Annotated in this window: 42 protein-coding genes and 1 pseudogene (2 of these 43 only partly in view); 30 read left to right on the top strand and 13 right to left on the bottom strand. The window is 66.5% G+C overall.

Annotated elements, in window-relative coordinates; translation table 11 throughout:
• The 19 genes from NOCYR_RS30450 to mobF form a co-directional block, all read left to right on the top strand.
• A protein-coding gene (locus tag NOCYR_RS30450; protein ID WP_231855927.1) for a hypothetical protein crosses the window boundary here: on the top strand, window positions 1–1,060 show its 3' portion. Its footprint begins 161 nt before the window's first position; 1,060 of the gene's 1,221 nt are visible here — the last part of the coding sequence; the start codon falls outside the window, past its left edge; the stop codon is at window positions 1,058–1,060.
• On the top strand, window positions 1,048–1,797 hold the full coding sequence (locus NOCYR_RS14180) for a hypothetical protein (RefSeq protein ID WP_014351074.1): 750 nt from the start codon (window positions 1,048–1,050) through the stop codon (window positions 1,795–1,797). Before NOCYR_RS30450 ends, NOCYR_RS14180 begins: the two co-directional genes overlap by 13 nt.
• 115 nt (window positions 1,798–1,912) lie before the next feature.
• Window positions 1,913–2,134 carry a hypothetical protein gene (locus tag NOCYR_RS14185; RefSeq protein ID WP_014351075.1) on the top strand — a complete coding sequence of 74 codons (222 nt, stop codon included), beginning with the start codon at window positions 1,913–1,915 and terminating at the stop codon, window positions 2,132–2,134.
• Window positions 2,131–2,523 (top strand): hypothetical protein, encoded by a 393-nt coding sequence (locus NOCYR_RS14190; RefSeq protein ID WP_014351076.1) that lies wholly within the window; start codon window positions 2,131–2,133, stop codon window positions 2,521–2,523. Before NOCYR_RS14185 ends, NOCYR_RS14190 begins: the two co-directional genes overlap by 4 nt.
• Window positions 2,516–2,758: a hypothetical protein gene (locus tag NOCYR_RS14195; RefSeq protein ID WP_048833355.1), complete on the top strand. Its 243-nt coding sequence runs from the start codon at window positions 2,516–2,518 to the stop codon at window positions 2,756–2,758. The genes NOCYR_RS14190 and NOCYR_RS14195 overlap by 8 nt, the downstream gene beginning before the upstream one ends.
• Window positions 2,748–3,251 (top strand): hypothetical protein, encoded by a 504-nt coding sequence (locus NOCYR_RS14200; protein ID WP_014351078.1) that lies wholly within the window; start codon window positions 2,748–2,750, stop codon window positions 3,249–3,251. Before NOCYR_RS14195 ends, NOCYR_RS14200 begins: the two co-directional genes overlap by 11 nt.
• 142 nt (window positions 3,252–3,393) lie before the next feature.
• A complete protein-coding gene (locus NOCYR_RS14205) occupies window positions 3,394–4,035 on the top strand; it encodes a hypothetical protein (protein ID WP_014351079.1) in 642 nt (213 codons plus the stop codon).
• 107 nt (window positions 4,036–4,142) lie between these two features.
• Window positions 4,143–4,493, top strand: coding sequence for a hypothetical protein (locus NOCYR_RS14210; RefSeq protein WP_014351080.1), 351 nt, complete (start codon window positions 4,143–4,145; stop codon window positions 4,491–4,493).
• A gap of 210 nt (window positions 4,494–4,703) precedes the next feature.
• Window positions 4,704–5,324, top strand: a complete 621-nt coding sequence (locus NOCYR_RS14215) for a hypothetical protein (RefSeq protein ID WP_014351081.1) — start codon at window positions 4,704–4,706, stop codon at window positions 5,322–5,324.
• Window positions 5,321–6,220: a bifunctional DNA primase/polymerase gene (locus NOCYR_RS14220; RefSeq protein WP_014351082.1), complete on the top strand. Its 900-nt coding sequence runs from the start codon at window positions 5,321–5,323 to the stop codon at window positions 6,218–6,220. Before NOCYR_RS14215 ends, NOCYR_RS14220 begins: the two co-directional genes overlap by 4 nt.
• Window positions 6,221–6,435: 215 nt before the next feature.
• Window positions 6,436–7,284 carry a DNA-processing protein DprA gene (gene dprA / locus NOCYR_RS14225; RefSeq protein ID WP_014351083.1) on the top strand — a complete coding sequence of 283 codons (849 nt, stop codon included), beginning with the start codon at window positions 6,436–6,438 and terminating at the stop codon, window positions 7,282–7,284.
• Window positions 7,285–7,336: 52 nt separating this feature from the next.
• A complete protein-coding gene (locus tag NOCYR_RS14230; protein ID WP_014351084.1) occupies window positions 7,337–7,573 on the top strand; it encodes a hypothetical protein in 237 nt (78 codons plus the stop codon).
• Between the two features lie 50 nt (window positions 7,574–7,623).
• Complete coding sequence (locus tag NOCYR_RS14235; RefSeq protein WP_014351085.1) at window positions 7,624–9,324, top strand: ParB/RepB/Spo0J family partition protein; 1,701 nt, start codon at window positions 7,624–7,626, stop codon at window positions 9,322–9,324.
• Between the two features lie 497 nt (window positions 9,325–9,821).
• On the top strand, window positions 9,822–10,124 hold the full coding sequence (locus NOCYR_RS14240) for a hypothetical protein (protein WP_014351086.1): 303 nt from the start codon (window positions 9,822–9,824) through the stop codon (window positions 10,122–10,124).
• 35 nt (window positions 10,125–10,159) lie between these two features.
• A complete protein-coding gene (locus NOCYR_RS14245; RefSeq protein ID WP_014351087.1) occupies window positions 10,160–10,765 on the top strand; it encodes a DUF4192 family protein in 606 nt (201 codons plus the stop codon).
• A gap of 348 nt (window positions 10,766–11,113) precedes the next feature.
• Window positions 11,114–12,181, top strand: coding sequence for a DUF4192 domain-containing protein (locus NOCYR_RS14250; RefSeq protein ID WP_014351088.1), 1,068 nt, complete (start codon window positions 11,114–11,116; stop codon window positions 12,179–12,181).
• 174 nt (window positions 12,182–12,355) lie between these two features.
• Window positions 12,356–12,868, top strand: a complete 513-nt coding sequence (locus NOCYR_RS14255) for a single-stranded DNA-binding protein (RefSeq protein ID WP_014351089.1) — start codon at window positions 12,356–12,358, stop codon at window positions 12,866–12,868.
• Between the two features lie 357 nt (window positions 12,869–13,225).
• A complete protein-coding gene (locus tag NOCYR_RS14260; protein WP_014351090.1) occupies window positions 13,226–14,770 on the top strand; it encodes a hypothetical protein in 1,545 nt (514 codons plus the stop codon).
• A gap of 546 nt (window positions 14,771–15,316) precedes the next feature.
• Complete coding sequence (gene mobF / locus NOCYR_RS30795) at window positions 15,317–21,268, top strand: MobF family relaxase (RefSeq protein WP_148280635.1); 5,952 nt, start codon at window positions 15,317–15,319, stop codon at window positions 21,266–21,268.
• A gap of 735 nt (window positions 21,269–22,003) precedes the next feature.
• On the opposite strand, the gene NOCYR_RS29270 is transcribed toward mobF, so the two are convergent.
• Together NOCYR_RS29270 and NOCYR_RS14275 are read right to left on the bottom strand one after the other, a co-directional pair.
• The gene (locus NOCYR_RS29270) at window positions 22,004–23,203 is read right to left on the bottom strand and encodes a hypothetical protein (RefSeq protein ID WP_148280636.1); all 1,200 of its coding nucleotides are present in this window, start codon (window positions 23,201–23,203) and stop codon (window positions 22,004–22,006) included.
• A gap of 1,248 nt (window positions 23,204–24,451) precedes the next feature.
• A protein-coding gene (locus tag NOCYR_RS14275; protein ID WP_148280499.1) for an IS3 family transposase occupies window positions 24,452–25,722 on the bottom strand; the annotation gives its coding sequence in 2 pieces (ribosomal slippage) (window positions 24,452–25,434 and window positions 25,434–25,722; 1,272 coding nt in all).
• Window positions 25,723–25,735: 13 nt separating this feature from the next.
• On the opposite strand from NOCYR_RS14275, the gene NOCYR_RS14285 reads away from it, so the two are divergent.
• From NOCYR_RS14285 to NOCYR_RS14295, 3 genes are all read left to right on the top strand, one after another.
• Complete coding sequence (locus NOCYR_RS14285; protein WP_014351093.1) at window positions 25,736–28,123, top strand: putative dsRNA-binding protein; 2,388 nt, start codon at window positions 25,736–25,738, stop codon at window positions 28,121–28,123.
• 168 nt (window positions 28,124–28,291) lie between these two features.
• A complete protein-coding gene (locus NOCYR_RS14290; RefSeq protein ID WP_158430164.1) occupies window positions 28,292–32,011 on the top strand; it encodes a CHAT domain-containing protein in 3,720 nt (1,239 codons plus the stop codon).
• A gap of 33 nt (window positions 32,012–32,044) precedes the next feature.
• Window positions 32,045–33,292 (top strand): alpha/beta hydrolase, encoded by a 1,248-nt coding sequence (locus NOCYR_RS14295; RefSeq protein WP_014351095.1) that lies wholly within the window; start codon window positions 32,045–32,047, stop codon window positions 33,290–33,292.
• Between the two features lie 80 nt (window positions 33,293–33,372).
• Here NOCYR_RS14295 and NOCYR_RS14300 read toward each other — a convergent pair whose 3' ends face one another.
• The 3 genes from NOCYR_RS14300 to NOCYR_RS14305 all read right to left on the bottom strand — a co-directional run bounded on the left by NOCYR_RS14300 (window position 33,373) and on the right by NOCYR_RS14305 (window position 40,679).
• Window positions 33,373–37,593 carry a PQQ-binding-like beta-propeller repeat protein gene (locus tag NOCYR_RS14300; RefSeq protein ID WP_148280637.1) on the bottom strand — a complete coding sequence of 1,407 codons (4,221 nt, stop codon included), beginning with the start codon at window positions 37,591–37,593 and terminating at the stop codon, window positions 33,373–33,375.
• 791 nt (window positions 37,594–38,384) lie between these two features.
• Window positions 38,385–39,029 carry a hypothetical protein gene (locus tag NOCYR_RS29275; RefSeq protein ID WP_148280638.1) on the bottom strand — a complete coding sequence of 215 codons (645 nt, stop codon included), beginning with the start codon at window positions 39,027–39,029 and terminating at the stop codon, window positions 38,385–38,387.
• 69 nt (window positions 39,030–39,098) lie between these two features.
• Complete coding sequence (locus NOCYR_RS14305; protein WP_014351097.1) at window positions 39,099–40,679, bottom strand: VWA domain-containing protein; 1,581 nt, start codon at window positions 40,677–40,679, stop codon at window positions 39,099–39,101.
• A gap of 184 nt (window positions 40,680–40,863) precedes the next feature.
• Here NOCYR_RS14305 and NOCYR_RS14310 point away from each other — a divergent pair.
• The 4 genes and pseudogenes from NOCYR_RS14310 to NOCYR_RS14325 all read left to right on the top strand — a co-directional run bounded on the left by NOCYR_RS14310 (window position 40,864) and on the right by NOCYR_RS14325 (window position 45,574).
• Window positions 40,864–43,876: pseudogene (locus NOCYR_RS14310) on the top strand (Tn3 family transposase).
• A 67-nt stretch (window positions 43,877–43,943) separates the two neighbouring features.
• Window positions 43,944–44,273: an ArsR/SmtB family transcription factor gene (locus tag NOCYR_RS14315; RefSeq protein ID WP_048833360.1), complete on the top strand. Its 330-nt coding sequence runs from the start codon at window positions 43,944–43,946 to the stop codon at window positions 44,271–44,273.
• On the top strand, window positions 44,273–44,986 hold the full coding sequence (locus NOCYR_RS14320; RefSeq protein WP_014351100.1) for a cation transporter: 714 nt from the start codon (window positions 44,273–44,275) through the stop codon (window positions 44,984–44,986). The genes NOCYR_RS14315 and NOCYR_RS14320 overlap by 1 nt, the downstream gene beginning before the upstream one ends.
• A 237-nt stretch (window positions 44,987–45,223) precedes the next feature.
• On the top strand, window positions 45,224–45,574 hold the full coding sequence (locus tag NOCYR_RS14325) for a DUF3703 domain-containing protein (protein WP_014351101.1): 351 nt from the start codon (window positions 45,224–45,226) through the stop codon (window positions 45,572–45,574).
• 10 nt (window positions 45,575–45,584) lie between these two features.
• On the opposite strand, the gene NOCYR_RS14330 is transcribed toward NOCYR_RS14325, so the two are convergent.
• Window positions 45,585–46,220 carry a class I SAM-dependent methyltransferase gene (locus NOCYR_RS14330; RefSeq protein WP_014351102.1) on the bottom strand — a complete coding sequence of 212 codons (636 nt, stop codon included), beginning with the start codon at window positions 46,218–46,220 and terminating at the stop codon, window positions 45,585–45,587.
• 218 nt (window positions 46,221–46,438) lie between these two features.
• Between NOCYR_RS14330 and NOCYR_RS14335 the strand changes: the two genes are divergently transcribed.
• The gene (locus NOCYR_RS14335; RefSeq protein WP_014351103.1) at window positions 46,439–47,446 is read left to right on the top strand and encodes a tyrosine-type recombinase/integrase; all 1,008 of its coding nucleotides are present in this window, start codon (window positions 46,439–46,441) and stop codon (window positions 47,444–47,446) included.
• A 225-nt stretch (window positions 47,447–47,671) separates the two neighbouring features.
• Here NOCYR_RS14335 and NOCYR_RS14340 read toward each other — a convergent pair whose 3' ends face one another.
• On the bottom strand, window positions 47,672–48,634 hold the full coding sequence (locus tag NOCYR_RS14340) for a PASTA domain-containing protein (protein ID WP_048833361.1): 963 nt from the start codon (window positions 48,632–48,634) through the stop codon (window positions 47,672–47,674).
• A gap of 621 nt (window positions 48,635–49,255) precedes the next feature.
• Between NOCYR_RS14340 and NOCYR_RS14345 the strand changes: the two genes are divergently transcribed.
• Window positions 49,256–49,783, top strand: a complete 528-nt coding sequence (locus tag NOCYR_RS14345; RefSeq protein WP_148280639.1) for a hypothetical protein — start codon at window positions 49,256–49,258, stop codon at window positions 49,781–49,783.
• Between the two features lie 156 nt (window positions 49,784–49,939).
• Here NOCYR_RS14345 and NOCYR_RS29280 read toward each other — a convergent pair whose 3' ends face one another.
• The 6 genes from NOCYR_RS29280 to NOCYR_RS14375 all read right to left on the bottom strand — a co-directional run bounded on the left by NOCYR_RS29280 (window position 49,940) and on the right by NOCYR_RS14375 (window position 55,583).
• On the bottom strand, window positions 49,940–50,857 hold the full coding sequence (locus tag NOCYR_RS29280; RefSeq protein WP_148280640.1) for a YncE family protein: 918 nt from the start codon (window positions 50,855–50,857) through the stop codon (window positions 49,940–49,942).
• A gap of 466 nt (window positions 50,858–51,323) precedes the next feature.
• Entirely contained in the window at window positions 51,324–51,671 is a 348-nt protein-coding gene (locus NOCYR_RS30800) for a LuxR C-terminal-related transcriptional regulator (protein WP_330981628.1), read from the bottom strand.
• A gap of 71 nt (window positions 51,672–51,742) precedes the next feature.
• Entirely contained in the window at window positions 51,743–52,834 is a 1,092-nt protein-coding gene (locus NOCYR_RS14360) for a hypothetical protein (RefSeq protein ID WP_014351108.1), read from the bottom strand.
• Window positions 52,819–53,991 (bottom strand): sensor histidine kinase, encoded by a 1,173-nt coding sequence (locus NOCYR_RS14365; RefSeq protein ID WP_231855929.1) that lies wholly within the window; start codon window positions 53,989–53,991, stop codon window positions 52,819–52,821. Before NOCYR_RS14365 ends, NOCYR_RS14360 begins: the two co-directional genes overlap by 16 nt.
• 8 nt (window positions 53,992–53,999) lie before the next feature.
• Entirely contained in the window at window positions 54,000–54,719 is a 720-nt protein-coding gene (locus tag NOCYR_RS14370) for a response regulator transcription factor (protein ID WP_048834169.1), read from the bottom strand.
• 351 nt (window positions 54,720–55,070) lie between these two features.
• On the bottom strand, window positions 55,071–55,583 hold the full coding sequence (locus tag NOCYR_RS14375) for a hypothetical protein (RefSeq protein ID WP_048833363.1): 513 nt from the start codon (window positions 55,581–55,583) through the stop codon (window positions 55,071–55,073).
• Between NOCYR_RS14375 and NOCYR_RS29880 the strand changes: the two genes are divergently transcribed.
• Window positions 55,516–55,764: a hypothetical protein gene (locus tag NOCYR_RS29880; RefSeq protein WP_162471524.1), complete on the top strand. Its 249-nt coding sequence runs from the start codon at window positions 55,516–55,518 to the stop codon at window positions 55,762–55,764. The genes NOCYR_RS14375 and NOCYR_RS29880 overlap by 68 nt on opposite strands.
• A 36-nt stretch (window positions 55,765–55,800) precedes the next feature.
• Window positions 55,801–57,671: the 5' portion of a sensor histidine kinase gene (locus NOCYR_RS14380; RefSeq protein ID WP_014351113.1), read on the top strand. Its footprint extends 391 nt past the window's final position; the window shows 1,871 of its 2,262 coding nt (coding positions 1–1,871); the start codon lies at window positions 55,801–55,803; its stop codon lies beyond the right edge, outside the window.

The following is a 57,671-nucleotide window of genomic DNA, read 5'->3' on the forward strand; positions in this document are numbered from 1 at the left end:
TCAGTTGACCGTCGACGACACCTACCTGTGCAGCGAATGCCTGGTGGGCTGGTCGCGCTGCGATGACTGCTCCCGCCGCAGCCCCGACATCATCTCGATCGTCTCCGGCGGTGACGTCTGCCTCGGCTGCGTCACCGACTACAGCACCTGCGACGACTGCGACGCCTACGCCAACAGCCTGAACGAAACCGACGGCGGCCGCTGGGTGTGTGCGAACTGCGAGTACGACGACTACACCGACTGCGCAGACTGCGACCTGCTCATCTTGCGCGACGAAACCTACTGCAACCGCTGCCGTGACGACCACTCGCCTGACCACGACGGGATCTACCGCTACGACTACAAGCCCACACCGGTCTTCCATGGCGAAGGTCCGCTGTTTCTGGGGCTCGAGATCGAGATCAAAACTCCCAGCGACGTACTGTCCGACGCCGCCCACACCGCCGTGAACCAACTCGGTGAGCTGGCCTACCTCAAGCAAGACGGCTCGATCTCGTGCGGATTCGAACTCGTCACCCACCCGATGGCCTACGACTTCGCGCGCGCCCGGTTCCCATGGGCGCTGTTGACCGACCTGCGTGCACTCGGTGCCTACACCGACGACAACGTCGGCATCCACGTCCACGTCTCCCGCACCGGCTTCTCCTCTCCCGCCCACGCCTACCGCTGGTTGAAGTTCGTCTACCGCAACGAAGACGCGGTCGTGCGCTTGGCCCGGCGCCGATCCGACAGCTGGGCGATGTTCTGCCCGAACGCCCGCTCCCGCGCCCTCGCCGACGCCAAGGGCCGCAGCACGATCACCCGCCGCTACCAGGCGATCAACACCCTCCCTGAACACACCTTCGAGCTGAGAGTCTTCGCCAGCTCGCTGCGCCCGCGGCAGGTGCTGGCCGCGCTGGCGTTCGCCGCCGCATCGGTCGAATACACCCGCGGCTTGACCGCCGCCGAGATCGCCCGACGCCGCGGCTGGGAATGGGCCGCTTTCACCGCCTGGGTACGGACCCGTCCGCAGTATTCACCGCTGCTCGCCGAAATGGAGGCCCTCGCATGTGCATCCTGACCTTCGTCAAACCCGGCATCGCACCGAACCTGGACAACCTACGGGCGGGTGCGCTGGCCAACCCGCACGGACACGGCTACGCCATCCACACCGGCACCGACATCCTCGTCGGCCGCGGCATGAACGCCGACACCCTGATCGATGAGTTCGCCGCCGCCCGCTCCCGCCACCCCGACGGGCCGGCATTGTTCCACTCCCGCCTGGCCACCCACGGCCCACGCAACCGCGACAACTGCCACCCCTTCGCCGTCGGCGGCGACGAGCGCACCGTGATGGCCCACAACGGCATCCTGCCCGCCAACGTCCACCCCAAGCCCGGTGATCTGCGGTCGGATACCCGCATCGCCGCCGAGAACTTCCTGCCCGCGCGGCCGTTCGGGTCGCTGGACTCCTGGTCCGGACGCGAACGGCTCGAACAATGGCTGGGCACCGACAAGATGGTGCTGCTGACCGTCGACCCCGCCTACCGGCATCCGGCCTACATCTTCAACGAACACCGAGGCCACTGGAACGAGGGCAGCTGGTACTCCAACGACAGCTACCTGCTCGCCGCCACCTACGGCTACCTGTGGGAATTCTGCGACTACTGCGGCGAACCCGACGACAACGATCTCGGCCCCCACTGCAGCTACTGCGGCTACTGCGCCGAATGCGCACGCCCCTTCCCCGCCTGCGTGTGCCCCGACCTCGACGGCACCGACCGCTACGCCGACCTGCTCGACCTCGAATACACCTGAACGCCAACCATTCCCCGTACCAGCTGCGGCCAGCGCATGCCCCCGCCCACGGGCTGGCCAACTACCCCTGGAGTCCCCCGATATGCGACATAGGCTTGATCTCCCGACGGTTCTCGTGCGAGTCCGCGACCTCGACGGCCACTCGGCGACGGCCAGTACCGACGGCCACCAGGTGCGCCTGGTGCTGCGCGATGCCAGCCACCCCGACACCGAGTGGCGCTATGTCGATCTCGACGACGCGGCTGCCGCGGCCCTCGCTGCTGGGCTGGCCGCGGCCAGGCAGCCGCACCCGCGCCCGGCCAGGGTGCGGCGGCGGTTCGGGTGGCGGCGGCGGTGACCGGCCCACACCCGGACGCCGCGGCGGAGCTCCGGTTTCTGACCGTCCTCGGCGGCCACATCGACAACTGGTTCGCCGACGACGCCAACCTCGACGACCTCGACCAGGCCCGCGCCCTCATTCACCGCCGGATCACCGCCCTCACCACGCACGACTCGCCGGATACGGGCACCGGCGGCGCCGTCGCGGTCCTGGCCACCGAACTGCACCGGCTCCGCGCCAGCCGAGCCCGCACCACGATCACCACCCGCGCCGGCCACATCCATCAGGCGACTGTGCGTGCGGTCCACGCCCGCTACGCCGTCCTCGGCGTGGGCCCTGGCGAGGTGCTGCTGCCGCTGGAATTCATCGAATCCGTCACCCGTCCCGGACAGGAGAGCCATGCCTGATGACGTTCTCAGACCGTTGAACCGCGACGAGGTCCTGCGCGTCCTCGTCGACGGCCTCGGCCCCTACCTCGAAGCAGCCCAACCGATTCGCAGCATCGCCCGCGCGACCGCCGCCGCGCTCGACAGCGACGAATTCCACCGACTGCTCACCACTTACGACAACCGGCTGCGCGTGCTGCGAGTGTGCCACCGCGCCCTGACCGCCATCGACCAGCGGAGCAGCGATGCCGGCTGAACTCAACCGCTGGGTCGCCAGCCTGCGACCCGACCCGCGCTACCTCACCTACCAGCCGGACACCCCGGGCACCCGGGCACAGGTCCTCATCGTCGGCCAGCACGCCGCCTTCGCCACCCCACCCACCGGCGGGACACCCCTGGCCACGTTTCCCGGCGTCACTCTCGCCGACGTCGGTGCCGGGTGCGCGGTGATGGGGCTGGTGCGCGTGGAGTACGCCACCCGCGTCGACACCACCGACGCCGACGGCATCCTCCACAGCCGCTGGGAAGACGGCACCTTCGCCCACCTTCCTCACGGGATCGGCTGGCGGCTCATGCCCGCACAACCCGACCCGACCAGCAACCGCTGGGTCATCGCTACCGGCCGCTGGGCCGCCGGCACCCGACAAGCCCTGCTCCCCCGCGCGGTTCTCCGCGAAGCCCCCGGCGCCCCCGCCACCGTGGCCGTCCACGACCACAATCCCCACACCGGGCGACCTGCGATGGCCTGATCCGCACGCCAACAACACCTCACCCGCCAGCCCCCCCCAGGGCACATGCGGGTGGTGTTCCATCGTCGACGGGAGACCAGCCACCATGAACGACCACTCTCGACCACCGCGACCACCAGTCAGCGGCCGGACCCCAGTGCCGATGCGGCTGGCCGACGCGCCGACCGCGCAGGGCATGGTCGTTCCGGTCATCACCCTCGCCCACCGCGACCGCACCCGGCCGGTGTGGGGCAAGCTCGACCTCGGCCGCCAGCAACACGCGCTGCGTCACCGCCTGTGCCAGATCTGCGGCGAGCCGCTCACCGACCCGGTCGTGCTGTACATCCGGCCCGCGGACTACCTGCGCGGGGTTGCCGCCGAACCCGGCATGCACCCCGAATGCGCGCAGTACTCGCGACGGGCCTGCCCCATGCTCGCCGGAACCCAACACCGCTACAACCCCAGCAACAACAACACCCGCCGCTGCTCCGACCCCGAATGCCGCTGCCGCTACTGGGCCCCACACGAATCCGATCCCGCCACGGCCACACGCAATGCCAGTGCGGCCGAGGCCTGGTATGAGGCATGGATCAGGCCCGGCGACTATCACCTCACGACCGCCCCTGCCGACGCCGACGACCACGGAATCAGTGGAATCACGCTGCACCACAGCATGTTTCGGCGGTTGCGCAAGATCCGCGACGCCGCACCCGGCACCGCATCTCAACAGCCGGGCGACGTGTTGGCCCTCTTGGCCGCGACTCGCGCACTGTCGGTCTTGCTCGACGGGCACAGCGAGGACTGACCGGTTGTTCTCCACAGCTGTGGAAGCCCCTGTGGAACAACCAAGGCCGAGGTCGACCTGCGTGGTCGGCGGGCGACCCAACACGTTCAACTGAAAGGAGGTGCGTCATGTTTGCTCGCGGGTGGGCGAGGTTGCGGTGGGAGTACCGCTACTACTTCGTGCGGCGCAAGGCGCCGTTGAGTTCGATTCTGTGGCACCGAGTTCTCGGCCGCCGGTACAGCCACAGCGGTGTGTATCCGATGTCGGTCGCGTGGATCGAGCCGGACGCCGCGCTATCGATTACCTGCGGGGCGCCTGGCGACAACCACCTCCACATCCACGTATACGACGCCGACCGGCGACCGGTCGACACCGTGACCGTCGCGTTGAGCTACCGGCACGCGCACGCCATCGATGAAGCCCTGCTCCGAGCCCGCCGAATCAGCCGCACCACAGACCTCGAGGCGCGCATCCACTAAAGGATGCAGCGGGCGTTCTGCAGCACACCAGCCCACCCCGCGAACGGCCCCTTGCTGTCGGCGCGACACCGGCCCGGCGGCGACGTCGACCAACCACCGTCCCCGCCCTACGCCCGTGGCAAGCAGCCGCCGGCCACCCCCGCGACGACGCTTATTCGTGCTCGGTGCGCAGGCCCTGCCCCTGTTTGTTCACTAATCGGAGTCGATGCCATGACCCCCGACCATTCCGCTTCCGCAGACGCTGTCTTCATGGAGTCCGCCCGCGCGATCGCGGCGGCCCTCGGGCCAGGATGGGCGGCCGAGCGCAGCTACACCATCGACCGGCAGGCGCGGCTGATCGGTCCAGACGAGCAGCGGCTGTTCATCATTCATGGCGATGACAGCCACCGCCTCAGCGACCGCGGACACCTGCGCGTGGTGGCCGGCTACGGACAATTCGCTCGCTATTTGCACCCGGGCGAAGGCGGGGACTTCATCACCGTCGCCGCCGGCCGCCGCACCGAAGACATCGCTGCCGCTATCACCAGTCGCCTGCTTCCCCACTACGTGCGCACCCTCGGCCTGTGCCGGAATCGGGCCCGCGCAAGCGACGCCGCGACCGCCCGCCGCCGCGAAACCCTCGACGCACTGGCAGCCATCCTGCACGCCACCACAGCCGATACCGACCGTGCTGTGTTCGGCCGGCCCGACGATCCCATCCACGGCGAAGTAGCGATATTCGACCCCTCCACCGTCACTTTCAGGATCGAGACCAGCAAGACGGCTGCTGTCCAGGTCGCAGCAAGCATCGCCGCCCTCAACACCCACTCGAATCAGGCCAACGGTCGATGACAGGAGTCGACACCGGCGAGTTGCTGCCGACCGCTCTCGCCCACGCAGAGCAGGGTTTCTCGGTGTTCCCGCTCCACCCGAACTCCAAGCGCCCGGTCATCGCACGGTGGGAACAGCACGCAACCCGGGACCCGGCGCGCATCCACGCCTGGTGGCGGCGCCGTCCCGACGACAACATCGCCATCGCCTGCGGGCCGTCGCGCCTGCATGTCCTCGACCTCGACACCAGTCACCACACACCCGAACCCGACACCACACCCACCGCCGTGGAGGGACAGCAGATGCTGACACGCCTGGCCGCGGACCACCACCGGCCGCTGCCCGTGCCGACCTACACCGTGACCACCCCCTCCGGCGGGATGCACCTCTACTACGCGGTCCCGCCGGCACCGCGGCTGCGTAACAGCTGCGGACGCCTGGCCCCGCGCATCGATTCCCGCGGGCACGGTGGATATGTTGTGGCCGCCGGATCCGCCCTGCCCCACGGCCGATACCAGCTCCGCGACGAACGACCCCCGATCCCGTTGCCCGACTGGCTCGCTCAGTTGCTCAGTGCCCGACCGACTCCCGCAGCCCTGAGCGCGTCGCAGCCGATCGCGCATCCGGATGCCTACGTGCGGGCCGCGCTGATCAACCAGGCCGCCCGCATCCGCACCGCCCGCACCGGCACCCGCCACCGCACAATCCTGCTCGCCGCCAACAGTCTCGGTCGCCTCATCGGTGCCGGACTGCTCGACCACGACCACGCCTACACCATCCTGGCCGACGCCGCCCGCATCCATGTCGGGGTAGACGCATTCACCGAGGCCGAAGCCCACCGCACCATCACCGACGGGCTCACCTGGGCCGCTTCCCGCACCACCGGCACCAACCACAGCCGACCCCGACGCCCGTAACCCACCGGCTGACCACCGCCGCCGCCAAGCATCCAGGTGCCCGCCTCGACGGCCGCCGCCTGCCCACATGCGAACCGCGTCCCATCCACGGGTAGACGCCCGCGGTGAAGCCGCGCCCTTTAGTCCGAATCAATGGACAGACAGGAGGTTTCATGAATCAACCCGCGCACCGATCTACCGGACGTCACCATCCATCGGGACCTCATGTCTGGGCCATGCTGGCCCGCGCCGCGGTCACCACCGACCATCCGATCGCGGCGATGGTCTCCGACCTGGGCGCCGACGATGCCGCAGCTCAACTCACCGATGATCCGTCCCGATATGGCCTACCGGCCGAGCTCGCGGCGTTGGCGGCCGAGGACCTCGAGCAGGCCGCGACCGTGGGTGCGCGGCTGGTGACCCCCGCCGATGAGGAGTGGCCCGGCCGGCAGCTCGACGCACTCGATGCACCACACGCGGGTATGCGGGCGCCGCTGGCGTTGTGGGTTCGCGGACCGCGCCGTATGAACGCGTTCGCCGATCGCACGGTCGCGGTCACCGGGTCCCGCGCTTGCAGCGAATACGGGCGCCACATTGCCCAAGACTTTGCCGGGTATTTCGCCGACTGTGGGTGGACGGTGATCAGCGGCGGTTCCTTCGGCATCGACACTGACGGCCACCGCAGCGTCCTCAACCGCGGTGGCGCCACGATCACGGTGCTGCCGACCGGTATCGACCGCCTTTACCCGACCGGCAACCAGCACCTGTTGAGCCGCATCGCCGAGCACGGGCTGCTCATCTCCGAGTATCCGCCGTGTACACCGCCGCTCAAATCCCGCTTCTACGAACGCAACCGGCTCGTCACTGCACTCGCGCGGGGCGTGGTCCTCGCAGAAGCAGCTGTCCGCAGTGCCAGCACCGACACCGTCGAGTGGGCGCACCGGCTTGCACGACCGGTGTTCGCGGTACCCGGATCGATCTTCTCGGCCACCTCGGTCGGCTGCCACACCCTCATCCGCGACGGCCGTGCCCGCCTAGTCACCGAACCCGCCCAGGTCATCGACCACCTCACCGGCCACGACTAGCACGCCCGCGGCACCCCTAGCCCTCACCCGCCTAGCGACCAGGAGGTACACCATGCCCACCGCCGCACCGACCGTGCCGACCATCGACCGGTCCGAGTTCGACCAGCTCTCCCACCGCGGAGCCGCTGGCGGCGTGGCGGCGCTCGCCGACGATGACGCCGTCGCGCGCTGGCGCAGCGAGTACCCCGAGTGGCGCGGTCGGTATTGGGCCTTCCTCGACGACGGATACGACGTGCTGCGCCTGCACCCGATCAACGTCGCCCGCGCCCGCACCACCGACCGCGCCTGATCGGTGCCCGTCTCTGCCCGCTCCCATCGACGACAGCTCGGAGGAACCCCATGACCGCTACCCTCGCCGAACCGGCCCCCGACACCGCCTGGCTCCCGACACCGACACCGACACCCAGCGATGCCAGCGGTGCCACCGACGCGACCGTAATCGTCGCGGTCGACGCCGACAACGCATCCACCGACACCGGAGCAGAAGCAGTCGTTCCCCCCGTCGGGGCAGTCGCGGATTTCCGGGACCCGCGGGAGTTGGTGATCGGTGAGAACGTGCGCCGCAGCATCGATCTCACCGACCACCCTGATCAGGTGGCCTCGGTCCGCCAGTTCGGTGTCCAAGCCCCGGTGCTGGTGGAACGCGAAACCGACGGCACCCTGCACGTCCTCGACGGTCAAATGCGTGTCCTGGCGGCGATCGAGGCCGGCTGCGCATCCATTCCGGTGTGGGTCACCGAGGCACGCACCGACCTCACCAGCGAGCAGAGGCGCATCGACCGAGCCATGCGGCAGATGAACCTCAACGTCCGCCGCATCAACCTGACCGACAGCGACTACGCCGCCGGTGTCGCGTTCATGCTCGACCTCGGCGCGTCGGCCACGTACGTCGCCGACGGGCTGCAACGCGCGCGCTCGGAAGTCCGCAAACTCGGTGCCGTCGGCCGGTCCGCCACCGCAGCCCAGCTCGCCGATGACAACCAGCTCGGCCTCGATCAACTCGCCGTCCTCGCCGAGTATGACAACCTCGGCGACACCGACGCCGTGCAACGGCTGCGATCGGTCTCCCGTTACCAGTTCGCGCTCGTGGCCAAACGCATCGCCGCCGAACGCGACTACACCCGCCGCCAACTCACCGCCGCCCTCCCCTACGGCCTCTGCGGGTTCGGTGTCCTCACCGACGAGCCCGACACCACCTCAGACCAGGCCCGCTACCTGCCCGCCCTCGCCCTCGAAGCCACCGACGGCACACCGGTGGATCCCGACCTCATCTACACCGACCCCGCTCGCTGGGCCGTCCATTTGAGCGTCGAGGACGACGCCGACCTCGTCGACGTCGCCACCGGCGAGCTCGTCGATCCCGACAGCGTCGACTGGAACCTCACCCGCGGCGAACCCGACGCCGAACCGGCAGCAGGGTTGCGGCACCCCGACACGGTTACCCGCCGCGACCGCTGGTCACCGACGTTCTACTTGCCCGTCGATCAGCTCGATGCGAGCGGGTTGCGCCCGATCACGGTGCGCGGCGATGACCCCGAATCGGTGCACGCGGCCGAAGCCGAGGCTGCCGCTCGGGAAGCCGCGCGGCAGGCCCGGCGGCGGGTCATCGCTCTCAACATTCGGGGCGAAGCAGCCAACAAGCGGCGGCTGGAGTTCTTGTCGAGCTACCTGCAACGGCGGACACCGCCGAAGCAGGCGGCGCGGTTCGTGGCTGAGCACTTGGCTCGCGAACTCGACACCTCCGAGCTTCAGCTGGTGACCAAGCTCCTCGGTGTCGGTGGCTCCCGCGAGCAGTTGCTCAAAGCCATCGCCGACGCACCGGTCAACCGGGCCTGGGTGATCGCGTTCGCGATGGTCATCGCCGCGCACGAGACCCTGCTCGGCAAGAGCTTCTGGCGCGACCACCCCGCTACGACACCGGCCTACCTGCATCTGCTCGCCGAGGTCGGTGCCGGCGGGGACTACACCCTCGACGAGGTCGAACAAGCCGCGGCCGGCGACATCGACTACCACGACATCGATATCGACACCGCAGCCTGACACGCCTCGCGCGTGAGCTGCCCGGCTCCCCGCGAGTCGGGCAGCTCGACGCTGTCGGCTCCGTCGGGGCGCCAGTGGCGATCGGGCCGTGAGCTCAACACAGCCGACGCGGTCGGCGCTACCAGCGGCCGCGTCGGCCGCCGAGTAGCACCATGAACAGTGGGGTCGTCAGATCGCGGGGCCATCTCGGGAACGCCAGGATCGCATGGGGCACCGACACATTCGGCTGACACAACTCCACGCCTCGCTGACGATCGGTACCGCTTCACCGCCGAGGAGCAGAGGGGCAACGCGATGCCTCAGCCTGCCAAGCCGCTCGATCGGCAATCACCTGCCCCCTTGGCGCAGCCACGCCGGCGGTTGACGCACCGCGCAAGCCGACCGTATCCGTCCTGTCCGACGCCGCATCCGGCACTCGGTGTCGCCGACGTAGATCTCCTGATCCCAGCTGTTTCCGATTTCTGCGCGGACCGCGCGCGTTCTACGGCCATCACTGATTGCTCACTCACCTGTGGAGGTGGACGCTGTTCTCCTACCGTGCGATCTGGCAGATCGACATCCGTGCTCGAGATCCCCTGCATGCCGCCCGCCGCGCATGGGACATCCAGCGTGACCCGGATTCACCGGCCACTGTCTTCGACATCATCGATGAGTTCGGCACCACCTTCCGCGTGGACCTGGCCGAGGACAACCCGCACCTCGACGCCCAACCGATCCTCGCCACACCACCCATGCCCGCATGGATGGCACGGCTGCTCCCCCGACGTTTCCGGCGCCACCGAATCCGCTCCCGCCCATAGCCGAGTTACCGCAAGGGAAGAGAAAGGAGCCCTGAGTGGAATTCGACGACCCTGGTCAACTGATCGCCTCACTGCGCTTACGGACCGAGGAAGGCTGGAACGTCCTCGCTCACCGTGACCAGCCGGCGATCGTGCTTGCCGGCGTGGTCCTGACCGAGAATTCGGTGGCGCATCTGCACGGCTACGCCCGCCTCGGGCTCTACGACGACGATGGCCGGTTCGATCTCGACCAGATTCGCGCGCACCTACGATGGCTCGGCCGCAACGTACAGTCGGATGCGATGTTCGCTCTGATCGTCGACGGCCATGGACCATGCCGGCGGCACCCATGCCGGGACTACAGTCCTGTGCTCGCCGAGATCAGCGCCCTCGCACACTATTGCGGCTGCGAACTGGCCCACGCCTGGCACCTGCACTCGCTCGATCCGGGCAGCGGCTGGACCAGTCTCACCACACCGAACCGCAGCGGCATCATCACCGTCCCCCCGACACCACAAGCGGACAGCCAGGCGGTGTTCACCGACAGGTCGCCCAGACACGGCTCTCACATCGTCAGTGAGCAAATGCTGCTGGAGGCGCTGGAATTTCTTGTCGAGCGAGTCCGCGGTCTGGACACTGAGGCACTGCCTCGCCGGGTGTAGCCGTCGCCTTGCCGCCGGGCGAGGGCACAACCCGGTCGCCGATGCGCGCGCAGCACGACCGATAGCAGCGGCACCGCGGCGATCGACCATGTTTCAGGCCATGCGTCCGGCGGGCCAATCGACGTCAGCACCGATCCCGCCACCCTGCCGGGACGGTGCCCCGTCGCACAACAGGGCGGACATCCGATAGCTCGACCGCCCGCACACCTACGCGCGGCCTACGGGCTCGGTCCCGCCCGTTCGGTTTCCCGCTGTCGTGCACCCGTCGCCGCGACTGCGACAGTCCGCCAGGCGGTTGTGCCCGTTGCCGCACTGCCTTGGCCGCTTCATCGACTCTTGAGGAGTGTCATGTCCGAGTCCACGGTTCGCGTCGACGATCCTGGCGATTTGATCGCGGCGATCCCCTCGATGCTGTCGTTCCCACCGACGCGCTCGCTGGTGGTGATCACACTGCGCCACCGCGACGTGGCCGGCCGCGACCGCGAAACGCTGATCGAAACGGTCGCTCGTTTCGACCTCGGCCCCGACCCCGAGGGCCTCGCCCGTACAGCGGTGCGAGCATGCATTCGCGGCACCGACGCGGTCATGGTCGTCTTCGTCGACGACCGCGCAACACCAAAGGATGCGCAGACCCAGCGTCGGCTCTTGCGCATGTTGACTGACGGGTTCACCGACGCCGGGGTGCGGGTAGCCGGGGCCTGGGCCACGTCCCGGATCGAGGCGGGCGAGCCGTGGCAAGCGGTCACGAACCCGGCTATCGCTGGGACGCTGCCAGATCCGATGTCGGGCGCCGTCGCCGCAGCCACCGCCGCCAGTGGCGGGCCGATACGCCGCTCGCGGGAGGAAATCACTGCCCTCGTTGCTCTCGATTCGTCCGCCGCCGCACAGCTCGACATCGTTTTGCCGGTCGCGCTCGATGAGATCCATCAACGGTGGCGCCTCGCCAGCGACCGAGGCGAGCTCGACGCTATTCGACGCGAGGCGATCGAGTTCATCCTCGACCGCGTCCGCGACATCAGTCGCGGTGAGCAGCCCAGCTCCGACGATCTGGCTCGGATCGCACTCACCGTCGGCGATGGTTTCGTCAGTCTGGTCATGCTGGCGGTGTCGGCGGGCGAGCATGCCCACGCTGCCGAAGCATTGTGGCTGCGGCTGACTCGCTGTCTGCGCGGAGCTGTGCGCGCCGAACCTGCGGCCCTGCTCGCATACAGCGCCTACCTACGTGGCGACGGATCACTGGCCACCAGCGCAATCAAGGCAGCATTCGCCGCCGACCCCGATCACCCGCTCGCAGACCTGCTCGCCGACGCGCTGCGCGACGGTTACCCGCATTCAACGCTCCGCGCACTTGCCGACCACGGAATCGACACCGCCACACAGCTCGGTATCGACCTCCCCCGTCACGCGTCCACCTGACTACCGATCACGCCCAGCCCGGCAAACACGCCGTGCCCACCCAGATCGCCCGATCTCGATCCCGATCCACCTGATCTGACCGCCGGGCGGCAGTTCCGAGGATCCCCCGTATTCCATGCCCGCCTATGCCGAGGGCAATGCCTGTTGTTTTGTCACCGAAGGAGATACCTGATCATGGCCGCAGACACGAACCTTCCCCTGATCGGCAATCTGACTGCCGATCCCGAGATCCGCTACACCCCGGCGGGTGTGCCGGTGGCGAATTTCACCGTGGCCTCCACGCCGCGGGTGTTCAACCGCGCCGCCGGTGAGTGGATCGATGGTGAGGCGTTGTTCATGCGGTGCACCGCGTGGCGGGAAATGGCCGAGAACGTGGCCGAATCACTGACCCGGGGTTCGCGGGTGATCGTATTCGGCCGGTTGAAGTCACATTCGTGGACCACCGAGGACGGGCAGCGGCGCTCCCGAATCGACCTCGAGGTCGACGAGGTCGGTCCCTCGCTGCGGTACGCCACCGCGAAAGTCACCCGCACCCCGCGGCCCTCGGCCACTACCACCGCGACGACGACCGCGGCGGCGGACCGGTCGGGGGATCTGGTCGGCGCAGGTGTCGGCGCCGATCCGTGGAGCGGCAACAACGCGGGGTGGGGCGCGGCAAGTCCCGGCGACGACAGTCCGGGGCTCTGACCGAACGGTGCTGTCACAGGTGATGACTGGAGGTGGGTGAGGGCTGACCGTCTGGCCGCTCGCCCCGCCCACCGATTGCTACCGGACCAGACCCCGCCACGGCTGCGGGCCCGCGCCCGGACGTCCCCGAATTCCCCAGCGCACCGTCACGCCTTGATCCGGCGGTTTCTGGGTTGTGCGCGGGAAATTCGGGGCCGCCCGCGTGGCCGCGTTCCCTCCACCGTGTCGGGGCCCGGCCCGGTCGGCGGCTCTCAGGCGGGTCGACCGACCAGCCGCCCAGCCCTGTGGCCGGGGTGCGTGCGTTCGAGCGCGCGCCCTCGGCGGGCGGGCTCTATCCATTACTCGAGAGGAATCGTGATGACCGCACCAACCCAGACCGGCCCCGTCGAGCCGACCCCATTCACCCTCGCGCTGGCCGAGATCGACGAGCTGCTCGCGACCGACCCCACCGCGGCACGCGCCCGATTCACCGCCGCGCTCACCGTCACCTCCGACACCGAACGCGAACTGCTCGACCAGGCCGTCGACCGGTTCACCCGCTCGCCCTTCGACGTGGCCGCCCGCCAGCTCGGCTGGATGGCCAAGAGTCGACCCGAGTTCCGAGCCCTGATCGCCCATTTCATCACCGACACCGATCCCGGTCTCTACCACCCGGACCCGGGCGCACCGATTGAGGTCGGTATCGAGGTCGCCGAATGGGTCAGCCGCCAGATCCGTCAGCGCCGCGCCGGCGAACGCACCCACGCCGTCCCGTCAGCGGCCACCGACGCCGCCCGGCTCGCACCCGAGGCCGTCGCCTACCGGCGCGCTCGCCGCGGCATCACCGGCGCGGTCGACCTGCGTCACCGCGACCGTGATCGCCGCACCCGAGAACACCACCGCCGCGGCGACGCCGAGTTCGCCGCCTACGCCGCGACCCGCCTGTACGCCATCGACACCGAACCCGGCACCGGTCCAGTCACATCCGATCCCCGCAAACGCGAACATCTGATGTGGGCACACGTGCAGGCTGCGCTGTGGGACCGCTCCTACTTCCTCCACGTCGCCCTCGACTACTGCGACCGCACCCGGGATTTGCTCACCCCACCGCAGCGCACCGACCGCACCGCCGCCGACACCCCCACAGGCCGTGACGCCAGCCTCGACGCCGCCGCCCGCACCCTCCTCGGCGAGCACGCTGAGCCCGCGCCGGCGCGGCGCCGAACCGACTGGCGCAACAGCACGCTGTGGGCGAAGGTAAGCACCGGCGACCAGCGTCGCTTCGCCGCCGCCCGCACCGGGCTGCGCGTGCCCGACAACTACGACGAATCCCGCCCCTACAACCAGCTCGACGAGCCCGAGGACACCTGGGAAGGATCCGGCCTCGACTACGACCGCGCCGTCCTCGTCTCCTACCTCGGGTGGCCGTGTGTCGTGTGCTGGATCGACCGCAGCGACACCGACCGCCGACCAGTCCACGTCCGCGACGGACGCTGCGTCAGCGACGACGGGCTCTGCGATGTGTGCCGCGCCGACGGCCACCCCGGCATCCCGCCGCTGCCCGCACAGTGGACCACCCGCCAGTTCATCGAATCCCGCTGCGCCTACATCGCCACCACCTACCCGCGCCAGGCCCGCGCCCTCCTCGACCGCATCCGCGCCGCCTCCGCCAACTCCGGCAGCCCAGCCTGGCGGATCATCACCCGCTGGATGGACGCCAACCTCGAACGACCCAACCCCGCGCCCCGGACCGCCAACCGCACCCACACCCGGCGACGCCGCACCACCCTCGGAGCCGGACAGCGAGTAACCCGCTGCGACGCCTGCACCCAAACCACCGTCGTGCACGCCGACGGCTACTGCACCACCTGCCGAACCGCCCTCGGACTCACCGTGCCGCCCGTCCACCACAGCGCCGCATAAGCCAGGCGCGTCCGCGGCCGCTGTGAGCGCCACCGCGCTCACGGCGGCCCCGACACTCACTCGCCGAGCACTCTCCACACCTCCTTCCCCTCCGGCCGCACGCCCGGCCCGACGCGCCGGTCCTCGACTCCGGTCCGTCGCGGTGACAACTCCCGCGGCGGACCGGCCACCACATCAGACAAGACGGCCCACTCCACCAACCAACTCGCCATCAACTCCGCCTCCACACACGACACCCACACCACCTGACCCTCATATCTCAACCCCCACCACTTCCACATACCTCCTCCCCCTCCGCTCCTCTCACCTTCTCAACAAGCACACCTCTTGCATCCAGGATCACAGCCGCGTTTATAGACGGAAAAGCGACAGTCCCGCTTCGGTCCGAGACGTCACCGCAGACCGTTCCTGTGGCGGGTTCTGGGCTTCTCCAGGACGATCCGCGCGGACACAATTTGGTCACCACCAGGCGTTTTGGCCGATTTGCCACTATTCAAGTGAACTCGGGGGCTGGCGTTCTTGCTGGCGTGGGTGCTGGCTGGAGGTATGACCGCGACGATTCATAAAGTCGTCGCAGGAAACGGCTATCAGTATTACCTGCGTAATGTCGCCGCGAACGACAATTCCGACCGCGGTCGCGCCAGCCTGTCCGACTACTACTCCGCCCACGGCGAAGCACCAGGCCGATGGCACGGCACCGGCCTCACCGCGCTCGGCGTAGCCCGGGGCGCGGAAGTGACCGAAGCGCAGATGAAATCGCTGTTCGGACTGGGCCGCCACCCCGACGCCGACGACATCGAGGCCCGCGAGTACGACAAGCAGCTCGCGCTCGGCGCCAAGCCCGCTGACGCCGCACGCGCGGCCGACAAAGCCTCCCGATTGGGAAACCCATTCCGGGTCTATGCCGAGGTTTCCGAATTCAGGAAACGCTGCGAAACCGCGTTTCGGGAACACAATTCGACGCACGGACACGACCAGACTGCGGCCATTCCCGACCACGAACGGTCCCGGATCCGCACCCATGTCGCGTTCGAGATGTTCAGCGACGAATACGGGCGCGCACCCATAGATGCGCGCGAATTATCGGGTTGGGTGGCCAAGAACTCACGCCCCCGGTCCACCGCGGTCGCGGGTTTCGACATCACCTTCTCCCCCGTCAAATCGGTGTCCGCACTGTGGGCGCTCGCGCCGCGGTCGGTGTCGGCGAAGATCGAAGCCGCCCATCACGCCGCCATCGACGACGCTCTCGCCTGGTTGGAGCGGCACGCGGTGTTCACGCGGCTGGGGCGCAACGGGATCCGGCAGGTCGATGTCGACGGCATCGTCGCGGCCCGGTTCACCCATCGCGACAGCCGCGCCGGCGACCCCGACCTGCACACTCACGTGCTGATCGCCAACCGCGTCCGCACCCTCGACGGCTTATGGCGCACCCTCGACGGCGCCGCCATCTACCGGGTAGTGGTGACAGTGTCGGAGATCTACAACACCCGCCTGGAACACCACCTCGAACACAACGTGGGCGTGGAATTCGCACCGCGCGCCGAACACGATCCCGGCAAGCGACCGATTCGCGAAATCTTCGGCATCCCGCAGCGTTTGATCGACGCGTGGTCCAAACGTGAGGTGGCGCTGCAGGTGCGACTCGGTGAGCTCGCGGCGGTGTTTCAGCAGCAGTTCGGGCGGGAACCGGTCGCGACGGAAATGTATCGGCTCGCCCAGCAAGCCACGCTGGAAACCCGGCCCGCCAAACACGCCCTGCGCTCGCTTGCTCAGCAGCGCGCCAGCTGGCGGACCGAGGCACTCGCGCTGTTCGGCGGGCGGGAAGCTCTCGCTCGGATGGTCGCGACGGCGTTGAATCCGCCGCGGGCCGGCCGCATCACGCCGACACCGGAGTGGGTCACCCGCACCGCACGGCAGGTCCTCGAGGTAGTGGCCGAGCAACGGTCGACCTGGCGTGAGCACAATGTGCGCGCCGAAGCCGAACGCCAACTCCGCGGCCAGATCATCGGCCGGGATTGGGAACACGTCGTCGCGGCAGTCGTTGCCGAAGCATTGTCACCGCAACAGTCGATCGCCCTCGGCGACCCGGACACCACCGCCGAGCCGATGCTCGCCAAGGTTCCGGCGCCGCTGGCGCGCCGCAGCGGCGCTCATGTGCACGTGCGTGCGGGCGATCAGATCTACACCTCCACCACGGCGCTGGCCGTCGAGGCCGCGCTGATCGAACTCGCGGTGCAACCCGGCGGCCGCAGCATCACCCCCGAGCTGGTCACCGCCGCGGTCCAGGATCACAATCGCGCGTTTCCGGACAGGCCGCTCAACGCCGGCCAAGCCGGCGTGATTCAAGCGTTCGCGACCGCCGGGATGCGGGTCCACACCGCCAACGCCCCCGCCGGATCCGGCAAAACCACCGCCATGAAAGTCCTCACCAACGCCTGGCATACCAGCGGCGGCACCGTGCTCGGACTAGCACCCACCGCAGCAGCCGCAGCCGTCCTCGGGGAGTCGATCGGTGCCCGCGTGGAAACCGTCGACAAAGTCCTCGACGTCATCGCCCGCCACACGCCCAACCCGAACAACGTCGCGCTCGACCGGGAACTGCCGCCGTCGTTGCCGCAGTGGGTCCTCGATATCGACGCCGAGACGTTGGTGATCGTCGACGAGCACGTCAAACTCGGCAACCACAAACGCCTCACACTGCTGCAGTTCCTCACCGCCCGCGGTGCGACGATCCGCTGCATCGGTGACGATCACCAGCTCGCTTCCATCGAAGGCGGCGGCGCGCACACCGACATGGCCGACGCCGCCCCCGAACACACCCTCACTCTCACCCATGTGGTGCGGTTCGCCGCCAGCGGTGAAGCCACCGCCAGCGTCGGCCTGCGCGAGGGCGACCCGGCCGCGCTGGGCTGGTATCTCGATCACGGCCGCATCCACGCCGGGCACGCCGGCGCCATCCACGACGACACCTACACCGCCTGGGCCGCAGATCATCTCGCCAGCCGAGACACAGTCATGCTCGCCGCCACCCACGGCACCGTCACCGCGCTCAACGCCCGCGCCCGCGCCGACCGACTCACCCGCAACGACACCGCACCGAGCGCCGAAGTGCCACTCGCCGACGGGCTGTGCGCGTCGGTCGGCGACACCATCCGCACCCGACACAACGACCCGCGCCTACGACTCGGAAGCCGCGACTGGGTACGCAACGGCTACACCTGGACCGTCACCGCCGTCCACCCCAACGGCAGCATTACCGCCAGCCACCGCCGATCCGGCGGAAAACCCGGCGCCTCTGTGTGGCTACCCGCCGAATACGTGCGCGCCCATGTGCGGCTCGGGTATGCGGCCACGATCGATTCCGCGCAAGGCATCACCGCCGACACCTGCCACGTCGCGCTCACCGGCTCCGAAACGCGCCAACAGCTCTACGTCGCCATGACCCGCGGTGTACACGCCAACCACGCCTACCTACCCACCGCACTCGACGGCACCGAAGGGTCATTCTGGTCCGAACCCGCGATCTTCCCGCGCACCGCCGTCGAGGTCATCCTGCAGATTCTCGACCGCGACGGCGCACAGAAATCCGCCCACACCCAACTGCGGGATGCGCTCGATCCGGTCCGGCGTTTCGGCCGTGCCGTCGACACCTATCACGACACCCTCGGTATCGCCGCCGAACACAATCTCGGCGTAGACGGGCTCGCCCGCCTCGACAACGCCGCCGAGCAGATCCGTCCCGGGTTGACCGACTGCCCCGCATACCCGGTCCTTCGGCAGCACCTGGCGATCATCGCCATGACCGGCGACGACGCGTTCGCCGCGCTGCGCGCGGCCGCGCACGCGCGCGAACTCGACACCGCCGACGACCCCGCCGCCGTCCTGGACTGGCGCCTCGACACCAGCGGCCACCACTCCACCGGCCCCGGACCACTGCCGTGGCTCCCCGGAATATCGCCCATCCCGGACGATCACCCCCTCGCCGAGCACCTGCAGGCGCGTCAGCGCATCGTCACCGAGCTCGCCGACCAGATCCGCAACCACACCCGCGACTGGACACCAGCCACCGCACCAGCCTGGGCACGACCACTCCTCAGCACCACCGACACGGACCTCGTCGGCGAGGTGGCGGTCTGGCGTGCAGGCCTGCATGTCGCCGAACGCGACCACCGACCCACCGGGCCCGCCCGCTACTCCAACCTCGAACGCGACCACCAACACGACCTCGACGAGCGCATCCAGCGCCTGCTCGGCGACCCGGACGCCGCCACCAACCGGTGGGCGCCACTCGCCCAAAAGCTCGAACCCCGCCTCACCCTGGACCCGTTCTGGCCGGTCATGGCCGACAAACTCGACCTCGCCCACCGCGCCGGCCTCGACATCACCACCCTGCTCACCACCGCCGCCGCCAGCCGGCCACTGCCCGATGAGATGCCCGCCGCCGCGTTGTGGGCACGCCTCGAGCTCGAACCCTCCGCCCTCGACGCCCCCCACAGTGCTGTCCTGCACCCGGAGTGGCTGCCCGACCTGAACGCCGTCCTCGGTGCCGAACTCGCCGACCACGTCACCGCCGACCCCGGCTGGCCGCGCCTCGTCGCCGCCATCGACCACGCCACCCCCAGCTCGTGGACACCGCGTGACCTGCTCGCCACCGCCTACGAACTGCTGCTCGCCGCCCAACCCGACGACGCCCCCACCCTGCGCCCCGACCAACTCACCGCCGCACTCGCCTGGCGCATCGACGCCCTCACCCACCACACCCCAACCCCCACCGAATCCGAACACCACCCGGAGCCGACCATGCCCACCAACGACGACGACAATCCCACAGCTGCCAGCCCGCACCCCGACATCCCGCCACCGAGCAATGATCTGCCCGAGGCGATCCAATCCGTCGCCGGAATCTTCCAGGCCGGCAACGTCTCTGCTGCGGTGACAGCGTTCCGATCCATCGCCGCACAAGCGACCGCCGAGCAGCGTTCGGTCATCGCCGAAATCGCCCAAACCCTGTACGACCGCCCCTGGAAAGTCGCGAAAGCCCGTCTCGAATGGCTCGCAAACCAGAACCCCGACCACGCCGCACTCATCCACGCCTGCACACCCGACACCGACCCCGGCGTCTACCAAACCCACGACACCACCCCAAAGCGAGCACAACAGCGCCACCATCGCTACCGCACCAGATATCAACGCCGCTACCGCGACACCACCGACCACACGCCCACAATGTCAGCAAACGACCTCGCCGGCCTCGACCTCACCGACAGCTACCTCGACACCAGCGACGGAAAACCCGGCACACCACATCAATCTCTGCAGCAAGGCGTCTGGAATCCCGAACCTGACAACCGAACAGCACCCGACAAGCCACTCCCAGACGGGCTATGGAACCGCAACAATCAAGCGGACGACCCTATCGGCGAAAACCGCGACTACGACCTCGCCGCCGTCCCCAACCCCCGGACCCTGCCCTGCATATCCTGCGGCATCGAACGCAGCCGCACAGACTCCTCACCCCCACCACCACGCCGCACCGACGACGGCCTCTGCACCAACTGCCGAGACCACCACCCCGGACTCCCCGACAATCCCCACCCCACCCCACTGCACACCCGCTGGACCTACATCACCGAAACCCACCCACCCGACACCGCCCTCGCACTCCTACGCCGCGATTGGCGCGCCCTACCAACCGCCCGACACCGCAGACTCCTCGAAACCTGGGTCCGCGACCACCGCCACACCACACCACAACTACCCAACGATCCCGCCCCCGAACCCGACCACCACACCACCGACAACCCTCTCGCACTACTCACCGACGACGAACTCGCCGAAACCATCACCAACCTCGAACGCACGCTCGCCGCTCCAGAATCCCAGACAGCGATCCACGAACCATTCGCAACCACCGCCGAACACCCGAATACCGAGGCGCTCGCCGAACGCCACCAAGCCGCTCAAGACGCCATCCGCCGCGCGCGCCAAACCGCCGACGGCCTCACCACCGCCACCCGCGACCTCGCCACGGCCCGCGCCCAGCTCGCAGACGCCCGAAAACAACTCACGAACACACCCCGCCGCCGCAGCCAACACAACACCCTTCGCAACCGCATCGAAGAGCTCCTCACCCAACAAGCAACCGCCGAATACCGCCACCGGCAAGCCCGCGACAACCACCGCACTGCCCACCGCCAGGCCACCCAACTCGCCGGACCCGAACCCGGCTGGCACCACGCCCTCAACACACCCGAACCCCTACCCGCCACCGATACCTACGACAGTGGCCGCGGACCCAATCTCGAGGCCGCGCGAACACAGGACCTACAGCGTGAACTCGATCGGCATCGAGCCGAACAACGACGCCGCGGCACACTCACCCTTGACGGCCACGCCACCGAAGCCCGAACATCCGCACCGGATAACACAGCCGAGCAGGTGGAAGTAGTTGACAAGGCCGTCCTGCCTGCAGGGGCTGATCACGATCTTGGATCCTAATACTCGACTCCGCAGCCCAGATACGAAGTCCGGGCCACAACACCGGCCGCCCCCGGCCGCTTGTGGCCGTGCTGCCGGTGCGAGTCGCACGCAACTTCGGCACAGGCGGTCCTGACCGACCTATGGCCCGTCGGCGACGAAAAGGCACGGACACCGCAACGCTAATGCACTCGATCGCGCATCGGCCGAACACCATCATGTCCGCGATCATGCGAGTCCCGTCGGTCCCAGCCGAGCACGGTGGCGCGACTCCGAACGCTTCGACAGCGCCTACAACCGCGCCGCGTGCTCTCGGTCGCGCGTTGCGATCGCTCCTGCGATCGCAACGCGAAGTTCGCGACGACAGGGACGTCGGCGCCGGACCACACTGGCGAAACCCGAGTACGGCGACCTTCGCACCGACCGTGTCGCCGCTAACCAGCACATCAGCCCGGGCCTGCGTTCTCGGTAGGCGCGGAAAATCGCTCGGTCCTTGCCGGTCCTTCCTCCCGACCAATTGGGCGCCATTCCGCCAGTCGGTGAGCTGGGCGTGGCAGGCACCTGTTGAGCAGGGCCAGGGTTCTGTCATTCCACCACCTGGTAGATCGCGAGCTCGGATCACATTCGTCCCTACAGAGCCGGACCGGGCAGAACAGTTTCCCTCGCCGACGAACGCGAGCCGCGGACTCCGCACTTCGCCACCGTGCGCTCGACACGCGGTCACCGGAACGCGGGTGCCCCAGCGCCGGAGCTTCCCTAGAAGAACACGGCCACGATTACGAACAGAGCAACGCAAATCACCAATGTAATGCAAGCAGACATTAGAAATGCACGGATGGCAGTAACCGTAAGACCGCGATCCCATTCGGACTTCGATCTAAGCATTTCGCTCTCGAACCCTACTGAGGACGCGTATTCGACTCGCGGACCCGGGTCTGAAGCACCAGAATCCATCGGCGGTCCTGATGATTCGCCACTTAGACACAGTGCCTGCCTCAGGCCCGACGTATAGGGAAATATGTACTTCGGCAAGCGCTCGGCGACTATCCTGTCACCCATATCGGTCATTAGATAAGCTGCATCCCATTCCTCGTATTCACTGGACGCCATGACACGGTATAATTCTGTCTCTTTTCTCCAATTAGACTTCCCGAACTCTTGGTCGCAAGTACCTTTGTACAGGCGGCCGTCAGTTCCCAAGACAGCTCGATGTTCGAAGTCCCAGTATGACCTATGGTCCTCGCCTGTGCTCATGAGACGTCGTTGAATGATCCAACCTTTTACGGTTGGGTCATCGACGTCGGTAGGCAAGCCATACCGGCTAAGTGCGGTCTTCCTTGCGAGCTCAAGCAGTTCACGCTCAGCCTGGGCGGTGCACCCTCGGCGGTACTCATCCTCGGTTAATTCCTGCCCACCTTTAACGCTTCCAGTATCCACCACACTGGGGACATACGAGGCCGGTGTTTCTACAGACACTACACGTTCCGCCTGAACGTCTGGGCTGCCCGTTGCAGGCTTGGCATTTCTGGAGCGGGACGTAGTGCTTTTCACACTTGAGCATTGACCTACACCTCTTTGGGGGTCGATATCTAGCTGCTTGATCTTCTGAGTCCAATTGCCGAACGGCCTGCGCCCACTGCCGGCAAAAGAATCGATATTCACTTCTTCTAGCGTCGCTCCCGCTTCTTTCGACGTGTGATCATCTTGGTACATCCAGAATCGATATGCGTAGACTTTCCCGTCTGTACCGAGCGCATACTCAAGATCGAACCAGTCGTCGCACCAGTCGTGAGTGTCGTTGTATTTCGTATCCCGGCGGGATTCGACCTGCTCAATCAGCCATCCCGTCAAGGTTGTTCCGTCGTCTGCGGACCAGGTTAGGGTGGGGCCGCCGTTCCGCAACTTTCTTCTTGCGATATTGCTAGCAAGCTTCTGGAACCGGGCGCAGTCGTCCATCTGCCACCTCTTAGCCCTGCCGGATAGGGTCTACACCATCGTAAGTACGGGCGCTCGGCGAGCTTCTTCTCACACGCTCGCTCGCCGATCCGAGTTCATGTTCGCATGCTGGCTAGCCGATTCGTCTAAGTCTAATAGTCAACTGGCACAGCTACCAGTACCGCACGCGTGACCAGCACGGTCACACTGGCACGAGCCATACGACCTCCACCAGCGATCACAGATCACACCCGGCCTAGCTGAAGGTTTCCAGCCACGCACCGCCGACCAATCTCACGCCACCCTGAATTCGCAAACGGTCACGACGATGAGGTCGCCGACCACTGGATCCGGTCAAGCTTCATCGCGGCCTGTGCGCTTGTTCGGGCTCCTCTGCCGCTGATCCGGCGGTCGCGATCGCTGACGTTTCCAGGCCGAACCTCGATCACTTTGGCGGCAAAGTGACGGCCGCACCGATGTTGCATCGCCAATGGGAATGGTGCGCGCGACCCGCAGCCTTCCCGGAGACAATACTCGGTCAGCTCCTCCGATCCGGCGTCAGACCACACCCGGTCGGCCCGTTCGATCCGTGCGGGTTCCGTGCGGAGAGGAGCGGTTCGAGGTTCTCCGGTTGAGCTCCGGAACATGGACTCTGGCCGGACCTCGTTGACACGACCACCAGCGCCATGTAGCCATGATCTTGATTGGCACTCGATCGACGCGCCACAGTGCTAGCGTTGGTGGGCATGCAGGGAAGGATCGCGTTGAGTGCTGCCGGATAGCTGGTCGATCGGATGACGGCCTACAGCTTCGGAAACAAGTGGGTCGGTATCTCCGCCCTCGGCAACCCTCCCCCGCCTGAGCCGCTGCACAAGATGGCGTTGCGACTCCAGGCTGCGGCGCTCACCCGGAAGGTCGCGATAAACCGTGATCAGTCGATCCCTGTCACGAAGCTGCTGAGGTCATTGGCACGTCTGCGCAGCAGATTGGTTCTGTCAGGCCGGGATACGTGGTCCCAAGAGGCCCTCGAGATCGAGCGACTGGTCCGCTCAGGGCGAACACCGGTGTTCCGACCATGGCTGCAGCACGAACTGCAACCATCCCAGCCGGCTGACGCCGGAGGCACGAAGCGCTCGGGGTCGGTAACTTCGTCGAATACTGAACAGTGCTCCGTTCAACCGACGTATTGGAGCACTTCCTACCCTCAGGCGCCAGACTCGCCGTGGTTGCCGGATGCCTCGAGTGAATCCCCCCGGCATGTCCGGAGACTTACTGATGTGACAGCCCGGCCAGGTGCTGGGCTGGGTGTTGAGCGTAGTAGGCGGCCTCCATCTCTGCCGGTGGCACGTCGCCGCAGTACTGGTAGAGGCGCCGGTGGTTGAACCAATCGACCCATTCGGCGGTGGCGAACTCGACCTGATCTGCGTTGCGCCACGGGCCGCGGGGTTTGATCACCTCGGTCTTGTAGAGGCCGTTGATCGTCTCGGCGAGGGCGTTGTCGTAGCTCGATCCCACCGCACCGACGCTGGGCTGGATCCCGGCCTCTGCGAGCCGCTCAGAGAAGGCGATCGAGGTGTATTGAGCGCCCCTATCTGTGTGGTGGACAACATCTTTCACGTCCCAGCCCGCTCGTTCCCGGGTCCATATCGCGTGCTCGATCGCGTCGAGCACCAGCTCTGTCGTCATCGTGGTGCCGGTGCGCCAGCCGATGATCCTGCGCGCGTAGGCGTCGATCACGAACGCCACGTAGACCCAGCCCGACCAGGTCGACACATAGGTCATGTCGGCTACCCACAGCCGGTTCGGTGCTGCCGGCGCGAACTTGCGTCGCACCAGATCCTGCGGCCGCTCCGCGGCCGGATCGGCGATCGTGGTGCGTTTGACCCGGCCGCGGACCGCGCCTCGTAGCCCGTGCCGGCGCATCAGCCGCTCGACGGTGCATCGAGCCACCTCGATGCCCTCACGGTTGAGTTGCAGCCATACTTTCCGGGCGCCGTAGACGCCGTAGTTCTCGCGGTGCACCCGCGTGATCTCCACCGTCAGCTCCTCGTCGCGCTGTCGGAGTTTGCTCGGAAGTCCCCGGCGGTGTTCGTAGTAGGTTGATGGGGCGATCTTGACGCCGAGCTCGGTGAGCGCGGCGCAGATCGACTCGACACCCCATCGCAGGCCACCGTCGACGCGGTGACCCTGGTGGTCGCTGATGTATTCGACGATCAGCGCTGGGGCCGGTCCAGTTCGGCCGCGAAGAAAACCGACGCCGATTTCAGAATTGCGTTGGCGCGCTTGAGTTCCGCGTTCTCCCGGCGCAACCGTTTCAGCTCCGCGGACTCCTCAGTGGTGACCCCGGCCCGCGCGCCGGCATCGACCTGACCTTGGCGCACCCATTTGCGGACCGTCTCCGCGGTCCCGACTCCCAGCAACTCGGCGACCGCCCCGATCGCCACCCACTCCGACTCGTGCTGGTCGCGGACCTCCGCGACCATCCGCACCGCCCGCTCACGCAACTCCTGCGGGTACTTCTTCGAACTCACAGACTTCATCCTTCCTCAAGAGATGAAGCCTCCGGAATCGCCGGGGGGATTCACGAGTGCCCTCATCCGCGAAATCGCCAAACTCGACATCGGTCTCGACGATGATGGGATGCGATGGGTGCGGTGGGCCTGCCTACACCGCAGCTACCTATATGAGTCGATGCCAGATGGTCCCGTCAGCGCCGAGGCCCTCGATGTCCTCGCCAGTCTCGGTTGGGGTTGGATGCGCACGGCGCTGCTCGACCGTGTCAAAGCCCAACGTGGCGACTTCACTTCGAACGTAGAGGTCAGTGCGGCGCTCGCCGCTCATAGCCAGGCCCGATCCGCACTCGGGGCATGGGTGGCAGCCAACAACCTCGGCTTCTTCGGTAAAGGTGAAGCCGCGCTCCTGGCCGGTGGCTCGAACAGCCGCGCCCCCGAAACTGTCGCGATGCAGATCCTTGGAGCGCTGTCGATTGTCACTGCGTCCCAGAGGCCTGCCGACGAGCTCCTCGAGTTGGTTTCGTTCGAACCACGCAGTCCAGAGCCGGACTGGCACACACTGCTCGATTCCCACACCAAGCGTCCACCAACCTATACCCGTAGGGAGTCCGGCCCCGACCACAACAAGCAATTCACGGTGACAGTCGAGGTTAACGGCCGTTCGGCGGAGGCCACTGCAGGTTCGAGCAAAGCAGCGAGGGCGCAGGCCGCGCGTGCCTATGTTCTGCGATATCTGCCGGCGATCGTCCCTGCGAAGCCGACGGTCGCCGGGCCGAACAAATCGACGTTGCCGATGCCCTATCGTGCGAATCTTCCCCAGCATGCTGTAGCACGCGAGTGGGCCCAAAAGGCCTTTGAGGTCGCCGATGCAGGCCTGATCAGTCAGGCTTTGACTCACCGTTCTTGGGTACATGAACATCCGCGCGTAGTGGCCGAAGCACGACAAAACGATTACGGTGCATTGGCCACGGAGGGCTCCGAAGCGCTGACGCATTTGGTTCGCCATCACTGCGCGCTGCGTGCCTTCGACACCACATTTCGACTGCCACCAGAGACCGTCGCCTCACCCTCAGTTGCTGATGAAACGGTGGCGAAGCTGTTCGACACGATGCCACTCGCGACCGGCGTACTCCGATCCTCCGGCACCGCGTTGACTCCATCGATCAAATCCGACGTCGCGCAGTCGCTCATCGGCGCTGCATGGCGCGCCAATGGCGACCTGTTGATGGAGCGCCAGCCCGCATTCCTTGCTAGATGGCTTGCCTCATTCACCCCGCAGGTCGACCCAACCACCCAACTACAGGAGTATTGCGCAAAGGTCAAAGCGGAGTTCCACGTCGACTTCGAACAGCAAGGCCGCGACCACGAGAAGAAATTCCGCGCTACCGTTACGCTCCGCGTCGCCGGGCAACCCGAGTGGCGCGGCGACTGGAAGAGCAGCAAGGTCCAGGCAAAGCACTGCGCCGCAGATGGTGTCCTTCAGGTCTTGTTCGGCGAGCACACCGAACCGTCGCCGACCGTCGACGCACTGCTGCGAGGGATGTTTCTTGCCGAACTAGGCGCTGTGGATCCGCACAGAACCAATTCCGTGAAGGCCCTCGCTTCCGGACAACTCGCCGTCGACCTCCTTGCAGCCGGCGCATACGACGACTTCGCTCGGTGGGCCCAGGCGCGTTCACGGCTCCTACCTAGTAACGCCTCGATAGTCGCGGGCCGCCTCGAGCTCTTCTACGAGTCTGTACTGAAGCAGCGCCGCCGCGACGCCGTCAAGCATTGGGTCATCCAGAATCTCTCCACTGCCACATCGGAGGTCCTGGACGTCGAGCCCCGAATCCTGGATTGGTGCAACGGAGTTCAGCCAGCGAGACTTGCCTTGCTGGAAACACTGCTGACTACAGCCGCGGAGGCCGATCCTTGGCAAGCCGTCCTGGACTACGTCGAGGCGGCCGCGAGAACGCTCGCGCTCGAAACACACGCAGATCTCGAGATCGAGCGGCGCAATGACGCCTCTGGGCACTCGGTGGCAATGCGTCTGCCAGGTTCCACTTTCTCGAACGCACTCGGGCCGATCGTCGACGCCGTGGACAGCATCGTCGGCACGGGATCATGGGCGCGTATGGCCGATATGGTGGTACTGACGATCCCCTCCGCACCGCCAACCACCGACCCCTTGGTGCAGTGCGGAATCGAAGCAGTGCGTCGAGCTTGGCAAGATCCGTGGCTCAATGAGGTTCGGGATGGGCTCAACGAACTGCTCCGCGCGCTGGACGGTGCTGACGATCAGACGACGAGACCACCTGCGGCCCAGCTAGCCGCGATAGTAGCGGCCGAGCAGGCACTTCTTGATCGGCTACGTCTGCGAGATAGTCAAACCGGAACCAGCACAATCGAATCCCAGTTGCCACGCGGGTCATCTCTGTCCACCTGACGCCCTGCACTCCGCACCGATATCGTAGATGTGATGGTCGCTACCTTCAATTTTCGCGACGACTCGACCGCGGTCGATCCGGTGCAGGCCTTATGCGAACGCGCCCGAGCCGATGTGCCTTCGGAATCGGCAATCACTGCATTGACTGTGTGGGCAGAGCTCGACGACTTGTTGCGAAGTCCCTGGCCTGACCGCTGGAAACTGCTGGCGGCTCGAACTGATCTGATCGATGATCGCATCGCCCTGGCCTGCCTGGACCGCGACCCGCTGCTGGCCTCGATGATCCGGCAGAGTGTGCGGATCGGGGTCGAGGCCGCGCATAGGCAGTTCCCGCTCGCCGAAGCCCTGAGCGCGGCGTGCGCCGCGTACCTGGCCGACAGCTGGGACGAACGACGCGCCCTCGTCGTCGACGCCGCCACGGCCCTGGCCTCCGGACCCGAACTGCACGGTCTGTCGGGGTTCATCCTGACCGCGATCGAGCAGCTGGCTGCCGAGGACAACCGAAGCCCGGAGCTGGCGGCAGCGCACAAGATCACGCTGCTGGTACGAAACGGCTGCGACAGCGACGAGCTGGAGGCTGTATGGGCGCTGCTCCGGTTGCCAGCGGAGCAGCTGTGGGAAAATCTGTCAGCAGTCGAATCCTGGCCTTCTCGTGCTGTCGCGCCTGCCGTCGCGCACGTATCGCTGTTCACGTCGCCGGGTATCTCTGCCGATTGGGCCGCCGAGGTCGAGCAACTCCTCAGCGCGGCCCAGCGAGTCGGAATCGTTCGGGCGATCCGCCAGCATCGTCTGGTGCTGAAGGCCCGATCGGAGTTCGACAACGCCGCAACGATGCAGAAGCACAGCAAGACGTTGCTTGACGAGTACCGCGGAACCGGCTGCGGCTGGCTGCTGACTCCCGCCGTGGCGCTGGCCCGGTCCGCCCTCGAAGCAACTGAGCGTAGTGCTTCCTCTGGGGAACTCCTGGCCCGGCATCGGGCGTGGTTCGCTCATGTCGTCGCCGCGTGCGTCGGCGCCGGACGCCTGCCCGCGCGCGACCTCGAGCACGCGTTGCGAGCCCAGCGCGCGGCCGCAGCGGCGGCGCATTCGACCTGCGCGATCCGATGCGACTACCAGTCGGATCTGGCGAACATGATCTCCAACGCCGTCATGCATTCCGTGCTACCGCGCGAGGCGTTGCGTGAAGCTGTGTTTCACGCCTGGACTGTGGTCCGACGCGACTGCGGCAGCCCCCGCAGATTCGTCTACCTTCACACCGCCAGCGCTGTGATGGCCGAAGCCGTCACGGCGGGTGTCGCACGCGCCGCCCTGCTCGGCCGGGCGGTCGCCTTCCAGCACGAGGCTTTGGCGCAGGCGAGCGACGCCGCGCGGATGGCATGTCAGAACAATCTCGGCAACCGCATCAGCCAAGCCCTCGACGCTGGGCTCGAGCTCGCCGACACCTATCTGGACGCGATCGACCATCGGCAACGCGCGCTGGACTCCACACCCGCGCTGCAGGTCAACCGCCCGGATCGGGTAATCAACCTTGCCGCCGGCGTGGCTCGCGGCGTCGCCCTCGGGATCGTGAACGAATCCCGCTACCGAGACGTGCTCGACATGCTCTACGCCCTCGAAACCTGGGACTTCGGCTCCGATCACAAACGCGCGGTCTACTTCGCCGCCACCGCGGCCCGGATCTTCGACGGCGTGTCGACCGGAATACTGCCGACCTCCGACCTCGCCAAAGCCCTGGACCTGCAACGGCAGGCGATGGCCCTGACCCCGGTCGGACACCCGCACCGGGCCGCTGTCGCCGCTGGTCTGGCCGCACGGATACTCGACGCCGTCGAAGGCGGCATTCTCCCGATCGAAGACGTCACAGAAGCGGTCGCCTGGGCCAGGGAATCGCTCGAACTGACCCGGCGCCCGAACGACAAATACGCCGACCGGGCGAGCAACCTCGCAGTCATCCTTAGGCGCGCAGCCGATCTCGGCACCCTCAGCGACGACGCACGACGAGAAGCCGTCGACCTGCTCCGCGCCGCAACGGCCACAACCGCTGCCACAAACCCGCACCACGCCTCGTTCCTGGACGGTCTCGCCTCCGGCATCGCCGCAACTGTCGAATCCGGAGCTCTGCCAGCAGCACACCTGAAAGAAGCACTCCAACTGCAACGCCGCGCCCTCGCCCGAACACCACCCGGGCACCCCGACCGCGCCATGATGTTGTTCAACCTCGGCAACCGCCTCGCCGACTCGGTGCACGCCGGCCGCCAGGTACGCGACGCCCTGACCGAATCGATCGAACTCCATCGCGCCGCGCTCGCGCTGACCTCGCGATCGAATCCCCAATACCTGCTCTACGTAACCAATCTCGGATGCCGCCTAGCCGACTGTGTCGACGCACGGCTGATGCCGGCCGCGGAAGCCGCCGACGAGATGGACACCTTGATCGACATCGTGTGGACTGCGCTCGCCGGCACCTCGTGGAGCGCCCGCCAGCGCCGCATCCACTTGGGCGTGATCGAGAAGTTCGTCGCGGTCGCACCGATTGTGATCCTTCGGGGCCACGGAGAAGCTGCAGCGGTCAGCGCGATCGAAACATTGCGCAACCACTTGCTACCTGAGAGGTCCGTCCCCACCGAACCTGACGCTGCCGTGGCACTGGAGCTGCGCCTTCGGTTCCGGGACGCGGTACAGCACTACCTGCGCACGCGCCGCCTGTACAACTCCGGGTTCGCCTCCATCGCCGACGCCGTTGCCGCGCGCGCCCGCCTGTCGGCGGCGATCGAACCCATTCGCCAACACCACGACCCCGAGTTCGCCGCCCGCCCACGGATCCAGAACCTGACCGCGGCACTGGCACCGGGACAGCTGGCGGTGTACGTGCTGGCCGGAACGCACGGCGGCGCCGCGATCCCGGTGACCACCGCGGGACCCATCCCCGCAATCGAACTGCCCAGGCTCACCCTCGCGCGCGCCCGTGTGGCTCCGACGCTGCTCGGCGACCGGAACGGAATCCGCCATGTGGCCAGGTGGCTGCAGAGCGCGCTCGTCACCCCCATCGAACAGGCGCTGCCCAACCACAAGCGGTGGCTCGTGATCCCCACCGGAACACTGGCATTGCTACCCGTGCACGCCGCAGGTTCGCGAACCCGAGACTGGGCCGACGACCGCATCGAGATCAGTGTCGTACCCGGACTATCCGGCGCGACGAGTCGGCCCACTACGCCGGCAACCGATGCCGGAGTCGCCGCAGTCGCCACCGCCGACGACCTGCCCTTCCTGCGCGCCGAGCAGGCGGTAATCCAGGCATGCAGACCCGCGTATACGGTCCTGGACGGGCAAGACTGCGCGGCAGTCCTGACCGCCGCCGCCTCGGCCCGCATCCTGATCCTGAGCGGACACGCACACCCCTCCACCGATTACGGAGCCGGGCTGCAATTCGGGGACGGCACCCTGGTCGTCGACCACCTGGCCCGGTTGCCACGGCACGAACGCGAACTCGCCGTCGTGAACAGCTGCTGGGGCGCCCGCGCGGCCACCACCCTGGTCGACGAGAGCGTCGGCCTCCCGCACGCACTGCTCGAAGCCGGATTTCGGTCGGTCTCGGCGAGCCTGTGGCCGGTACGCGACATCGTTTCGTTCCTATTCATAGGCAAACTGCTCACCTCAGACGCGCCGCAGCACCACGACGGAACCGAGCTGGTCCGCGCCACTCGGACCTGGCTGCGCACAGCGACCGGCGCCGAACTGCGCCAGTTCGTCCAGACCCTGAGCCCCCGGCTGTCCCTGCCGTTCGTGACTAAACTGATTCTCGAGGACTGGTGCGCCTCCCTGCCGCCTGACACCGCCGAATTCGGCGAACCCGCAGATTGGGGTGCGTTCGCGCGCTACGGAAAGTGACACCTGCGCAAATCCCTCTGGTAGAAGTGAGGAATGTCCAGCAACCGCCTCCTGGTCGAAGCCCTGGCCGAAATCTGGCCCGCTGTTATCGATCTCGTCGACGGCAACCGCTCAGACCTCGAAGATCGGATACTCGTCGCGCTACACCGGCTCGATGCCGCCGAAGCGACGCACGACGACGGCGAGTTGGATGCGGCAGCGGCCGCCCTGATCGAGGTCCTGAAATCCGAGCCGCGACTGCACCAGGAATTCCGCGCGGCTGTGCTGGAATTGGCGACTACGACCAACCGCGAACTGCTCGGTGCCCGGCCCGCGCACCGCTGCATGACCTTCCCGCTGTTCGTCGCGACGGACCGGGCACCGCAGGGCAGGCATTCCCACCGGACCACCGGTGACCCGCTAGCCTGGGCCACGACGATATCGACCGTCCCCGAGACTCATCGGTACGCCATGGCCGAGAAGCCGCGCTGGTGGCGACTGCAGTTCGCCCGCCGCCCGGACCGGCACGTGACACTCGGCCCCATGGACGCCCTCGACCCGCAATCCCTGGCCGGGACCATGAGTTCGTTGCTGGGCCAGGCGCCCGGCAAAGCCTTCGTCTTCGTGCACGGATACAACACCTCGCTCGAACAGGCCGCAGCACGCACCGCCCAGCTGGCCTACGATCTGCGATTCCCGGGAGCGTGCGTCTGCTATAGCTGGCCCTCCACCGCATCGATCACCAAGTACGCCGCAGACGAAGACGAAGCAGCCCTGTCCGCGCGAACTTTTCAGGACGTGCTCACCCAGATGACCGACACCCTCGGGCCAGGCTCGGTCAGCGTCATCGCCCACAGCATGGGCACCCGGCTGGTCACCGACGCACTCGAGCGGACCGGCGAACGCGCCGAGATACCCGACGGGTGGCTCGACCAGATCATCCTCGCCGCACCCGACATCGACTCACGGCTTCTACAGCGCCGAGCAGCCGCCTTCCACCGGCTATCCGCCCGGACTACCGTGTACAGCTCCACCGCAGACAAGGCCCTACAGCTTTCCGGCCGCATCCACGGCAACCGTCGCGCCGGCGCCGATCACCAGGCGCTGGGTTGTCTCGCCGGAATCGACATCATCGACGCGACAGCCGCCCGAATCGACCGCACCGCACATTCCTACTTCGGGGACAGCGAGGAGGTCGTCTCCGACATCTTCGCTCTGTTGCGTCACGGTCACCCACCCGGCGAGCGGCCGCGGCTGATCGAGAAGGACGGTTACTGGCAGCTGGCACGAGGCCGCAGCTGACCGAAGACCTTCAGATGGCCACCGATGGGGAGGATGTCATGGCCGCTGCCCCTATCGCAGCAACGCCTCTCACAAGTTCTCTAGCGGTACTTCGTCGTCCCTTCCGGACCGCGGCTGTTGCTGACCAGTTTCGCGAAGCACTCGTCGGTTGGGATGTTCTTCGCGTCGCACCAACCGTTGGCGGGGTCGGGCGAACTGTGCGTGACACCAGCGACTGTGATCCACCAGCCGCGGAGGTCGAACGTGCTCCATTCGTCGCTCCAGACCAGTCTGACCTCCGGGTATTGCAAGCGCATTCGAAGGTGTTGCTGCAGGATTTTCGTTGGCGTCCAGGTGACGATCCGACCGTCCACGTCAGGGGCAACCAAGCCGACCTGTTTGGACGAGAGTTGGGGGACCCACCGGTCGGCGAGATCGCGCCCGACGGTGGGCCTGTCAGCGTCGGCTTGTGCCCGAAGTGCATCCAGAGCCGCTGCTTCGGGGTCGGCCACAGCTGCACCTGACCGGGTGGCGACGAAGGGGGTCCCATCGACTGCGTCGGCCGAGTAGCGTCCTTCTCGCGGACCGCGGTCAGTGCCTTCGTCGGTGCATCTCACGACCTGGCTTTCATCGGCCATCGCGCTTTGCGCTGTCGGGTCGGTATGGGCGCCTAGGGAGTTGGGTAACCGCCAGAAGCTGCCGATCGGGAACTCGAATTCGTGCTCCACAACCACTGCAGCATCGCTGGCGTCGCCGTCACTGGTTGGCAGGTATATCGGCGACTCCGAAAAGTCGAACACGCCCGAAGCGATCGGCTGGCCTCGTTCGGATATCTCGATCCGGAGAGCGTCAGTAGAGATGATGTCTCCACTGGAGCAGTTGGCCCGCAACTCCATGCGCACGACCAGACCGTCGTTGCCGGTCCGATATTCCACGGGTGTCAGTGTGGGCGGCTTTCCGCATGCCGTGATGAGCTGCGATTTGGTAGCACCAGACTCGTCAGATCCGCTGCTCCCGGGCTCGCCTGCCGTTCCGCCGGTCGGCGGATAGTAGGTGACGGTGTTCTCGTTGATGATGGCGAAACCGGCGCCGGCAGGTTCGAGTGCCCCGGACTCGACGCTGGTCGACCACTCGCGGTCACCGGTGCGGAGGTTGATTGCTTCCAGTTCACCGTCTCCATCGGCGAGGATCAGGCGTTGCCGGTCGGTGGCCCAATCCGCGGGGCTGTCGTCCGAAGTCCATAGTTCCGCGCCGGTTTGAAGGTCGACCGCGGACATCCAGCCGCCCGTGTGACCGAGCACGACCGTGTCATCGATGATCGAACCTCCGCCCTCGATCTCCGAGGATGACCATCGTTGGGAGCCGTTACTAAAATCCCATGCGGCACCTGAGGTGATGTACGGCAGCGCGTCGACGCCTCCAGCTAGAGGCTTTGCCGGCCATCCACGACCTGGATGTGTGCGTATGTGGTTGCCGGCGGCGTCGAGGACGACGGTGTCCCCATCTGTTGGATCGGCTGCGCTACAGGTTTGGGCGATGAGCCCCTGCCCTGGGTAGGCGGCGATGGCTTGGAGATCGGCGTCGATGACTCGTTTCCCGTCGCTGCGACGGACCACGATTGCGCCGGCGTCGCTGCCGAAAAAGACGAACTCGTCGTTCGCGCCGTATCGATAGGAATCGCCGGAACCAGGGCAGGTCGGGTCGGGTGACCATCTGGTCCGCCAGTGTGCGCGGAGGTCCTCGACGGTGCCGCTAGCGATTTCGGAGTACGAGGCCGTGATGATGTCTTCGCCGACGACCTCGACCCAGGCCGGGTCGACGGCCGGGCTGGTCCGTTCGACTGTGCCGTCCTCGACGCTCAAGAACACGATGTCAGACCGGTGATCGGGCCCGAATCCATTCTCCCGGATACAGGGCAGGAGGCCGTCGACTGTCCGAGTCGCGCACGTCTCGTAACCGCCATCCGCACGCCAGCGCATTTTCCCCGAATGTGAATCGAGCGCGACAATCGTCTCGCCCTTATCGCTGGACGGCAAGATCGTCTGGACGATGAGGATCTCACCCAGATCGATGAGTCCGGGGCTGCTGGCCATCTCGGGAGAGGGGCGCGGGCTGGAGAACTCCTCGTTGCGGGCTACCTCCGACGCATAGAAGGTCCAACCTTCCGACGGGGCCGCCGGGTAGGTATTCCGAAGATGATTCTGCGCAAACAACGGCGAGCCGTGATCCTCATGCCCCAACCACCAGATTCCCGCGCCACCGACGACGAGTGCGACAACCGCGATGAGCGCCGTCACGAACAGCGGGTGCCGTCGCGAGCGGCGGTGGGCGGCATGTGGCGCTTCAGCTCCACCGTGAAGATCGCCGAAGTTTGGACCAGCGATAGCGGTCGGTTCGGCAGTTGTCTGGCCATGCGGCGGCTGGTGGGCACCCGGCTGAGCGAAGGAGCCATCCCTCATGCTCGGGCCAGTCGTCGGCACAACCGGTGCCGGGTCTGCCCCCGTTGCAGGTTTCGTTAGTTGCGGTCTGGTCGGCGGCGACGGTGGCCTGTTGCCGGCAGACTCCGCGCCCTCGCCGGTTGCGGGTGTAAACGGCTGGCCGAAGGCATTGGTCGGTGCCGTGGGCGTCGCAACATCAGATCCAGGGACCTCCATCGCCGCCATCGGCACAGGCGGATCCGATGCGGCGTCCTGAGCTGACACAGCAGCGGACTCGCCCGCGACCCGCATCGGCGCGGCGGTGCCGGCAGGCCGGCCGGGTATGTCGGCACCGGGGGCGCGGTCATCCCCGGCTGTTCCCTCGGGTGGCGTGGGAGGTCCGGGAGGTGGCTGCGGTGTTGGGTCGTAGCTGCCCTCCCGAATCCGCAGGTCGGTGTAGAGCAGAGTCTGCAACGTGCGGATCAGAACGGCCGAGGCCGCAATGATGACCAAGGACACGGGATAGACGATGACTTCTCCGCCGGGGACGGCCGAGGCGAACGCAAGGGCCGGATATGCCGTTGCGGCAAATGCCACGACGCATGCGGCCACCCATAGCAGCTCCAAGCCGAGTACCCGCGCCAACGACGGTCGCACCAGCGCGACGGAACGGCGGAAGGACTCGACGACCCCCGCGCCTTCGCGCGTCATCACGATCGGTGCGAATGCGCATAAGGTTCCGACCACGAATACAGCAGCCACTGTCAGAACCAGCACAGGGATCGCCGCGGGAAGGCCGACCGCGATCAGGACAATATACGGGCCGAGGAGGCCCGGCAGCACGATCACGGCGTAGAAGACCGCCATGAGCCGGCATAACGCGAACAAACGTGGCCGGACCAGGGCGAACACCGCCGCGAACCGAACCGGCTCCCCTCGGATGGCCATGTCGGCGGTGACGATGGTGACCGCGTTGATGGCAGCGTCGGCCGGTACCCCGATGACGATCAGCAGGCTGACGAACAGCAGCACCAGGGCCGCCAAGGTGGCGAATAGACCGGCAGCGAAGTTCTCCCCCTCCATGCTGATACCAGAAATCAGCGCGGCACCGATGCTGATCATGCCGAGCAAGAAGAGGGATAGCGCCGCAACTAGGGCCGCCACAGTGAATGTCAGCGAGACCTGCCAATGCCGGCGTATGGCTGTAATCGAGGCGCGCAGGATTTCCCCCGCGGTCAGCGGGCGCAGCGGGATGAGCGGACCATAGCGCTGCGGCCGGTTCACTCTCGCCACCTGCCCGTCGGGTGCCGGACCGGCCGATGGCTCGTCCGCCGGTGACCCTGGTTCGGCGAGTCTCATCCGGGCAAGGAACTCCCGCACCGCGGGTGGCCAGGTGGCCTGCTTGTTCCGCGCCTGCCACCCGAACGCCACACATCCGGCGACGATGATCAGCCAGGCCAGGCCCGGCGGGTTGAACAGGGCAGCGATCATCGCCAGGCCCGCACCGGCGAAGGCGGCATGATGGGGCCGCAGGTCGAACAACGCGTCCGCGGATGCGGTGGTCATCGGGCGGGGTCGGTCAGTCGAGCGGGTATAGGCGGCGGGATCGGCCAACCGAGCGCGGACTAGGAAGGCATGGGTCCCCGGCGGCCACTCCACGTCGCGCGTGCGCAGCCACCACTCGACGCCGCCGGCGATCGCGGCGAGAACGATCCATATCGCCGCGCGCGCTATCTGTGTTCCCGCGTCGCTCGTCGAGCTGGATTCACCGGTCACCAGATCGGTCTCGATTTCGGTGGTGATGCCTTCGATCCCGAAGATATAGGCCACGGGTAGCGTAAACAGAATGCCGAGCACACGCGCAACGTGACGGGGGCGAAGATCGAACACAGGTTCGTCGTTCATGCGTACCTCGCAATGCTGAACCACCATGCACGTGGGCGTGAAGGCTCCGACTGGTAAGCCTCGGAATGTCGAGCCGGTGCCGCACCCGACAGATCTTTGATCGACGCTACAGCCGACTGTTCAGCGCCGGTATCCGCCGATCGACCGACACCCCGGGCAATGCGTGGGGAATATCGGGCTTTCAGAAATGACTCACCCGACGACGAGGGCCTACTGCTAATCGTCGGGGCAACGACGTTTCCCCCGTCGGACACGAGGCAATCCCGCGACGCGGAACCACTCGCTCTGCGCCACCACCGCCAAGGCACCGGCGTCGGCGTACAAGGTGTACGCACGATCCTGACGGCCGGGCGCCATTCGGAGACGTATATTGCCAGGCGAGGCTGAATTCTGGCCATTGCGCACGTGCCTCCAAGGCAGGACACCAGTGGTGCGAACTACCATCGAAACCCGGCCCGGTATCAGTTCACCACAGCCCGACAGACGACGACGTCACGAACACATGAATCGACTATTGCCGCCCGAGTCACCGGCACCCGCTCACCGGAAGCACCAGGCCGCGCCTACCGACAACTCGCTACCCCAAAACCTCATTGACGCGTCATCTTTTCCGCTGACATACGCGAAACGAGATATTCTACCCGGGACTGCAAGCTGATATCACCGCAGCTGTCACGGTGCCGACGATGACACAGGCGCGCGCCCTTCTGCGGTCGCGTGATCCGGCCGTTCGGCGTTCGCCGACTGCCATTCCGACCACGCTACCTATACTCGTCTGGAAACGATTCTCCTCACTCGCGATCTTCCTTGTCCGACATACTGTCGGCGTTCGCACGCGGTGCGCGGCGGCTGGACCACAGGATGCGCACCCCCAGCCCTATCGCAGTGATGAGGCATGTCACCGATCCCACGGCCATCGCCCACCACCACCAGGGCAACGGCTGGGCCACTGTCAGGTCGACGGCATAGTCTGTGAACTCACCAGACTCCGATACAAGCAGAACATGCAGGGTATGCCGGCCCGGACTCAGATCGACGGGAAGGTCGATTCGTAATTCGGATTCGCCTGCTTCGACCTCGCCGCCGCTCAGAGCGATTGGCGTGCTGTGTACTTCAGACCAGTATGTACTGGGTTTCTCGGCCGTAACTCGAACGGTAATGCAAGCTCCGGGTTCGGCAGAGAGCTCGAGGTCGGCCCGGGTCAGCAGCAATGGTTTGCATTTCGCTTCAGTAGTGATGACGCGCGGAGCTGTTCTCGCTTGTTTCCCTCCGACACCAGTTGGTGCTGCGTCTTCATTTGTCGACCATGAAGCAATCGCACCGGCAATCCGGGCATAGCCGAGGCGGTTGGGGTGCACCAGCTCCTGCGCACGCTCATCGCGCCAGAATGTTTCCGCTACCTTCTTGGCAGCGCCTTCGAGAAATCCGACTCCCACGATTCCGGATGCGCTCCCGTCACACAAGGTATTCGAGGGTTGCATGGCATGTTCGACTGCATCTACGAATTAGATGCTCCGTCCCCCCTCTCGCGCCGTGTTGACCGCAGATTGCAGAGTCCGGTTCAGGTGTTTCACCAGTTTGTTGGCGAATGTGACTTCCCGAGGAGCGAACTCGCCGCAGCCGATCCCGACAACCTCGGGGAAGACCTTCGGATAGCCGAGCACGAACAACGGCGCCTCGTGTCCGCGCTCGGCCACTGACTGGCCGGCGTTCACCGCGTCGTAAAGCTGCCGGTATGTCTTCGGCAGCTGTGTGGTCAGCGCAGCCAACGCATCCGCGACCCTCCTCGTCGTCACCTGTTCCCCGATGCTTACGCCATTCGCGGACACGTCCTGCTTCCCACATTCGGTGTCGAGCACGACAGGAGGAGCCGGCCTTGCGGAAGGGATGATGATCTCGTTCGGTAGAACACACTCGGTAACAAGAGCACCAAAGCCCATATCGTTTCCGCCGATGCTGACGAAAGCCGCGTCCAGGACCACATCAGTGCGGCTCATTTCCTCCACCTGCGACATCGTCGGCATGCTCGACGCGTTTGGCGCGAACAGGTGATGTTGCACCGCGCCAGAGCAGGCGAAGATATGAGTGCGGCCAGGACCGAATAACTGGGCGACGTGCGTGTGCTCCGATCGGTGGCACCGCCTGTCGATATGTTCATTGCCGGGAGAATAATTCCCGGCACCCTCACCGGACGCATAGGAGTCACCGAAGACTCCGACCTTGGTCGCGGGGTCTTTGAGCAGCGCGGCGAGCAGACCTCCGGCTACATCGTTGTAGGCTCCGCGTCGCACAACAGTCAGGGTCCTTTCGTGAGTGCCGTACGCACCCGACCCGGACGCCGCCAGGAACAGGTATCTTGCCTCGACCTGGTTCTCCGTCGTTGCCACCGGCAACTTCCAAATATGCTCCGCCGATTTACCAGGCAGTAGATTGCCCAGTCGCACCACCGGAGGTGCGATCCTGCGGAACATTTCGCTGTGCTCGATGAATCCCAGAGTGACGTGGACGTCGGTGGCCGTTTCGGTGAGCGACACGTTGCGGACGGATACCTTCATCGGCGCAACACCACCACCGATCACCTTCGCAGGGGCTCGAACGGAGACTTCGAGGCTGCGCGTGGTGATAGCCGACGTAGTCTTGATGAGCTCACCTCCGTGCTGGGCATCGTGGTAGCCGCCGCCCGTCGCATCCGCGATACATTTGAGTTGGTCACGCCCCTCGCCAGACAGTTCGAATCCGACGGTATGGACGGTGAGATCGACCCCGCTGGCAACGATGTCCTTCACGGCGACACAAGGGTCACCGCCGCAAGTGCTTTCGCCGTCGGAGACGAGGATGATGGTGGCAGCAGCGTAGTGACGTTTCGACAACTCGTCCGCCGCTGCACGCAATGCGGGTGCCGTGGGAGTATCCCCGTTCGGCCGTAGTGCGAGCACGTCGGCCGTCATCTGAGTGCGCAGCGCCGGATCCAAGGGCCGCATGTCGACGCCGTCGACGAAGGCTCCGCCAGAGCAGCTATCGCTGCCGGGGTAGGTCCAGACTCCAAAGGTCACGCCATCCGAAAGTGCCTGCGATACAGACAGCACCGATCGCTTCGCATCGGCGAGCCGCTGGACCCGGGGTCGCCGTAGTATCGGCCGATTTTCGGGCGGATATGGCGTAACGGCCTGGTAGGGCAGTGTTTTCGTGTTCGGGGTGCGGGGCCGGATGGTTGGTGCTTGGCTTGGCTGCCGATGAGGTTGATCGGCAGCGTGTTGGAGGTCGGGGTTCGTGGCGACGAGGGTGTTCGCGGACGAGGAGTTGGAGCGTCTGCGGGGGTTCCCGGAGATCAGCCGCGAGGAGTTGTTCCGGTATTTCACGCTGACCCCGGCTGATCTGGCGTTCGTGGATCCGGGTCGTGGCCGGGGTCCGGCGGATCGGCTGGGTTTGGCGGTCGCGTTGTGCACGCTGCCGTGGCTGGGGTTCGTGCCGGACCGGTTGACCACGGCGCCGCCGGTGGCGGTGGCCCGGCTGGCCGAGCAGCTGCGGGTGGATCCGGTGGAGATCGGTTCGTATGGCAGGCGCGCGAAGACCCGCACCGAGCATGCGCGGTTGGCCGCTCAGTATCTGGGTTGGCGGCCGGCCGGGCCGCTGGAGTCGAAGGAGTTGGACGAGTTCCTGTTGGCGCGGGCGATGGAGCACGATTCCCCGACGCTGCTGTTCCGGCTGGCGTGTGAGTATCTGATCTCGGCGCGGGTGATTCGGCCGGGTCCGGTGACGGTGGTGGAACGAGTCGCCCACGCCCGCCGCCAGGCGCAGATCGAGACCTACGACCGGCTCGTCCATGAGTTCACTCCCGAGCGGTGCGCGGAGCTGGACTCGTTGTTGGTCACCGATGCCTCGCTGGGGGTGTCGCGGTTGCGGTGGCTGTCGACGGCGCCGGTGGAGGCGTCGGCGCAGGCGGTGAAGGCCGAGGTCGAGAAGCTGGGATTTCTGCGCGGGCTGGGTGCGGATCGCCTGGATATGTCGGTGCTGCCGGCGGAGCGGCGCCGGTTCCTGGCCACGATGGGCCGGCGCCTGACCCCGCAGGCCCTCGAACGTCGTGATGCGCAGCGCCGGTATCCGATTCTGTTGACGGTGCTGGCGCAGTCGGCGACCGACGTGCTCGATGAGGTGGTGGCACTGTTCGACCAGGCGATCTCGGCGAAGTTCGGGCAGGCCGAGCGGCGCATGCAGCAGCAGCTGGCCGAGCGCGGAAAGTCCGGTGAGGATCGCCAAGCGCTGTTGGACGAGCTGCTGGCTATCGCCTGCGATCCGCAGATCGCCGACGAGGAGATCGGTGGCCTGATCCGTGGTGAGCGCATCGGGTGGGAGCGGTTGCGGGCGGCGATTGCGCAGGCCAAACCGCGTCTGCCGCGTGATCACGGGCATCTGGCCGCGCTGGATTTGTCCTACAACTATCTGCGGCAGTTCACCCCGGCGGTGTTGTCGGCGGTGCGGTTCGCCGGTGGGACCGCGGCGACGGAGCTGCTGGTCGCGGTCGACATGCTGCGCGAGCTGAACGCGACTGGCCGCCGCAAGGTGTTCGATGAGGCCCCGGCGGGGTTCGTGCCGACCAAGTGGCGCGGCTATCTCGACGAGGCCCGGAAATCGGGCAGTGTCACCGCGTATCGGCACTACTGGGAGCTGTGCGTGCTGCTGGGGCTGCGCGACGGGTTGCGCAGCGGGGATGTGTTCGTGCCGAGTTCGCGCCGCTACGCCGACCCGGCCGCCTACCTGCTGACCCCCGTCCAATGGGCCCCGCAGCGGGCCGAGTTCTGCCGCCTGGTCGGCAAACCCGCCGACCCCGGCGAGGGGTTGGCCGCGGTGACCGATGAGCTGCACTCCGCGGTCGGTGAGCTGGAGGCGGTGCTGGCCGGCGGGGACGGCCCGGTGCGCGTGGATGAGGGCGGGGATCTGGTGATCTCGCCGTTGACCGCCGAAGACGTGCCCGATGAGGCGAAGGCGTTGAAGGCGGAGCTGACCGAGATGCTGCCGTTCGCGCCGATCGTGTCGTTGCTGATCGAGCTGGACAAACGCACCGGCTACCTGGACTGTTTCACCCACGCCTCGGGCAAGCAGACCCGCACCCCGGAGCTCAAGCGCAACCTCATCGCGGTGCTGCTGGCGTACTCGACGAACCTGGGTTTGACGCGGATGGCGGAGGCGTGCGGCATCTCCTACGACATCCTGGCGTGGACGGCGGAATGGTATGTGCGGGAAGAGACCCTGCGGGCGGCGAACCTGGCGATCATCGACTACCACCAGCGGCTGCCGCTGACCACGGTGTTCGGTGCGGGCACGCTGTCGTCATCGGATGGGCAGCGGTTCCCGGTGCGTGGCAAGTCGACGACGGCGCGGGAGATGGTCATCCACGGCGGCCGGGTGCTGTCGACCTACACCCATGTCACCGATCAGCACGCCACCTACGGCACGAAGATCATCGTCGCCACCAAACGCGAAGCGCACTACGTGCTCGACGAAATCCTCGGCAACGCCACGGATCTGCCGATCACCGAACACGCCACCGACACCCACGGCGTGACCCTGGTGAATTTCGGGCTGTTCGACCTGCTCGGGATGCAGCTCTCACCCCGGATCCGGGACCTGGGAAAGATCACCCTCTACCGGCCCGGAACCCGCCGCGACACCGAGGCCCGGTTCCCGCACGCCGGACCGCTGATGACCCGCCGCGCGAACCTGGAGCTGATCGCCGAGCACTGGGACGACCTGCTCCGGCTGGCCGGGTCGCTGAAGTTCGGGCACGCCACCGCCTCGCTGCTGGTCGGCAAACTCTCCGCCTCTGGACGGCAGAACACCCTGGCCACCGCGCTCAAGGAATACGGAGCCCTGCGCCGCACCGTCTACGCCGCCCGCTACCTGGCCGATCCCGACTACCGGCGCAAGATCTCCCGCCAGCTCAACAAGGGCGAATCCCTGCACGCGCTGCGCCGCGACCTGCTCTACGCCCACGAAGGCATGATCCGCGCCCGCCAGCTCGAAGACCAGACCGAGCAAGCGTGGTGCCTGACCCTGGCCACCAACGCCGTGATCGCTTGGACCACCGAGTATTACGGGCTCGCGGTCGAGCAGATGCGCCGGGCCGGGCGCCGCATCGATGACGAGGTACTGGCGCACATCTCCCCGGCGCACAGCGAGAACATCAACTTCTTCGGCGCGATCGAGGTCGATATCGACGCCGAACTCGCGGCGCTCGGGCCCACCGGGTACCGGCCGCTGCGGGGTGCGCGACACCCTGTTCTGACGTCCCCCGACCCACACCAAATAATTCAGCTCTATCTGAATACACGTGAATCTGTATTATTGGGGTTGTGGAAGCCGTATTGCATCGTGACGCGCTGGCCCGGTTCGGGCACGCGCTGTCGGACCCGACCCGCACCCAGATCCTGCTGAGCCTGCGCACCGGCCCGGCCTATCCCTCGCAGATGGCCGAACAGATCGGGGTGACGCGCCAGATCCTGTCCAACCACCTGGCCTGCCTGCGCGGGTGCGGCCTGGTCGTCGCCGTCCCCGAAGGCCGACGCAGCCGCTACGAGCTGGCCGACCGGCGTATCGCCGCCGCGCTGGAAGACCTGCTCGGGCTCGTGCTCGCCGTCGATCCGGCCTGCTGCCCGGACTCCGACACCCAGGGGTGCTGCTGATGTCGGCGCCGTTGGGGATGCCGTCACTGCCCTCGGCCGTCCAGGTTCCCGGGCCGTCCGCGACGCGCAAGGCGGTGCTGGCGCGGCGTATCCGCTGGTTCGTCGCCGCGACCATCACCTACAACGTCATCGAGGCCATCATCGCCCTCACCGAGGGCGCGCGGGTGTCGTCGACCGCGCTGATCGGGTTCGGCCTGGACTCGGTGATCGAGGTGTCCTCCGCCGCGGCGGTTGCCTGGCAGTTCGCCGGCCGCGACCCGGAGAAACGGGAGAAGATCGCGCTGCGGATCATCGCGTTCTCCTTCTTCGCCCTCGCCGCCTACGTCACCATCGACTCGCTGCGCGCACTGTTCGGCATCGGCGAAGCCCAGCACTCACCGATCGGCATCGGGTTGGCCGCGGCCAGTCTGGTGATCATGCCGGTGCTGTCCTACGCCCAGCGCCGCGCCGGGCGCGAGCTCGGTTCCGCTTCCGCGGTCGCCGACTCCAAACAGACCCTGCTGTGCACCTACCTGTCGGCGGTGCTGCTGGTCGGGCTGCTGCTCAACAGCCTGTTCGGCTGGTCGTGGGCCGACCCGATCGCCGCCCTGGTCATCGCCGTCATCGCCGTTAAGGAGGGCGTCAACGCCTGGCGCGGGGACACCTGCTGCCCCTCTCCTGCCGCGCTCGCCGCCACACAGCAGACCGGCCAGGACTGCGACTGCTGCGACTGACCACCGGGATCGACATCGAGAGGCATCGCTATGCAACCCACCCCGGACCCGGCCCGCACCGTTGGCTGCGCCTGCTGCCCTTCCTCAGTAAGGGACACATCCTCACCGGATCGGCGGCCGCGCGACGCCCTACTCGCGGTCTCGCCCTCACCGATTACCCTCGCGCCCTATCCCGTCGAGCAGGCCTGCGACTGCTGCGCCTGAACGCTCTCCCCACTCTGCGAAAGGTATTGCCTCATGCCACTCATCCCCGACGCCGCCCGCACGGCCTACCACGACGAGATGCGCGCGGCGAAGTCAACGCCCGATCCCGTGCAACGGTGGACGCATCTCGAACGCGCCCACATCCTGTCCCAGCCCGACCCGTGGCTGCACACCCGCAACCACGTGGCCATGTTCGCACTCGCCGTGCGCCAGCGCGACCGCCGCGAAGCCCTCGGCCAGGTCGTGCGGATCATCGTCGCCGCCCCCGGCACCCTGGCCGGACTCGCCCCGGAAGGCAACACCGGCCGCGCCAACGTCGGCCTGCGCCAAACCATGCCCACCCCACCGGATCTGGCCGCCCTGCTCCACCCTGCCGCAGCCTGACCCCGGCGGACTATCCGGGCTTGCGGGCCAGCACCCGGAACACGACACCACCGCGTCCGGTCCGGTCGGTGAAGTCGATGCCGAACCCGGCATCGGTGAGATAGCCGACCGGCTCACGGGTCAGATAATCCGCCGCCACCCGCACCGCCAGCGGCTCGACCCACCGCATCACCGCCGCCACCGCCCGCGACCGCGCCGGACCGTGCTCAACCGCGACGAACACCCCACCAGGGCGCAACACCCGCCACGCCGCCCGCGCCGCGACCCCCGGATCCGGGATCGTGCAGAACGTGTAGGTCGAGACCACCGTGTCCGCCGAGGCATCGGGCAGATCGAGCTGCTGCACATCACCCCGGCGCAGCTCCACCGGCACCGCCGCCGACCGCGCCCGCGCGAGAGTGAGCATCGGCTCCGACAGATCGACCCCGATCAGCCGGGTCACCCCGGCGCCGTAGAGCGGCAGATTCAGCCCGCTGCCCACACCGATCTCGACCACCTCCCCGCGGGCCTGCTCGACCGCCCACCGGCGGGCACCACCGAGCAGGAACCGTTCCGACCAACCGATCTGCCGGTCGTACCCGGTAGCAAGGCGATCGAACACCCGCTCCACATGACCCAGTTCGTCACCCGCAGCCTTGCCCGACATACACCAAATCAACCACTCCAGACCGGCCCAGCACATCGGGGAACGCCCTGAAATCCGGCCTACCCCGGGCTGGGCACGCCGCCACCGCCGGAACATCGATACCCCAGATAACGGCCTGTTATCCGGGGTATCGTGGCACTCGACCTGCGGCGGACCCGCTCCACCGGATACTCGAAGCGGCCCCGTTATCCGGGGCAAGCACTGACGAGGGGGATCCGATGGCCGCGAAGGTGACCCGGCTACGCACCGCCCCGGCGCGCACCCTGCGCTCGGCAGCCGAAGCGTTCCTCGACACGATCGCCTCGGCGAACACCCGCCGCGCCTACGGCCACGCGATCGTCAAGACCGTCGACCAGCTCGACGGCCGCGGCCCCGACGGGCTCATCGGCGCCAGCCGCGCCCTGGACTCGGTCACCGACGCCGAAATCGGCGCCGCGCTGGAAACCCTGTGGGGCGACGCGGCGGTCAACACCTGGAACGCGCGCCGCGCCGCGGTCGGCAAATGGCTGAGCTGGTGTACCGAACAGGGCTGGACCGCACCGACGCTCCCGACCTCGGCCGGGAGGTCGACACCACCGGACTCCGAGACCCCGGTCCGTTCGCGCGCCGCGATCGACCGGCTCATCGGCCGCCGCGATGTTCACCTGCGGGAGAAGACGCTGTGGCGGATGCTGTACGAAACCTGCGCCCGCGCAGAAGAACTCCTCCAGCTCAACATCGAAGACCTCGACCTCGCGGCACGGTGCGCGGCGGTGAAGTCCAAGGGCGCCAAACCCCGCACCCGCCGACGCGGCGCCACCCACCACGAACACGTCCTCGAAAACGTGTACTGGGACGCCGGCACCGCCCGCCTACTGCCCCGGCTCATCCGCGACCGCACCCGCGGCCCGGTCTTCGTGACCCACCGCCGACCAGGGCCCGGCAAATACCTCGCCGACCGCGACGTCTGCCCCGACACCGGCCTCGCCCGGCTGTCCTACGACCAGGCCCGCGACCTACTCGACGCCGCCACCGCCATCGGCGGGCCCGGAACCGGCTGGGACCTGCACGAACTACGCCACTCCGGCCTGACCCACCTCGGCGAATCCGGGGCCAGCCTGCTGGAACTGATGGCCAAGTCCCGCCACCGCAAGGCCGAGAACCTGCGCCGATACTTCAAACCGTCCCCACAGGCGATGCGCGAGCTGACCTCGATCCTGGGCCCGGGAGCCGAACGTCGACGCTGACCAGCAGCTACGCCATATCCGCCCGAAATTCGGCCGATACTACGGCGACCCCGACCCCATTGTTGCCCTTTTCTCCCATGGAGCCTGAGGTATCGACCACCATGAGTACCGGGGCATCACGAGAGGTGTCAGGGACGGCGGATGCGGGCGACGGCCGCGCAGCACCGAACAGGGTGCCCAGCATCACGAGTAGTACTGCGACCGTCAGGGCCGTCGTTCGCATCCTCATTCATCCTCTGTGAGTGCGACGATGCCGTCGCGGCTGCCACGCACCGTTCCGGTGACCGTGACGGTATCCGGGTCACCGCCAGTTGGCGTGACAACGATCATGAATTGCAGCGCACCGGTAGTCACGGCCCCGAGGTCAGCGGTCGCGCCATAGGCAACCTCGGTCTCGCCCGCCGGCCGGCCGTCGACGTAGATGGCCACGCGGACCGAGCTCCCGGGCTTCGCATCCGTGGGAAGGCCGAAGGTGAGCTCGATTTCATCGACGGCACGAGCGAACTCCCAGATGGGACCCTTCGGCTCGGATCCCCGACGATTATTCACCCGGCACGACAAAGCATTGTCCTTACGGGCACCTGCCTGCGTGTAGCTGCCCGCAGCACAGGCATTCTCAGTTGCTTCGACATCCGCGAGGTAGGCGGTGGCAGCGGTGTCGGCGACAGTGACGGTGACGGTCTCGGGAAGTGGCGATCCCGCCGGTGGTTCGATTCCCAGCACGGCGCCGGGTGCCGAACCGCGCGCATAGCGACGTACCACGTTCGCTTGAACTCCCAGTTCGAGTAACTGCGCCCGGATTTCGGTTTCGGTACGGCCGTCTACGGCAGGAACGGCCGCCGGAGCAGATATCGTCAGTCGCACTACATCCGGAACTGCCGTTCCGAAGGCTGGCTGCTGCTCGATCACGATGCCGGACAGGCCCGCATGTGGACGGCTTTCGGTATCCACCCGCGCGCCGCCCGCAGCGGAGTCGGCGAGTACCTGCCGCGCCACTGGTTCGCTGAGTCCACGCACGTCAGGCATCATCGACCCGAGTTGTTCGTCTTCGGATTCCGACGGCACCGGCGCTGGCGACGACAGGGCCGACGAAGCGCTGTGAGCGATCCGCTCGTTGTTGGCCCAGAACCCGGTCGTGAGGCCGGTACCGAAAAGTCCCAGCGCCGTCAGAACCACTGCGATGGTCACAAGGGTGCGCCGTTGTGCTCGAGGGTGCCGACTGTACATCGCTCTCCGATTCTGTTGTCCCCGCCGTAATTTCCCACGGGTGCGTGTAGCAGTCGGGGCTAGGAGCTCCGGCACCGCAGGCTCTTGGGCTATGACACCGCCCGAGTTTGTCGGGGCTACTGATGCTAGTCGCATCGAACAGCAGCGGGAATCGGTTGTTCGACCGACAGGCGACCAGGCCTCTTGGAGAGCCGTTTTAATCGGCTCCCCGGGCCAAAACCGGAGACGGTCCGTACGGGAGTGCCGTAACCGCGCCGGTGGACGAGTTGCGTCCGTCGTGCACCAACACTGGATGTGGGTACACCCTCACCCTGCGATCCCCCGGTGGAACACCGCCGAGTACACACATCACGCGATTCCGGAAAGAAGGGATCTATTCGCTGGTCTCAACGTTGCTTGCCTGAGCTCTCCAAGACGGATACTTTGTCCCTCATCCACCATTGGTCACCGATCAGAGAGACTTCAATGGCTCACCCATCAAGAGCTGTGCTCTGCGCAGCCGCTGTCACGCTCGCGCTTGCCCTGGGGGGTTGTGGCAGCACGGATTCATCTGGTCGGCCGACGGCTAGCAGCTCCGCCAACGTGCCGGCATCGTCGGCAACACCGACCCTCCGGCACCTGACCCAGGACATGCTCCTGCCACAACACGACTTCCCGGCAGGCGATTTCCACCTGTCGCCGATCGAAACCATCAGCGGGCAGGATCAGGTGATAGATACCTGCGACCCCGCGGGCTGGGTTCATGAGGGAGAGCAGGAAACCGCCGCCAATGTCTCCGCCGTCGCCCCGGGCGGCACTGTCAAATATGCGATCGAATTGTTCACCGTCCAGACCGATCCCGGATTGACCACATGGGAAAGGGAGTGTCTGCCCTACGACCGGGAGGGGCTCGTATTCCGCGGAGCCGACCTTACCGGGACGCCGGAATGGGCGGTCGCAACCGAATCCACCCGGCAAGGCAGTGAATCGTCGATGTATTCGATCTGGGGTTACCACCGAGGTGTGCTTGTCCACGCCTCCGTCAGCGGCAAACGTGACGACCTCGCACCAGATGCCCAGGCAATCGTGCCAAGACTGTTCGAGGCGCAGATCGCACGCCTCAACCGCTGAAAATGCTGGTGGGTAAATCGAACTCAACGGAGTAGCGCGTGGTCTTCGAAATCCTGACGATCCGTCCTCCAATCCCGGGTTGTCAGGTGGGTCGGACCGAGCGCAGTGAGTGTCTGCTTGCAGATGGTGAATAGTTCAGCTCAAGGATAGCTGTCACTATTCGAACCTGATGACCGACAGGGCCTTGTCGGGATTGCTCGATACATAGACGGTTCGCCGATCCGACGTGGTGGCGATGCTATTGGGCGCGACGTCGACCGGCACTCGCCTGAGAATACTGCCGGTCTCAGGATCAATCACCAGCAGACCGCGGTTTTCGTAGTCTGCAACGAGCAGCGTGCCGCCCGGCCCGATGGCCATCGATCCGTCTTCCCACTCGATTTCACGCTCAGTCACACTCGCGCTGGTCCCGGTGGAGATCGTCCACATCACGCCGTCAGAAACGACGAAGGCGCGTCCTCGCTCGGAATCGACTACCGTCTCCAGCGAACTGCTCGCGGATCCGACCGACCGGGAGCGGTCGAGGGCGAGGGTCTGAGCTGAAACAAACGCGGCGTTGCCCCAGCCGGCGATCAGCACACTGTGCGTGTTCGGATCTACGTCGATGTCGTATGCCGCGAACGGCAGTTCGATCGTGGTGATCTCTTCCCGTGTACGAGTGTCGAACACGGTCAACCAGGCGCGTGAGTCGGGAACCTTGGTCTGATCATCGGGCCGGTTCACCACAAACGCCCGGTGAGCAAGCGCATCGACACCAACTGCGATGGCGGGGAACTCTACCTCGACCGAGCCGATCACCTGTTTGGTCTGTGTGTCGACGATATTGACTGTGCGATCTTCCGGCGCGTTGGAACGGCTGTTGCCACTGACCCAGGCAGTGCGATTTACTCGATCGAAAGCGATGTCATCAGCTCCAGGGTCTACCCGGATGCGGTGCATGGGTGCGTTCGACTGCTGCTCAAAAACAAGGATCTCGTTCGACGCCAGGACGTACACTTCACCGGTCGAGTCGTCGAGTTCGACGCTGGACGGCCATGTATCGATCGTCAGTCTCTCTGGTGGGCCAGTCGACACGGCAACGCCGACTGGTCGGCTCGTCGCCGTTCGACTGCTGCCTGCGGCGTCAGGTTGCTCAGTCGAACACCCCGTGGTCACTCCGATGGCTAACGCCAAAACGAACGCAGGCAGAGGAGTGTGTCGGGCTTTCATGGTGCCTCTCTTCGATTTTCGCGCTCATCTAGCGTCATGTCCGGTGCAGTTGGGCACTGGCGCTGGCCGACGGGAGGCCCGTCAGAGTCACATATCACCGGTTGCTCATGAGCATTCTCGGTCCCAGACCAGTTCGGAGGTATCGGTCGAATGACAGACACAGAGTGTGATAAGCCTGATGGCGCGGAAGGAATAAGCCACGTCAGCAGCTAGCGCTAGGCGCACCCATTCTGGCCGATATGCCGCTCGGGGTGTGGCTTACGAGGGAAGCCCGCCGGTCTTCCTGGGTCGCGGAGGCCAACTCGGACCAGGTGACCGCCGGGGCCGGGTATCAGAATTGATCGAGGGTGACCAGCCCGTCTTGCAGCGCCCGTGCCAGCAGAGCGGCTTTGGTGGGGGCCGGGCGTCCGACTGCCGCGTATTTGTCTCGGATCCGGGCTATGTGCGTCATGACTGTGCTGGAGGAGAGGTAAAGTTTGCGGCTGGCGGCGTCCTTGCTGTCGCCGAGGAGCCACGCAACCAGCACCTGACGCTCCCGGCCCGATAGCCGTGGATCTGCCCAGTTCACCATTGGGGCCGCGACAGGACCGCCGTTGCGCAACGGGGTCCGGGGACGGTATGGGGGTGCAATCGTCGTCATCGGGCGCTCCACGTCTGTCGGTTCGTACGCCGACAACATCCGGTTCCCACGACCATCGGCGTTGTATCCCACGATACGAAACCGCAGGCTGTCAGGGAATTCCCTAGATTTCAGCCCTCGAAGTCAAGGGCATCGTTTGGCATAGCAACAGGTCGTTCGTCCAAGTCCGATCGGATGACGCCGTCCTCGGTGATTTCGATCCGCAACTCCGCGGCGTCGCGGACAAGGATCGCCACGAGATTGCTGCGTCCTGGCGGCAACGTCCGGACGGTGACGGCACCCGCTTGGGCATAGTCGAGCGCATCGCAGACGACGGTGCGCACCAACTGCCGTAGTGTCTCATCGGCGCGTTCGAGTCCACCGCTGTCATCGAGCGCGACCTTCACTCCACGGGCGCGAGCAGCCCTCGCCCGCTGGGCTACTTCGTCGTCGACCAGCTGCCCTCCGACGATGACATCGCGTAGCTCTGCCTCGACCAGCCGGCATTCGTACTGCTCCTCGACAGAAAGCGTACGGCCGGAAGAGATGATCTCCAGCAACGGCCGGGCAGTTCTATCGAGACGTGCCAGCCGATGGTCTCGCTCCTGTTGGATCGCCAGCGCAGCCGCTTCGGCGGCCGCGGCTTCGGTCTCTTGTCTACGCAGGTTGAGAATGGACCGGGCTCTCGGCCGCACCACTTTGGCGAACACAGTCGCCATTAGCAGAGGGATGAAATTGATGAAGGAGAAACCGATCCCCGTCATCGCGCCCTGACCGGTTCGGGCCGACCACATTCCGCAAATGGCAACATGTGCGAGGGTGGCAACCCAGGCCAGCGATGTCGCACCGCGAACGCACAGGAAGTTCAAGTACGCCGAAGTGGCACCAACGAACCACAGTTGGGTGGACGTGTCGAGCGGCACGCGAAGCTGGGAAACGGCAACGGCAGTCCCGAGCGGTGTGGCGGCGGCCAGCGTGATCGCCCACCGCGTGGGCAACGGATCGCCAGGAACCAGCATGGTCCCCCACCCGGCGGCCAGGATGATCGTGGCTGCGAGTGCCAGGAGCCACAGCTGCCCGATATCGGTTGCGGCGGTGAAAACCATGACAATAATCGTGACGCTGAACGCGCCTGCGAGCAGCCACGCGAACGGCGTGCGCATCCCCAGGACGTCACGGACATCCTCGAGCCGGCCGTCGCCCCGAATCATCGCGGTGCCCATCCCAGCTTCACGCGACAGCCTTGTCCGGGGGCCGATATGACCTCGGCGCGCCCGCCGGCCACCTCCGACAGCCGATCGATAATGCTGGCCCGCAAGCCCAATCGATGTGGCGGAACCGCTCGAGGGTCGAACCCTATGCCATTGTCTATGATCTCGACCTGCACCCCATGGTCGCCAAGTGCAAGAACAACTTCGCAGTCTGCCGTTCCGGCATGCCTTTTCCAGTTACGCAGCCCCTCGCCGACCGCGGCTGTCATCGCGGTCGCCACCTCGGCGGGGATCTCCGCCACGTCGGAGGCGTCGTGTTCGACTCGAAGTGGCACCCTGTCGTCGATTTCGCTGATTACTGCCCGGACGCGCGCTATCAAACCCTCGCGGCCGATGGTGTCGGACACCGGCCGTCCCGCATGAAGGTAGTTGAGGTCATCAATCGTATTCCGTGCGTAGTCAGCCAGAATGGCCGAATTCGGTGACCGCGAGGCTTCGAGCAACGTGGCGATCACGCCATCGTGAGTCAAAGCGTCGAAGCGGTGGCGTTCGAACCGACGCGCCTGCGCTGCCGCTGTGGCCGAGGCGACCGCGAGCGCCGATTGCCTCGTCTCGTCCAGCATGCGCCCGACCCGGACCAACATGACGCATGCAGCACACGGGAGCGCCGAATAGGTGAAAGCGAACATGACCTCTGGAATGAACGGGGTGTTCACCGACGGGTCCCGCGCGAGCGTCCCCACGATTTGGCTCAGAAGCGCTGCGGCGACCAAGTAGACGAAAGGGACGAAACGCCAGAACAGCGACAGCGCCAATGACGGCAGGCCGGGTATCCAGACCAGCCAGAATCCTTCGTCCGTCGGCAGTGTCACCCCCGTGTGCACCAGTGGCCAGGTCGCCGCCGCTGCAACATAGGCAAACGCGAAGACGACGGACGCCCTCCGCGCCACGTCGAACCGATAGCGCCAGGCGGCGGCGGCGACGAGCACCGCGGGTGAGAACACCGCGAGGTATGAAATCGGCGTCCACCACCACGCGGCCAGAAACGCCTGGGACGACACGCGCGGCAGCACCAATAATCCGTAGAACAATCCTCCGGAGCCGACGAAGATCCCCGCACCACGCAGCAGCCGGGTCTCGTTGTTGAGCCCGCCGTCCAACGCCTGCACAGACGAAGTCACCGGTTCCGGCGCTTGCCGCGGATGAAACCGTCCGCTTCGGCTGCGCGGTACAGGTCGATGCGGGATTTGACCGGCCGTCCGGCTTCGGCGTATTTGCGTCGGATCCGCCCCAGGTAGTCGTTGACCGTGTACTCCGACAGCCCCAGCTTCCTCGCGACCGCGCCCGCAGTCTCGCCGTTCGCATACAGCTCGAGTACCTGCCGCTGACGCGGCGGCAACTCGAAACTGGTGAGGTCGGGGTCGGAGTCGATAGCTGACGCCCAGGTCGTGGTTGCCACGGGCCGCCCGGACGCGGCGGCCCGAATCATCGCGATCGTCTTCTCGATCGGATCACTCTTCAACGCCACACCGAGCACCCCGGCCCGAGCAGCCGATCGGATCAGATCACGCCAATCACCGGTGGTGTAGACGACGGTACCGATCCCGTGCTGCCGCAGCGTCTCCACATTGGCCCTAGGGCTCGATCCGTCAGCCAACCGCAAATCCAAGATCGCCAGGTCCAAATCGGTCGACTGGGCAAGAAGCTCACTCACGGTGGGCGCCATTGCGACAACGGACAGGTCCGGCTGCTCCGAGAGCACCGCAGCGAGCCCGACGGCCATAGCCTGGTGGTCTTCGACATACCCGATCCGCCTGACGCGCCCCGGCTGGGCGTACTCCCCCGGGAGCTCCGTGACGGCGATGCCGGCCAGAGCCAGGATGCGGCGAATCCCCATATCGGAATTGAACAGCACACACACGCGCAAACCAAGACGCCGGGCCAGGTACCGCAGCCTGTTTTCCATCCGTACCCCGCCAGAACGCATGTTTCCGACTCTCGGAGTGCACGATGGAAGGCGTCTGGATGCCTAGATCCGGGGGTGCATCCGCAGAGTGGGCTGATGAAAGGCGATGACTATTTAATCGCTGCATTCCATGGCAACCACAAGCGACACCAGCGCGTAACCGATGGTGCTCGTGAGCGCTCGCATCGCTGCCGCCACCCCTCGCGGGCGGTAGCAATGCGAGCACCTGACGTCCTAGCCTGTGATTCGGCAGCACATGCAACGCTCGTTGCGCGAACTCGATTAGCGGATCGGGCAGTTGACGGTGTACTCCCAGTCCGTGCCGCCTGGACCGGTGACACGAACCAGGACCGATGTCTCGGTACCCGGGGGCAGCGCGACGACGACCGATCCGGTTCCCTGGTTGATGTCGTCGCCGATGTAGCCGGTGTTGTGGACGAGGCCGCCCTGGTAGAACACTTCGATCTGGTCGGGGATGTCGTAGGTCTCGTACGCCAGGACGAAGGAGGTGGGTCCGCTCGTGCCGAGGTGGTGCACAGTTTCGGTGACACCGGCACCGCCGGACTGGGTCGACTGGTTGCACGGCTTGGACCGCGGTATGGACGACCCGCTTCCGCCGCTACCGCTACTACTGCCGCTGTCACTGCTTCCGGAACTTCCCGTGCCGGGTGCTGCAGCGACCCCTGCCGCACCTACGAGCGTGATCGCCGCCGCCACTGTCATGGTCGTGGCCACGGTGCGACCCGCACGAATTCCAATTCTCTTTGTCACCAACATGTTTGCCTCGCAGATCATCGAAACGATTCGTCGAATACGAGCGTGGCAGAATCCTCATGACGCGGGTATCGGTCGTTCATCCGACAACGGCCGGCCGCGCCCGGTCGTCGTGGTCGTGGGATTGATCCTCGGCGTCGCTGCGGCAAAGCGCGTCACGATCCGGGCGTGCGCGCTCGCCCGTCGTGGCAGTATCGGCTGATCGACGGATACCGTCGCGATGCCGAAGGGACTAGTGATGCCGCCAGCGCAGCTCGAGACGCGGCGCATCACCGTCGAGCGGGTCGTCGCGCGGACCGAACGTATCGGCGTCACGGTGCTGTCCGGGGTGAACTCTGTGGTCGCACTCGCCTGTCTGCTCGGCGGCGATGTCGGCCGGGGCGGGCTCGCGGTCAATGTCGGGTTGCTGGGTTGGTCGTTGTGGCGGTTGTCGCGCCCCCGCATGGGGCAATGGTGGCGGCTTGCCGACCTCGCGGTGGTGTCGGTGTACTTGTTGTCCACACCGCTGCTGGTCGACGGGCCCGAGTTCACGACCGCTGCCAGTCCGATGTTGGCTGTCGCGGGGACGGCGGTCATCTCGTTCTCGCTGGCCACGGCCACGATCCGGTCGCTGGGCGCGACCGTCGTGGTCATGGTGGCCTGGGCTGTCGGCGCTGCCGGCGTCGACGGGGTCGGCAACCCGCTGGCGATATTCAGCCTCGACTTCTTGCTCGTCGAATGGGCGATGGCGGCATTGCTGCGCCGCCTGGTTGTGCGGGCGGCGGCCGCGACCGATGACGGGTTCGAACAGTTGGATCGGTCCCGCATCGCCGCCGAGGTCGCCGAAGCGCGTGCCAAAGCCGAGCGGGAGATGTGGGCCACGATGCACGACACGGCAGCGTCGACGCTGACCATGCTCGGACAAGGAGTGTGCGCGGACCCGGCCCGGCTACGCAGACAGGTGCAACGCGATGTGCGGGCCGTGACCGCCGAGCCGGTGTTCCTCACCGAATCCGGCACCGTCGACGTCGTGCCCTTGATACGAGCGGTCTGCGAGGACACCGTGACGCCGGTCCGATTGACCGCGCCCACGTCACTGGTGCTCGACTCGACCGTGGGACAGGCGCTGGTCTCGGCGACGCGGGAGGCGCTGACCAATGTCGACCGCCACGCCCATGCCCGGTCGGCCACCGTCGACATCACTGACGATCATGTCGGTATCGGTGACGACGGCGTCGGATTCGACAGCAGTGACATCGAACCGAGACGGCGACGTCACGGGATCCGCGGATCGATGATCGGGCGCATCACCGACATCGGGGGCACTGTCGAGATCGACTCGGCGCCAGGGAGAGGCACGCAGGTGATCCTGCGCTGGGCCCGCGAGGACGACTCCGCAGCCGGTCAGCCGGATGCGTTCGATCACTCGCGTCGCCTGCTGCGCGGTTACGGATACGGACTCGTCGCGATCGCGGGCATCGTCACCGCACTGCAGGGCCTGCGCGCACTATCCGCCGACCATCCGGTGGCGCAGCTGGCCGTGATGGCGGTGGCGTTGGCCGCGGTCCTCGCGGCCTGGATCGATATCCGTGTCGGACTGCCCCCGCTGGTCTGGTGGGCGACCGTTCTCGCCGTGATCGTGGCTGTCCCGATCCAAGCGCTGCTGCTCTCGCCTGAGCAGTTGTCCACCGGCGCCAACTGGGCGGTCGCGGCGCTCGGTTGGCAGATCGCGGCACTGGCCTACACCCGCCCGCGCGCGCTCTCCATGACGTTGCTCTGCGCGCTCTGGCTGAGCGGCGCCGTCGTGATGCTCGCGCGGGCCCCCGCCACGGCGAACATTGCCGAACTCGTCTACACCATCGCCAGCGTGCTGGTCATGCAAGCCACCGCAATCGGTTTCACCGCATTCCTCCAGCACGCGGTCACCCGCACCAGCCAACTCCGCGCCGCCATCACTGATCTGCAACTGCGCACCACGCTGACCGAAACACTGCGACGAGATCACCGCGCCCGGCACCGCCAGCTGTCGATCACCCTGGTCCCGCTCCTGCACCGCCTCGCCAACGAACCCGACCCCGCCGCCGACCCGGCACTGCGAGCGGCATGCGTCATCGAATCCGCGCGCCTGCG

The organism is Nocardia cyriacigeorgica GUH-2 (assembly GCF_000284035.1).
In the GTDB taxonomy this organism is placed as follows: domain Bacteria; phylum Actinomycetota; class Actinomycetes; order Mycobacteriales; family Mycobacteriaceae; genus Nocardia; species Nocardia cyriacigeorgica_B.

Excerpts from the sequence above, each read along its gene's own strand:
- NOCYR_RS14200 (WP_014351078.1), top strand. The coding sequence starts at position 2,748 with ATGCCGGCTGAACTCAACCGCTGGGTCGCCAGCCTGCGACCCGACCCG.
- NOCYR_RS14210 (WP_014351080.1), top strand. The coding sequence starts at position 4,143 with ATGTTTGCTCGCGGGTGGGCGAGGTTGCGGTGGGAGTACCGCTACTAC.
- NOCYR_RS14235 (WP_014351085.1), top strand. The coding sequence starts at position 7,624 with ATGACCGCTACCCTCGCCGAACCGGCCCCCGACACCGCCTGGCTCCCG.
- NOCYR_RS14220 (WP_014351082.1), top strand. The coding sequence starts at position 5,321 with ATGACAGGAGTCGACACCGGCGAGTTGCTGCCGACCGCTCTCGCCCAC.
- NOCYR_RS14255 (WP_014351089.1), top strand. The coding sequence starts at position 12,356 with ATGGCCGCAGACACGAACCTTCCCCTGATCGGCAATCTGACTGCCGAT.
- NOCYR_RS14330 (WP_014351102.1), bottom strand. The coding sequence starts at position 46,220 with ATGTCGGGCAAGGCTGCGGGTGACGAACTGGGTCATGTGGAGCGGGTG.
- NOCYR_RS14260 (WP_014351090.1), top strand. The coding sequence starts at position 13,226 with ATGACCGCACCAACCCAGACCGGCCCCGTCGAGCCGACCCCATTCACC.
- NOCYR_RS14295 (WP_014351095.1), top strand. The coding sequence starts at position 32,045 with ATGTCCAGCAACCGCCTCCTGGTCGAAGCCCTGGCCGAAATCTGGCCC.
- NOCYR_RS14335 (WP_014351103.1), top strand. The coding sequence starts at position 46,439 with ATGGCCGCGAAGGTGACCCGGCTACGCACCGCCCCGGCGCGCACCCTG.
- dprA (WP_014351083.1), top strand. The coding sequence starts at position 6,436 with ATGCTGGCCCGCGCCGCGGTCACCACCGACCATCCGATCGCGGCGATG.
- NOCYR_RS14375 (WP_048833363.1), bottom strand. The coding sequence starts at position 55,583 with ATGATCTGCGAGGCAAACATGTTGGTGACAAAGAGAATTGGAATTCGT.
- NOCYR_RS14320 (WP_014351100.1), top strand. The coding sequence starts at position 44,273 with ATGTCGGCGCCGTTGGGGATGCCGTCACTGCCCTCGGCCGTCCAGGTT.
- NOCYR_RS14300 (WP_148280637.1), bottom strand. The coding sequence starts at position 37,593 with ATGAACGACGAACCTGTGTTCGATCTTCGCCCCCGTCACGTTGCGCGT.
- NOCYR_RS14215 (WP_014351081.1), top strand. The coding sequence starts at position 4,704 with ATGACCCCCGACCATTCCGCTTCCGCAGACGCTGTCTTCATGGAGTCC.
- NOCYR_RS14250 (WP_014351088.1), top strand. The coding sequence starts at position 11,114 with ATGTCCGAGTCCACGGTTCGCGTCGACGATCCTGGCGATTTGATCGCG.
- NOCYR_RS14370 (WP_048834169.1), bottom strand. The coding sequence starts at position 54,719 with ATGGGGATTCGCCGCATCCTGGCTCTGGCCGGCATCGCCGTCACGGAG.
- NOCYR_RS29270 (WP_148280636.1), bottom strand. The coding sequence starts at position 23,203 with ATGGACGACTGCGCCCGGTTCCAGAAGCTTGCTAGCAATATCGCAAGA.
- NOCYR_RS14180 (WP_014351074.1), top strand. The coding sequence starts at position 1,048 with ATGTGCATCCTGACCTTCGTCAAACCCGGCATCGCACCGAACCTGGAC.
- NOCYR_RS14230 (WP_014351084.1), top strand. The coding sequence starts at position 7,337 with ATGCCCACCGCCGCACCGACCGTGCCGACCATCGACCGGTCCGAGTTC.
- NOCYR_RS14325 (WP_014351101.1), top strand. The coding sequence starts at position 45,224 with ATGCCACTCATCCCCGACGCCGCCCGCACGGCCTACCACGACGAGATG.
- NOCYR_RS14360 (WP_014351108.1), bottom strand. The coding sequence starts at position 52,834 with ATGGGCACCGCGATGATTCGGGGCGACGGCCGGCTCGAGGATGTCCGT.
- NOCYR_RS30800 (WP_330981628.1), bottom strand. The coding sequence starts at position 51,671 with ATGTTGTCGGCGTACGAACCGACAGACGTGGAGCGCCCGATGACGACG.
- NOCYR_RS14285 (WP_014351093.1), top strand. The coding sequence starts at position 25,736 with ATGAAGCCTCCGGAATCGCCGGGGGGATTCACGAGTGCCCTCATCCGC.
- NOCYR_RS14205 (WP_014351079.1), top strand. The coding sequence starts at position 3,394 with ATGCGGCTGGCCGACGCGCCGACCGCGCAGGGCATGGTCGTTCCGGTC.
- NOCYR_RS14195 (WP_048833355.1), top strand. The coding sequence starts at position 2,516 with ATGCCTGATGACGTTCTCAGACCGTTGAACCGCGACGAGGTCCTGCGC.
- mobF (WP_148280635.1), top strand. The coding sequence starts at position 15,317 with ATGACCGCGACGATTCATAAAGTCGTCGCAGGAAACGGCTATCAGTAT.